This is a genomic window from Paenibacillus sp. NPDC055715, assembly GCF_053617595.1.
In genome coordinates, this window is sequence record NZ_JBSHGA010000002.1 from 260,754 (window position 1) to 318,424 (window position 57,671).

Consider the following 57,671-nt stretch of genomic DNA (forward strand, 5'->3'; position numbering starts at 1 on the left):
AACGTAACAGCAACTTGAAATGAAGTGCAGTAAACAAGTTTGAATGTACAAATATGAATGTAATGGTAGTTATGACTTGAAGGAGGTGAAACATTTTGAAGGAAGAACAAGTGTTCCAAGAAGAAAAACAACAAAATGTAAGCACAGAGGAAACCACTGAGACGAACCAGCAAGAAGAGCCGGTGAACGAAGCGGCAGCACTGGAAGCCCAAGAGGGTGATACAGAGCTGGCTAAGCTTCGCGTGGAGGCGGAAGAGTACCAACAGCGTTTTTTACGCGCACAGGCGGATTTCGATAATTTTCGCCGTCGTACGCTGAAAGAGAAAGAGGATCTTGCCAAATATGCATCTATGAAGCTGGTTACCGAATTGGTGCCTGTTCTGGATAACTTCGAGCGTGCGCTAACAACAGCACCGCAAGGAGCGGAGGCTGAGTCATTCACCAAAGGTGTGGAGATGATCTTCCGTCAGTATGAGAGCGTGCTTCAGGCTGAGGGAGTGACGGCCATGAATACGGTGGGCCAACCGTTTAATCCTGATTTCCATCAGGCGATTATGCAGGTGGAAAGCGAAGATTATGAGGAAGGCATCGTCGTTGAAGAGGTGCAAAAAGGATACATGCTGAAGGACAAGGTGCTTCGTCCGGCCATGGTAAAAGTTAGCATGTAGCTTTTTTAATATACTTTAATATACATTAGCAACACATCATTTGCTTTAACTATTTCGGCCTGAGGGTCTCGTATATACAGAAGGAGGAATTGTCTGATGAGTAAAGTAATCGGTATTGACTTAGGTACAACCAACTCTTGTGTGGCTGTTATGGAGGGCGGCGAAGCCGTTGTAATTCCAAATCCGGAAGGCGCGCGCACAACCCCTTCGGTTGTTGGCTTCAAAAAAGATGGAGAACGTACTGTAGGTGAAACAGCAAAACGCCAAGCGATCACGAACCCGGATCGTACAATTATGTCCATCAAGCGTCACATGGGGACAAACCATAAAGAAAGCATCGACGGCAAGGAATACTCTGCACAGGAAATTTCTGCTATGATTTTGCAAAAGCTGAAATCCGATGCTGAGGCTTACTTGGGCCAAACGGTAACTCAAGCGGTTATCACGGTTCCAGCTTACTTCAATGACAGCCAACGTCAAGCAACCAAGGATGCGGGTAAAATCGCGGGTCTGGAAGTGCTGCGTATCGTCAACGAGCCAACAGCAGCTGCACTGGCATACGGTATGGAAAAATCCGAAGACCAAACAATCCTTGTTTATGACCTGGGTGGCGGTACATTCGACGTATCCATTCTGGAACTGGGCGACGGTTTCTTCGAAGTTAAAGCGACAAGCGGCGACAACAAGCTGGGCGGCGATGACTTCGACCAAGTGATTATTGATTATCTCGTAACTGAGTTTAAAAAAGATCAAGGCATCGACCTGAGCAAAGATAAAGCAGCTGTACAACGTTTGAAAGATGCAGCGGAAAAAGCGAAAAAAGAGCTGTCCGGCGTACTGACAACGACGATTTCCCTGCCGTTCATTACAGTAGCTGACGGCGTTCCACAGCATTTGGAGTTGAACCTGACTCGTGCGAAATTTGAAGAATTGTCTGAAGGTCTGGTAGAACGTACTTTGGGACCTACTCGTCAAGCGATGAAAGATGCAGGCATGAGTGCCAGCGACATCGACAAAATCGTTCTGGTCGGCGGTTCCACACGTATTCCGGCTGTACAGGAAGCGATCAAGAAACTCACAGGCAAAGAACCTCATAAAGGCGTAAACCCTGATGAGGTGGTAGCTTTGGGTGCCGCAGTTCAAGCAGGTGTACTGACAGGTGATGTGAAAGACGTCGTTCTCCTCGACGTAACTCCACTATCCCTCGGTATTGAAACCGCCGGTGGCGTATTCACTAAAATGATCGAGCGTAACACGACGATCCCTACGAGCAAATCGCAGGTGTTCTCGACATATGCCGACAACCAGCCTAGCGTGGAAATCCACGTATTGCAAGGTGAACGTGAAATGGCAGCAGGCAACAAAACGCTGGGCCGTTTCCAACTGGGAGATATTCCTCCAGCACCACGCGGTGTACCGCAAATCGAAGTTACCTTTGATCTGGATGCCAACGGTATCGTGAACGTTTCGGCTACAGATAAAGGTACAGGAAAGAGCCAAAAAATTACGATCACATCCTCCAGCGGCTTGAGCGACGAGGAAGTAGAACGTATGATGAAAGACGCTGAGTTGCATGCAGAAGAAGATAAAAAACGCAAAGATCTGGTAGAAGCTAAAAACGCTGCGGATCAACTGATCTACTCCGTAGACAAAACGATCAAGGATCTGGGCGAAAAAGCGGATGCAGGCGAAGTCGAAAAAGCGAATGCAGCTAAAGAAAATCTGCAAAAAACGCTGGAAACTGACAACCTGGAAGACATCAAAAAGGCTACTGAAGAGCTGACTGAGATCGTTCAGCAGTTGTCCGTGAAGCTGTATGAGCAAGCTGCTCAAGAAGCACAAGCTCAAGACGGCGCAGCAGACAGCAAAGGCCGCGACAATGTGGTTGACGCAGACTATGAAGTCGTTGACGAAGACAAGAAGAAAGACTAAGCTACGAATCGGGTAGTGGTAGCATTACGGTACACCGGTGCGTTATAATATACTGAATAAAAAGAAGCAGCGTAGCTGCGTTGATAAATAACGATTAGCCTAAGGGTAACAGTTATTTTCAGAATAAATAAGCATATTACGGGTTGTACTGCCTTGAAATGATGGGAAGGTCAAAGCCGGGTCATCCCGTGCCTTTGGCTTTCCTTTTATATGTAGTGCAGACACGTTGTAGGCATGGGGGTGGAACATTGGCTGATAAGCGTGATTATTATGAGGTGCTGGGCGTCGGGAAGGACGCTTCGGATGAAGATGTCAAAAAGGCTTACCGTAAGCTGGCGCGTCAGTATCATCCGGACGTGAACAAGGCTGCGGACGCAGAAACCAAATTCAAAGAAGTGAAAGAGGCTTACGACGTTCTCAGCGATGGTCAGAAGCGGGCAGGATACGACCAATACGGTCATGTAGACCCGAACCAGGGCATGGGAGGCGGCTTCGGTGGTGGTGGCGGGTTTGGCGATATTTTTGATATGTTTTTTGGCGGTGGCGGCAACGGTCGACGTGATCCGAATGCACCGCAGCGTGGCAACGATCTTCAATATACGATGACGATCGAATTCAAGGAAGCCGTATTCGGCAAGGAAAAAGACATTAACATTGAGCGCACGGAAACGTGTGATAAGTGTCACGGTACGGGAGCCAAAGCGGGTACTAAACCACAAACTTGTTCCGTCTGCCACGGTAGCGGACAAGAAGAAGTGGTGCAGAATACCCCGTTTGGTCGGATGGTTAATCGTCGCGCATGCTCCAACTGCGGCGGCTCCGGTAAAATCATCAAAGAAAAATGCACAACTTGTAGCGGTTCTGGTCGTGTGCGCAAGCAACGTAAAATTCATATCCGCATTCCGGCGGGTGTGGATGATGGCGCGCAAATGCGTATCAACGGTGAGGGCGAAGGCGGTGTCAACGGAGGACCGGCAGGTGATCTGTACGTCGTTTTCCGTGTGAAGTCGCATGACTTCTTTGAGCGTGAGGGAGACGATATTTATTGTGAAATTCCGCTGACGTTCTCGCAGGCAGCGTTGGGAGATGAAGTCGAAATTCCGACGCTGACCGAGAAGGTGAAGCTGAAAGTCCCAGCTGGTACGCAAACAGGAACATACTTCCGTCTTAAAGGCAAGGGTGTGCCAAAACTGCGTGGCGTAGGTCAGGGTGACCAGCACATTAAGGTGGTTGTGGTAACGCCTAGCAAGCTGAGTGAGGAACAGAAGGAATTGCTGCGTCAGTTCTCTTCGCTTAGCGGTGAGCAGACACATGAGAATGAGCAATCCTTTTTTGACCGTGTGAAGCGCGCCTTCCGAGGCGACTAAGCAGGGTAGAATCGCGGAGCTTCAACCATGAATCGGAGGGAACTGTTCCGTAATTACGGAATAGTTCCCTTTTTTTATTGTAGGGAAAGAGTGAAATGAAGCTGTATGAGATAGCTATGCAAATTAACGTAAACACATACATAACCATTTTTATATAAGCATATTGGACTATTAGCTTTAACATGAAGCGTGAAGGGGTGAGTTCTATCGAAAAGTCACAGCCTAAGCTGCGTCGAGGCAAACCGCTATTCAAGCTCAGAGGGCTGATTACGCTGCTGGTTTGTCTGGTTATGGCACTGGTGCTCCTACCTGTAACTTTGTTATTCGCAGAGAGAACCGAGCATGAAACCGAAATGGGGCTGGAGGAAAAAGCGATGTCCATCGCGCGTACACTTGCCCATACGCCGCTTATTATTGAGCATTTGCAGCAGTCTGATTCGTCTGCCTCCATGCAGGAATATGTGGAGAGTGTTTCATCGGCTAATCACATTCAGTTTGTCGTCGTTATGGACATGAAGGGGATTCGTAAAACACACCCAGATGTAAGGAAGATCGGCAAAGCCTTTGTCGGGGGAGACGAAAACACTGCCCTTCATGGACATGAGAGCGTGTCTGTTGCGAAGGGAACGATGGGTTTGTCCATGCGAGCCTTTTCTCCCGTTTTTAGTTCTACAGGCAAGCAGGTAGGCGCAATTGTCGTTGGTATTTCAATGCAGGTCGTAGAACGGGCTCAGGTGGGGAACTATAGGCTAATTGCCATCGCCATTAGTATCGGGATACTGATCGGCACTGGAGGTGCTGTGGTGCTGGCCCGTAAAATCAAAAGCATGCTTGTCGGTCTGGAGCCGCCGGAAATCGCACGCTTGCTGGAGGAACGCAGTGCTATGCTGCAATCCATAAAGGAAGGAGTCATTGCGGTGGATGAGTCCAGCCGTATCATACTGATGAATGCGGAAGCGATTCGTCTGCTCAGGCAAGCGGGAATTGAGGATATCTCATCTTCAGGGCAGGAGATTAACGCTTATTTGTCCGCTTTTCGATTACAAGAGGTTTTGGCAGCAGGCACTCCACGAATGGATGAGGACATGGAGTTGGGAGGGATCACTTTGCTGACTACCAGTGTTCCGATACGGGTCAAAGGGGCAATCGTGGGAGCAATTGTAACCTTTCGGGATAAAACGGAGATGAAGCAGCTTGCCGAGCGTTTGACAGGGGTGTCCCTGTACACAGAGGCACTGCGTGCACAAGCCCATGAATTTATGAACAAGCTGCATGTTATTATGGGGATGGTACATCTGCGAATGTACAATAAACTGGAGCATTATATTATGGATGCCGTTGAGCATCATCAGGTGGAGATTGGCTCCATTACCTGGCAGATTAGGGACCCCGTTATGGCGGGTTTTGTGTTGGGCAAACTAAGCCGGGCCAGAGAGGCTGGAGTGAATTTCGAGCTGACTCCAGACAGTCACTTGCCCGAATCAGGTCAAATCCAAACGATTCATGAACTGATTACTATTCTTGGCAATCTGTTTGATAATGCGGTGGAGGCGATGGAGTCTCTGCAGCACAAGCGGATTACTCTTTCGCTTTATTATGAGGAGCATGAGAAGAACGGATGTCTGACCTGTATCATGCGTGATAATGGTCCAGGTATACCGGAAGGGCTCGTAAAGATGGTATTTGAAAAAGGCTTTTCGACCAAAGGAGAATCACGGGGAATAGGGCTTTATCTGGTGACGCAAAGCGTGAAAAGATTACAAGGGAGTATAAAGCTGATTCCAGTCGACCAAGGAGGCTGTTTTCAGATTAAGATTCCATATATTATAACGGGGAATGGTGAACATGATTAATGTCCTGATTGTAGAAGATGATCCGATGGTTGCCGAATTCAACCGCAAATATATGGAGCAGGTAGAGGGGTTTCAATGTGAAGGTTGGGCTTCTTCTGTGGAAGAGGCCAAGAAATTTTTGGCTGAACGAGCAATTGATCTGATTTTACTAGATGTATATATGCAGGAAAGTAATGGCCTTGATTTGCTGTCATTCATACGGGAGACAGGAGTGAATGCGGACGTCATCGTGATTTCAGCTGCAAGTGATATGAACAGTGTCAAAAAAGCGATGAATTTTGGCGCGGTGGATTATTTGATTAAGCCGTTCCACTTTAATCGTTTTCTGGAGGCACTTGCAGGTTACCAGAAGCATATCAGCATCGTGCGTGAACGCAGCTTGCTTTCACAGGAGGAGTTGGACCGTCTCCTGTATCATAAAAGCTCGACTAAGGATTTGACCCGACTGCCCAAAGGGATAACAAAGTCAACGCTGGCTATGATATGGAATTGTATCTTGCAGTATGAAGCGATACTATTTTCCACCGAGGATATTGCAGAGAGTGCAGGGATATCCAGGGTGTCTATGCGCAAATACCTGACTTTTTTGACGGAGATTGAAGTGCTTGCCATGGAAACCATTTATGGTACCATCGGACGACCTGTTTACCAATATCATATTTTACCGCAGGCAGAAGAAATCATGGCCGATTATGATTTAAGTTCCTTTTAATTACTTTAGTTATAAAAGTACATTATTAGTTTCAAAACCAAATAAAGCGCTTTCTAAGGTGTAGAATGAAAACATGATCATCGTTCTTTACTACAAGGAGGAAGCTTTATGGAAAATGCTACAAACCAAGCAGCCATTCAAAAGGAGCAGAAATCGAATAAAAATTCTGTTAATGGGATCAGGATGCTAGGCAAGATAAAAATAGGAGTGATTCCGCTTCCGCTATACGTCGTGATTGCGTTGATTATATACGCAGCTGCGGTTACACAAAGTCTACCGAACGATATGTTGGGCGGATTCGCCGTCATCATGATTTTGGGCATATTGCTCAGTGAACTAGGTTTCAAGCTTCCGATACTCAAGCATATTGGCGGCCCGGCCATTTTGTCACTCATGGTTCCATCGTTGATGGTATTCTGGAATATGTTCAGTCCGTCCGCGATGGGAGCTGTACACACGCTCATGAAAACCTCAAATTTTCTTTATTTCTACATCGCTTGTTTGGTAACCGGAAGTATTCTTGGTATGGATCGCAAAATGCTGATGAACGGAATCGTCAAAATTTTTGCCCCTATTATAATAGGCTCCATTGCAGCCGTTGCAGCAGGTATGGTCGTGGGGATGGCTTTTGGCTACAGTGCCTACCATACATTCTTTTATATCATCATTCCGATTATCTCCGGTGGGATCGGGGAAGGGATTTTACCTTTGTCCATCTCGTATGGATTGGTCTTGGGCAAAGATTCGGCGATGTTCGTATCCCAGTTGATCCCGGCTGCGATCATCGGGAACATCGTAGCAATCATAGGTGCGGGTGTTCTTAAGAGATTAGCGGAGAAAAATCCAAACACTTCCGGTAACGGGAGATTGTTAAAATCCGATGGAAAAGAAAAGCTGGCTCCTACGAGTCTCGAACAAAATATTTCTTTTCCATTGATGGGTGGTGGAATGCTGTTAGCCTGTACCTTCTTTATCGTAGGTAAGCTGCTGGAGCCATATCTTCATATTCCAGGACCTATTTTGATGATTTTGGCAGCTGCTATCATTAAATCCGTTCAAGTGATGCCAAATCAGTTGGAAACAGGAGCTTTTCATCTGTACAAATTCATTACGGCAAGCCTGACGTGGCCATTGATGGTAGGATTGGGAATTTTATATGTGCCTTTGGATAGTGTGGTTGGGATTCTGACGATACCTTATGCCATCACCTGTGCATCTGTTGTGGTTGCATTAATTGTCGCAGGGTATTTTACTGGAAAATGGATTAATATGTATCCGGTGGAAGCTGCACTGGTAACCAGTTGTCGCGGCGGATTAGGAGGCACGGGGGATGTGGCTATTTTGTCTGCATCGAACCGGATGGAGCTGATGCCTTTTGCGCAAATTGCAACCCGTATTGGCGGAGCAGCGACGGTCATTTTAGCAACCTTGTTACTCAAATTATGGAGCTGACGAGTTTTATATACAGGCATGAAATTCATAGCTCGAATACAGACATGAAAGGATGGAGAGAAATATGAGTAGTTTATTGGATGAAATCAAACAATTACACGAGGGCGGTAAAATGGAGACCCAACCCAAGCAGCTCATTTCAAGCATGGAAGAGCTATCCAAGATATACACACCCGGTGTAGCTGAAATCTGTATGGAAATTGCGAATGATCCAGCCAAAGCGTATCAATTAACGATCAAAAAAAATACAGTGGCGGTCGTATCGGACGGAACAGCGGTGCTTGGATTAGGGGATATTGGACCGGAGGCTGCTATGCCTGTGATGGAGGGGAAGGCCGTGCTGTTCAAACAATTTGCAGGCGTCGATGCATTTCCAATCTGTCTCAATACGAAGGACTCTGATGAAATAGTTCAAATTGTTAAAATGATCGCTCCGGCTTTTGGCGGTATTAATCTGGAGGACATTTCTTCACCACGTTGCTTTGAGATCGAGAGACGATTGAAAGAGGAGTTGGACATACCGGTATTTCATGATGATCAGCACGGCACGGCAGTCGTAGTGTTGGCGGGTCTGGTCAATGCACTGAAGGTATGCGGCAAGAAAATGGAGGATGTCAAAGTTGTATTTGCAGGTATCGGTGCGGCTGGTATGGCTTGCTCTCGTATGCTACTCAAGGCAGGTGTACGCAATCTGGTTGGCGTTGATCGGCAGGGAGCCATTCATCGTGGAGTGGAATACAGCAACCCGCATTGGACAGAGTACGCGAACATAACCAATCCCCATAATCTGAGTGGTAGTTTATCCGAGGTAATTGTGGGAGCTGATGTGTTTATTGGTGTGTCAGGCCCGGATTTACTGAGTGTGGAGGATATCCAGAGCATGGCAACTGATCCTATAGTCTTCGCTATGGCCAACCCGAAGCCAGAGATTGATCCAGCTTTAGCAGCGCCTTATGTACGTGTATTGGCTACGGGCCGCTCTGATTTCCCTAATCAGATTAACAATGTGCTGTGCTTCCCAGGAATTTTCCGGGGCGCATTGGATTGCCATGCCACGACGATTAATGAAGAAATGAAACTGGCTGCCGGACTTGCCATTGCTGATGCGATCAGTCCTGAAGAGCTGAGTGAAACTTATATCATACCTAATGTGTTTAATCCCAAGGTGGTGCAAAAGGTTCGGGATGCTGTCATTCAGGCTGCATGGGAGACGGGTGTAGCGAAGGCAGGAGAATCACCCGCCGCTGCCCTGCAACCAGAAAAGTTATAGTCTTCACAAACTATGTCCCAGCGTTCCGCCTACTAAATCCGGTACTGTCTGTTCCGTTCCGTCTCTGTGGGGAATATAAATTCGTGCCAATGAGCAGGATATAGCAAAGCGCAACGGTATAGTTCTTGAACCAAAGTTGCGCTCAATATCACATAGGGAGTTTTTGGGGATGGGTGAAAAAAATATTTTGGCGTATTTTAAAAGTCCTGAGGAAGCACAAGGAGCCGCTAGAAAACTGGAAGCTCTCCGGGTAGCGGATGTGTCGATAGACCGATTTAGCCGATATCCGCGACAGTCTACAGGCAACGCTGGATTACCTGTATTTTCGGGACAAATTAGTAGCTTGTCCTCACTAACGCAGGGGGTGGACTTTACAGATGCAACTCCGGCGATACTGGCTGCGGCTGATCCATCTGCCAGTGGAATGAGTGACGGTGGACAGGGTGGGCCGACAGGCCGCGATATATTGTTGACCGCTGTGGTGGATGAATCCATTCATCATCAGGCGATGTCTATTGTAGAGCAGGCGGGTGGAATGCTGTGAAAAGTTTGAAAGGAGCTGTGACAGATGCCCACAAACAAACGGTTCGATAAAGTGCTGACCAAAACCGAGAAAATCAAGCGTGCGCAATCTGCCAAAAATGAGGATGTTGAGTTCTCGGCAGAGCAGGCAGATGCTCAGGATTTGGAAGCGATCCGGCGCGGTGAAGTGGCTGATCGTCGTCAGGAGCGCATCATAAACGACAGCGAGTAGAATTCAATAAGACGGGTTATCCCCATCATTAAATATGATTTGTGGGATAGCCCGTCTTATTTGTGTTCCAAACTCTTTTCTATTTTTTTAATTATCCGCTAAATGCTGTTGCGTTAAAAACAAGGGGACTGGAGACGAAAGCAGTAGTCGCAGGCGTTTGATTTTCAATAATCAGTGGATAGTTTTGCACGCCAAGAGGTGCGACATCTACGGTTTCCACATTAATGATAATGTTGTCGTCAAACAGATTGGTCTTCAGTCCGTAATAGATTTTTTTTTGCACTCCGATGATACTAGCTTTTTTGAACTCCTATGCATGTATATAGTACAATATGGAGTATGAATTGAAATGAGGAGGAAATGAAAACCATGTTGTGGCATGAAATTACAATACATACAACCGAAGAAGCCGTCGAAATGATTTCGAATTTTCTGCACGAAGCAGGTGCGGGAGGGGTTTCCATTGAAGAATCTGGTTCGCTGAACAAACCACGCGATACGTCCTATGGACAGTGGTATGATCGGCCTTTGAATGACATTCCTGAAGGACAAGCGACCATCAAGGGGTATTTTGCCGAAGAAGTTGAGATGGACGGGATCCGTGCGCAAATTGAGCCACGCGTCGAAGAATTGAGAACCTTCGATATTGACCCCGGCGAGGTTCGGTATGAGCTGAAAACGGTCAACGAGGATGACTGGGCGAATGCCTGGAAGCAATACTTCAAGCCTTTGCGAGTGTCGAATCGTCTGACGATTAAGCCTACTTGGGAACCCTATGAGCCTGCCAATGAAGATGAAAAAATTATTGAGCTGGACCCCGGCATGGCCTTTGGCACCGGAACGCATCCCACAACGTCACTTTGTTTGAGAGCGTTGGAATCTGTGATTAAGGGTGGAGAAGAAGTCATTGATGTCGGCACAGGCTCTGGCATTTTGGCGATTGGTGCCGTGCAACTGGGAGCGAAGCATGTACTGGCTCTGGACCTCGATCCCGTAGCGGTATCCAGTGCGCGGGAAAATACCCATCTGAACGGACTGGAGGATCGCATTACTATTAAAGAGAGCGATCTGCTGTCTGTACTGAATGCGAGTGATCCGACACTGGGTATCCAGTTGCCAGTCAAGCTGGTGGTCGCTAATATTTTGGCCGAAATTATTCTGCTGTTTATTGATGATGTGTACAAGGCTCTGGAGCCAGGTGGTATTTATATCGCTTCAGGGATTTGGAAGAACAAAGAAGAGGTCGTCGAAAACGCATTGAAGGCGGCTGGCTTCGACATTGCCGAAACGTGCCGGGAAGAGGATTGGCTGGCGTTTGTGGCGAGAAAGAGGTAACCATGGATTTTTTACAAAATATTTTTCGTGTAAATTTAAATGTTCTTCCATTTTACTTGCTGGCTGTGATCATATCTTTTACGGTGCACGAGTTTGCACATGCGTATTATGCCAATAAATTTGGCGACCCCACAGCCAAGCTGCTTGGTCGCGTGACTTTAAATCCGGCCGTGCATATTGATGTGATGGGTACGCTGTTGCTGCTGATCGGGGGCTTTGGCTGGGCCAAGCCTGTTCCGGTTAACCGCGATAATTTTAGCCGTCCGCGCCTCATGGGCATTATTGTTTCGGCTGCCGGTCCGCTGAGTAATCTGCTGCTTGCATTTCTTACTACATTGATCTATGCTGTGCTCCTTCACTTTCAAGTGCTGCCGGGTATGGATAACCAGCGGGTGGCTCAGGCGATCTATTTGTTTATCAATGCACTGATCAATTTGAATCTGTTTTTGTTTATCTTTAATTTGATTCCACTGCCCCCGCTGGATGGATACCGAATTGTGGAAGATGTTGCTCCAACTCCTGTACGCCGTAAGCTTCAGCAATTTGAACAGTGGTCCATCTTTATTTTTCTGCTTATACTGATCATTCCGCAGGTTCGGGCTGTAACGATTGAACCTCTTTACACCTTAGCCCAAATGATATATATACAGTTTTTGCAGTTCTCTTTTTACATCACCGGTTTATTTGGAGCCTAAGGGCTCCTTTTCTTTGCGAGAACGGTAATATTAAGCCAATGGAAAAGGGAACAGGCTGGTCATACGGGCGCAAAAGATGATATGATGGTGCTTAGTGATTTATTCGGATTTTGTGCGGAACGTCAGTGAATAACAGTTATTTTTAGAATAGGTGTGAGAGAGAATGCAGCGTTATTTTATTTCGGCAGAGCAATTTCTGGAAGATCACGTGATTGTTGCGGGTGAGGACGCGCGGCATATTGCCAAGGTCATGCGGGGCCGTAGCGGTGACAAAATTATAGTCAGTGACGGGGTATCTAGGGAAGCGCTGGCTGCATTGGATACGATAGAGCAGGACCATGTTACGGCGACGATCATCGAGCCGCTGGAAATGACCTCGGAACCGCATGTGCAGGTCACCATTGCCCAAAGTCTTCCCAAGGGAGACAAGATGGAGACCGTTATGCAAAAATGTACAGAAATCGGAGCAACCGGGTTTGTACCGTTTTTGTCCGAGCGTACGGTTGTGCAGTATGACGCCAAAAAAGAAGGCAAGCGACTGGAGCGTTGGCGCAAGATTGTGAAGGAAGCGGCTGAGCAAAGCCACCGTAATCGGATTCCGGAAATTAGCGCGCCGATGGCGTGGAAGGAGCTGCTGGCTTCTTTTTCGCAGTATGACTTGATATGCTATTGTTATGAAAAAGAGCAAGGACGGCAGCTACGGGACGTGATTCAGCCTTTCGCAGAACAATGGGCGTCAGCGGACAAGCCGCGTGTTCTGCTAGTAGTGGGTCCGGAAGGCGGCTTCAGCGAAGCGGAGAGTCTGGAGGCCGAGCAGGCCGGGGCGCAGTCTACGGGGCTGGGAAGACGCATTTTGCGTGCGGAAACCGCAGGTATGGCTGCATTGGCTTGCATTTTATATGAGTCAGGAGAAATGGGAGGGGTTTAATATGCCGTCAGTGGCATTTTACACATTGGGTTGTAAGGTAAACTTTTATGATACAGAAGCGATTTGGCAGCTGTTCAAAAATGAAGGCTATGAGCAGGTAGATTTTGATGAGCAGACAGCTGACGTCTACCTTATTAATACGTGCACCGTTACGAATACTGGCGATAAAAAGAGTCGTCAGATCATTCGCCGTGCGATTCGTCGGAACCCGGATGCCATTGTGGCAGTGACGGGCTGTTACGCCCAAACTTCTCCTGCCGAAATTATGGATATTCCCGGTGTTGATCTCGTGATTGGTACACAGGACCGGGATAAAATTATTCCGTTTGTACAGGAGATTCAAGAGTCGCGTCAACCTGTGAATGCTGTGCGCAGCATTATGAAAACGCGCGTGTTCGAGGAAATGGATGTGCCTGATTTTGCTAATCACACACGTGCGTTTTTGAAAATTCAGGATGGCTGCAACAACTTCTGCACCTTCTGCATCATTCCGTGGTCGCGTGGTTTGTCCCGCAGCCGCGATGCCGCGAGCATTATGACTCAGGCGCGTCAACTGGTGCATGCGGGTTACAAGGAAATTGTGCTCACAGGCATTCATACAGGCGGTTATGGTGACGACATGGACAATTATGACCTGTCCGATCTGCTATGGGATCTGGAGAAGGTGGAAGGGCTGGAGCGTATCCGTATCAGCTCGATTGAAGCCAGCCAGATCGATGAAAAAATGCTCGATGTGTTGAATCGTTCCACCAAGCTGGTGCGTCATTTCCACATTCCGCTTCAGGCGGGAGATGACACCGTGCTGAAACGGATGCGCCGCAAATACACAACAGAAGAGTTTTACAATAAAATGCTCATGATTCGCAAGGCGATGCCGGATGTAGCGATTACGACAGACGTTATTGTTGGTTTCCCTGGGGAGACGGACGAAATGTATCGCAACGGCTATGAGCTGATGAAAAAAATCGGATTCTCGGAAATGCATGTGTTCCCTTATTCCAAGCGCAGTGGCACGCCTGCGGCGCGTATGGAGGATCAGGTGGACGAGGACGTGAAAAATGCACGTGTGCATGAACTGATTGAACTGTCGGAGCAAATGCAGTTGGCTTATGCAGAGAAGTTTGTCGGTGAGGTGCTGGAGGTCATTCCGGAAGTTGCGCCGAAAGGGACCGAAGATAGCGGCATGCTCCACGGTTACAGTGACAATTACATTCAACTGGTGTTTGAAGGTAGTAAGGATCTGGTTGGCAAGGTGTGCCGCGTGAAGCTGACGAAGGCGGGCGTTAATGAAAGTGAAGGTCAATTGGTCCGCGTACTGGAGAATGGGCTGCAAACAGCTTTGTAAAAACAAAAAAACTGAACAGGCATTAGAAATGGCAAACAAGGATTTCGCCTTTCCTTACAGGGAGGACGGAATCCTTGTTGCGCAAGGAAAGGGGATTGCAGGATGGCAGCAAAAAAGGAAATTTCCGCAGGCGGTGTGGTGTACCGCAATCAGAGGGAGCAGCTTGAAATTCAGCTGATAACCGATCGATACGGCAAGGTCTCCTTGGCTAAAGGTAAAATGGAGCAAGGAGAAACGATCGAACAGACAGCTTTACGTGAAATTCGTGAAGAAACAGGGCTGAACGGACGGATTATCCAGCATGTGGATATGATTGCTTATACGTATCAACATCCTGAATTCGGTGAAGTGGACAAGGAAGTCCATTATTATCTCGTAGAGGCACTGAATGGGGATTTACAGGCACAGATTGAAGAAATTAAAGGTGTTGCGTGGCATACGCCTGAGGAAGCATGGCGTCTCCAGCGCCAAGGCGGATATGACAACAATGATGTCATTTTGAGCAAGGCGCTGTCCATGCTTGGAATTAACGTTTAATTCTAGGGAGAGACATACGTTGCTCTAAGCGTGTCCATACAGGTAAATAGCAGACAGGCAGAACAAGCAGGGAGCTGATCATGTTAAACAGGGTTTGGGCGTGGGCTACCTTGGCTCCTGGCTCGGCGGATATCCAAGCAGCAGCCATTTCGAGCCCGGGAATCAACGGCATAAAAAGCAATGCCCCGCCTACGTTCAGCAGCACATGGGACCAGGCCACAAATTTGCCGGACAAGCTGCCGCCAACAGCGGCAATCAGAGCCGTCACGCAGGTGCCTACATTGGAGCCGATGACGATGGCGATACCCACATCGGCTGGCAGGGCGCCTGCCGCAGCAAGGCTGATTGCCATGCCAATGACGGCTGCGCTGCTGTGAACCAGTGCGGTCAGGCAGGCTCCAGCGGCGAAGGCCCACCACATATTGGCCGCAGCGTGATCAAGAAACCAGCGGAACAGCCCGGCCTGCTTAATCCAAGGGCCGACTGTTTGCATCACGCGGATACCCGCAAGGATCAGCGAAAATCCGGCAAAGGCGAGGCTGCTATATTGTACAGCCTGCGGACGGCTGAATTGATTGGGGCTGGATGGTGGCCCGGCAGACGCATACTGGCGGTTGGAGACAGCCTCGCCCCACAGGACGGCGGCGCTCCAGCAAAGCAGCGACCCGCAGAGCAGCGGAACAGCCAGCTTGCCTAGCTGGAGACCCATTAGCTCGGTGGTTAGGCAGGTACCAATATTGGTGCCAAGGATGATGCCGAGCGTGCGGCCGTAGGTCAACAGCCCGGCGTTGACCAGTCCGATGGTCAGCACCGTGACAGCGGTGCTGCTTTGCAACAGGGCGGTAATGCCTGAGCTGAACAACATGCCTCGCCAAGGGGAAACGGTGGCCCGGTTCAGCCAGCGGGTGAGGAAGGGGCCAGCCAAATGCCGGAGGGCCGCTTCCATCAGCTTCATCCCGCCCAAGAAAATAAGCAGCCCACCGCACAGCGGCAAAATAACATGAATAAACACGGCCATTAGCCCCTTTTCTAAGGTTATTAATTGAATTGCGCTTATGTAACAGCATATGATCTGTCGAGGACAGCCATGACAAGCATGACCGAGCTGTTTTTTTAGGAAAACGATAATTTTTGCAGTATCTTCATAAGCTTTAAAAGTGTGGTCGATATAAAGGCGGGCAGTAGCGGAGCGGTTCATTTGAATCTGAAGAAGCGTAGCGTTCGCCGCGGAGCCTCCCCCCTATCGAACCACATTTTTAAGGACTTTGAGTAATCCAAGAATGGGAGTGAAAGACTTTGCCTTCAGTAATATTGGAACGCAGCCGCAAAAAAAGGTTGGAGCACGCGCACCCCTGGGTGTTTAAAAATGAAATAGCCAAGGTGGAGGGTGAACCGGAGGCAGGTGATCTGGTCAATATCGTAAACCATCAGGGCCGTTATTTGGCAACGGGTTACTATAATCCGGCTTCACAAATTACGGTGCGTGTGATGTCCTACGAGCCGTTGGAAGCGATGGATCAAAGATTTTTTGCCAAACGCTTCCGTGATTGTCTGGAGCACCGCGAACGTTTTGTGACCGGGGGAGACGCGTATCGGCTGGTATACGGCGAGGCTGATTTTTTACCCGGGCTGATTGTAGACCGTTTTGGCGACGTGTTAGTCGTACAATTATTAACGCTCGGTATGGATCGCCGCAGGGAAGAAATCAGGGATGCACTCGTTGAAGTGATTGGTCCTGTTGGTATATATGAGCGAAGTGATGTATCCATCCGCGAACTGGAAGGACTGGAACAGACCAAAGGGCCTTTATATGGAGACTGCCCGCGTCATGTTGTGGTAACGGAAAATGGCTTGCGTATCAAGGTTGATATTGTAGAGGGCCAGAAGACAGGCTACTTCTTCGACCAGCGTGAGAACCGTGCGGCGATTGCGCCGCTGATGACGGGCTGGGGAGGGCGCAGCGGAATTACGCTACAGGAAGTAGCAGCAGAGCAGGGTGACGCTGGCACAGCGGTCATGAAGCCTGTGAACAAAAGCGGCAAGGTTGTGGAGTTTCCATTCTGGGATGGCGCAACCGTGCTGGAGTGCTTTTCACATACGGGAAGCTTTACGCTTAATGCCTGCAAATACGGTGCTAAAAAAGTAACTTGTCTTGATATATCTGAGCACGCGATTGAAAGCGCACGGGATAATGTCAAGCTGAACGGATTTGAGGAACGCGTGGAGTTTGTCGTGGACGATGCTTTTCAATATTTGCGCAATCAGGTTAAAGGTGTAGAGGAACGCACCGCACGGGCCGGAGGCAAAGGTGATACTTCCAAGCCGCTAACAGCAGGGGGCGGACGTACCTTTGATGTAGTTATTCTTGATCCTCCAGCCTTTGCGAAAACAAAGAATGCGGTCAAAGGAGCTACGCGGGGATATAAGGACATTAATCTGCACGGGATGAAGCTGGTCAATGAGGGCGGCTATTTAGTAACTGCGAGCTGCTCGTTCCATATGCGGCCGGAGCTGTTTCTGGACACGATTAAGGAAGCGGCGGCGGATGCCGGAAAAATCCTCCGTCTGGTGGATTGGAGAGCGGCTGGCAAGGATCATCCCCAAATTCTGGGTGTAGAGGAAGGCCATTATTTGAAATTCGCCATTTTTGAGGTGCGTAGCCGGACACAACTGTAGATTTCAGACACAGTCAACCGCCTTTTTGGGTAGTGGAATAAGTAGAATAGGCTCGTTTTATCCATAGATCAGTCCTGTAGAGAAGGCATGTACCAAGCCAACCTGCGGGACTGTTTGTTTTTTGAGGAAGGATAAAATGCTACAAGATGGCAAACGTACGTTCTTTTCTCCCTTGCCTCATATGCTATACTGTTGAATAGAATGTTGTTCGTTGGAAAGGAGGCCGCATCATGTCGGTCCGTTTGGTCATTGGCCGCTCAGGCAGCGGAAAAAGCACGTTAATCCATCATGAAATGACGGCTATGCTACGCGAGGAACCGCTAGGTAAGCCTATGCTGTTACTTGTGCCGGAGCAATCGTCATTTGCTTCCGAGCATGCGCTGCTTACAGAAGCCGGAAACGGTATTCAGGGGACGGTGCGCGCACAGGTCATGGGATTTCATCGTCTTGCCTATTTGGTCATGCAAGAAACTGGGGGTTCGGCGCTGGTACCTGTGACGGGGGAAGGCAAGAAGATGCTTTTATATAAAATTATTCGTCGTCGCAAGGATGAACTGAGTTTATTTAAGGATTCGGGAGACCAGCTGGGCTTTGTGGATCGGTTAAATACGCTGTTTACAGAGCTGAAGCAGTACGGGAATAATACTCGGTCTGTACCGGAGCAACTGGAGCGAATGAATGCGGCGGGGGAATCCACTCCGATTTTACGCGGCAAGCTCAAGGATATCAGTCTAATTTATGAGGATTTTGAAAGAGAGCTGGCACTTAAATATATTGATGGCGAGGATACGCTGCGTATGCTGGCGGAGCAGATTGCTGAGTCGTCCATTGTACGTGGAGCGGATATTTGGATGGATGGCTACCGCAGGTTTACGCCGCATGAATACAAGGTGGTGGAGCAGCTCATGCTGCACGCTTCTTCGTTGACGGTCGCACTGACCTGCAATCGTAGCTACGAGAGTGGACAGCTGCCGCATGAGCTGGATTTGTTTCATCCTTCGGCGGCTACCTATGTAAAGCTTAAAGGGATGGCGGACGAGCTGATGATCGATACGCAGACACAACTGCTGTGCCCTGATCCGCTTCCGAGATTTAAGGACCGTCCGACGTTGGCGTATCTGGAGGCGCAGTTTGAACGGCGTGCGGGATATCGGAACCAGGAACGACCCATGCCGCAGCAACAGATGCGGGAGCAATGGAATGATAAGCAGCCAGAAGAAATCAAGCTGTATGCCGCAGCAAACCGACGTGTCGAGCTGGAGGGAGCAGTGCGCGAAATGCGCCGCCTGGCCCGGGATGAGGGAGCACGCTATCGGGAAATGGCGCTGTTCGTACGCCAGATTGAGGATTATGAGCCGTGGGTGGAGCCGATATTCAAACAATATGAGGTTCCGGTGTTTCTGGATCAGCGCAGAAGCATATTGCATCATCCATTGGTGGAGATGATTCGGGCTTCGCTGGATATTGTCCAGCGGCGTTGGCGGTACGAGGATGTATTTCGTGCGGTCAAAACGGATCTTCTGTTGCCGCAGGATGGACGGGTCAGCCGCGAGGATATGGACCGTCTGGAAAACTACGCATTGGCCTGTGGGATACAGGGCAGCCGCTGGACAGACGGACGGCCTTGGCAGGCTGTACCCAGCCTTTCGCTGGAGCTGGAGGAACAGGAGCGGAACCGTCAGCGGGACGAAACACTGGATCTAATGGAGCTGTGCCGCGATGTAATCGTGACGCCCTTACGTGCGTTTGAGAAACGTCTGGGTAAGGCCAGGACTGCACTTGAGAACTGTGAAGCGGTGTACTTGTTGCTGGAGGATGCGGAAATTGGGCATAAGCTGGATGACTTGATCCATCGGGCCGAGGTAGCAGGAAATCCGGAGCAGGCGAAGGAGCATCGTCAGGTATGGGACGCGGTGCTTGAGCTGTTGGATCAGATCGTCGAAATGATGGGTGACGAGAAGCTGGATACTTCTTTGTTTGCGGGTGTGCTGGAAACAGGGCTGATAGAGTACCGTATGGGTCTTGTTCCGCCAGCTCTGGATCAGGTACTGGTCGGAAACACGGACCGTACACGTGTAGCTGGTATTCAACATGCTTTTGTGCTGGGTATGAACGAAGGTGTGATGCCGGCTGTATTTCATGAGGACGGTGTGCTGAACGAGCAGGAACGGACCACCTTGAATGAACGGGGCGTGGAGCTGGCGCCGGATATGACAAGACGTCTCCTGGATGAACGTTTTCTGGCGTATACGGCGCTTACGTCAGCCGGAAGCAGTCTGTGGATGAGCTACGCTGTGACCGACGAAGAGGGCAAGTCGTTGTTGCCGTCAGAGTTGGTACGGCATGTCCGTCAACTGTTCCCTGCTCTGGAAGAGCACCCGTTAGCTGCATATCCTTTGCCTGGGGACCCGTGGACGACGCAATGGGAGTATGCTTCTCATCCGTCCGAGGCATTGGCGCAGTTAATCGCGCAATTCCGGCAATGGCGGCATGGTGGAGAGATTTTATCTCCTTGGTGGGAGGTATACAACTGGTATGCGCGCCAGCAGGGCCGTGAAAAGGACAAGCTGCGTCAGTTACTGACCTCACTTTTTTACGAAAATCATGCCGAAATGCGGGAGGTAACGAGTCGCCGCCTGTACGGCAGTAAGCTACGTACCAGCGTATCCCGTATGGAACGTTTTGTCGCTTGTCCGTTTTCGCATTTTGCTTCTCACGGTCTTCGCTTGAAGGAGCGCCAAATGTATCGGCTGAAGGCACCGGATATCGGGCAGTTGTTCCATGCGGCGCTCGGAGAGATGGCGATTAATTTACGTAAACGCAACGTGAGCTGGGGCAGTCTCAGCACAGAGGAATGCCGACAAGAGGCGGAATCGACGGTGGAGCGTGTGGCTCCCCGCCTGCAAGGCGAGATTTTAATGAGCTCCAAGCGGTACGGCTATATTTTACGCAAGCTGAAAGACATTGTGAGTCGGGCTTCGCTGATTTTGGGTGAACATGCGCGTAGAGGCAGCTTTGAGCCACTGGAGCTGGAGCTGGGTTTTGGGCCGGGAGAAAAGCTTCCTCCTTTGACCTTTCGATTGGACAACGGTGTGGTGATGGAAATCGTCGGACGAATTGACCGCGTGGATGTGGCAGAGGGAGAAAAGGGCTTACTTTTACGCGTCATTGATTACAAGTCCAGCCAAAAGGATCTCAAGCTGCATGAAGTGTACTATGGCTTGTCCTTGCAAATGCTCACGTACCTGGACGTGCTGCTGAATGCGGCGGAGGAATGGCTTGGCGAGACGGCTTATCCGGCGGGTACGCTGTATTTTCACGTCCACAATCCGATGTTGCAGTCGCCGAATGGTCTTAGCGCGGAACAGGCCCGTCAGGAGCTTCTAAAACGCTTCAAGATGAAAGGGCTGTTGCTGGCGGATCGAGATGTGGTTGGACAAATGGACACGGCACTGGACAAGGGGTATTCCTCCATTTTGCCAGTTGCGGTGAAGGCGGATGGCAGCTTTTACAGCAGTGCGTCTGTCGCTTCGCCGGAACAGTGGAATAGCCTGCTGGCTTCGGTACGCGATAATATCCGAACGATTGGGACACGCATGACAGAGGGCGACGTGGCGATTGAGCCTTATCGTATCCAGCAAGAGACGGCATGCACCTTCTGTTCTTTCAAACCGGTTTGTCAATTTGACGACAGTCTGGAAGGCAGCGGCTACAACCAATGGGGAAAACCCGGCAAGGATCAGATCTGGAATCTGCTCGGTTATACACAGGAAGGGAAAGGAGGAATGGACCCATGATAAGTACATCAAGCACCAACGACATACCCAAGCCGGAAGGTAGTATGTGGAGTGATGACCAGTGGCGTGCGATTTCCGAATCCGGCAACAACATGCTGGTAGCGGCAGCGGCGGGGTCTGGTAAAACTGCGGTGCTCGTAGAGCGCATTATTCGTAAAATCGCCGATCCCCGGCTCGGTTTCAGCGTGGATCGGCTGCTGGTAGCGACCTTTACGAAGGCTGCTGCCGCCGAAATGCGCCAACGTATACGCGAAGCTTTGGAACGTGTGCTGGAACAGCAGCCGGATAGTGAGCATGTACGTCGGCAGCTATCGCTACTAAATCGAGCCTCGATAACGACGCTCCACTCTTTTTGTATGGAGGTCATTCGCAGGCATTATCAGGCCATTCCCCTTGATCCCGGTTTTCGGATTATGAATGAGCATGAGACGGAATTGCTGCGGCAGGAGCTGCTGGAAGAACTGTTTGAGGAAAAGTATGAGGCTAACGATGAAGGCAGCACGTTTCGCAGATTGGTGGACTGGTTTAGCGGTGAGCGTACAGATGATGCGATGTATGTGCTTGTTCAGCGCTTGTACGATTTTTCGCAAAGTCATCCCTGGCCGGAGCACTGGCTGAGGGAGACGGCAGCAGCATTCTGTGTACAGGATGTGACGGCTTTGGGAGAGACTCCTTGGGTCCGCAGCATTCTGGCCGATGCAGCACTTTCGCTGCGCGGAGCAGCAAGTCTGCTGGAGCAGGCCTATGAGACGGCTATGCAGCCCGGCGGCCCTGCTCCCTATGCAGTGACGCTGCAAGAGGATACTGCGATGGTGAAGGGGCTATTGCAGGAACTGGAGACACAGCCGTGGGCATCGCTGTATGATCACTTTCAGATCGCGGCCTTTGGCAAGCTCAAGCCGGTCAAAAAGGATCAGACCGAGCCTGCATTGCAGGAGCGGGTCAAGGCGCTCCGTGAGGCAGCCAAAAAAATGATCACGGATATGAAGGCTTCCCTGTTCGGCAGGAGGGCGGAAGCCTATTTGGAGGAACTGCATGCGGCGGCTCCTCTGATGGACGAACTGGTGGAGACCGTTATTTTATTCGGCGAACGATTTCAACAGCACAAGCAGTCCAAAGGGCTGGTGGATTTCGGGGATTTGGAGCACTATTGTCTAAAAATATTACGTCATCCCGACTCTAATCCGCACAGACTGCTGCCTTCGGACGCTGCGCTCGAATATAAGGAGCAATTCGACGAGGTGCTGCTGGATGAGTATCAGGATACGAATGCGGTTCAGGAGGATATCGTCAGGCTGGTATCCCGTGAAGAGCCGGGTAACCGTTTTATGGTAGGGGACGTAAAGCAGAGTATTTATCGGTTTCGGCTGGCGGAGCCGGGTCTGTTTTTGAACAAATACCAACGGTATGGCATGGAGGAACAGGAAGATGGCTTTTTAATTGATCTGGCGCGTAATTTCCGCAGTCGGGAGGAAGTCGTCGATGCAGTCAATCTGGTGTTCCGGCAAATCATGAGCGTGGATGTGGCGGAAATTGAATACGATGAACGGGCATGGTTGGCGCATGGTGCTTCCTATCCTGAGCAGACGGAAAAGGATGTCACATCCCCATATGCACCTGAACTGTTGTTAGTTGATAAAGGCGGGCGCGGTCTTTCGGAGGTTTCGGAACTGTCCGAAGCGGGTGATGAGTCCGCTTTGCAGGAAGGCGAATTGGCCGAGCTTGCGGAGCTGGAAACGGCACAATTGGAAGCTCGCGCAATCGCGCAACGCATTAAGGAGCTGACGGGAGATACAGGACAACCGCTGTTGATTTATGACAGAGGGTTAAAAGCGATGCGTCCGGCAGTCTTCGGTGATATTGTCATTTTGCTCCGTTCAGCAAGTGTATGGGCACCGCTGATTGTGGAAGAGCTGCGTCTTGAGGGCATTCCGGCATCCGGGGAGCAGACGACAGGCTTTTTCAAAGCAACGGAAGTGGAGGTCATGCTGTCTCTGCTGCACATTATTGATAATCCGCAGCAGGACATCCCACTGGCATCTGTGCTTCGTTCACCGATTGTAGGCTTGACCGAGGATGAGCTGGCACAAATCCGGCTGCAGAAGCCGGACGGATTATTTTATGGCGCTCTGCTTGCGGCGGCTAAGGCTGACCATACACAGGATAGCGAAAATGGAACGTCCAGCGACATGCTGGAATTGGAGCTTTTCGCAGGAGATTCGACAGATGCATCTGATATGGATGACAGGAATAGCGGAAATACGTTGCCTGCTCGACTGCGCTCCTTTTTGCGCGATTTGGAAGCGTGGCGGCAGGAAGCAAGACAAGGCAGCTTGAGTGCATTGATTTGGCGTTTGCTGGAGGGAACGGGATATCTGGATTGGGTAGGAGGATTGCCCGGTGGCTCTCAACGTCAAAGCAATTTGCGGGCGTTATATGACCGAGCGAGACAGTATGAGACCTCTACTTCTAACCGAGGGTTGTTCCGATTTTTGACCTTTATTTCCCGTTTGCGAGAGCGAGGCGGTGATTTGGGGTCATCTAGTGGCGGTACTGAACCTGATCAGGCTGTTCGTATTATGACGATTCACAAGAGTAAAGGACTTGAATTTCCTGTCGTGTTCATCGCCGGAACGGCTAAAATGTTCAATCAGCAGGATTTGAATGCGCCGTTTCTGATGCATAAGGAGCTAGGGTTTGGTCCCAAATATGTGGAGGAACAACATCGAGTCAGCTACCCGACGCTGCCTAATTTGGCGATCCGTCGACGTTCCCAGTTGGAGCTATTGGCTGAGGAAATGCGGGTGCTATACGTGGCGCTTACACGTCCGCGTGAAAAGCTTATTATGACCGGAACGGTAAAGGATCTTGCTGCACGCGCAGCAGGTTGGGCACGTGCCAAAGAGCATACAGAGACAGTTTTACCCGATTATTTGCTGGCGGCAGGCCGCAGTTATCTGGACTGGGTAGGTCCCGCGTTGATCCGACATCCTTCTGCTACTGTACTGAGGGAAGCAGCATGGGATCATGAGGGGGACTACCACAGGCTGGAAACTATGCCGGGCGGGAATTGGCTATTCAGAATCATAGCTTCGGAGACTCTTTCCGGCTCTCGTTTGAATTTGGACCCTGGGGAAGAGACCGTTAATGAAGAGCGTCAGCAGAAGACGGAAGCGTTGAAAAATGCCGAGCCGATCGACAAAAAGTGGCTCTCATCCGACTCCGCATCGGCTATTCCAACGGATAGTACAACAAAGGCTGATGCAGATATTGGCGCTACGCTTCTCTGGTCCTATCCGTATGAACGGGCAAGCAAGACGGCGGCGAATACATCGGTTACCGAAATGAAAAGATGGCTAACGATGCAGGAAGCTGGATCGGAAGATTGGCTGAATCTGTCTTCTTTTCAAGTAGCCGAGTTACCAGAGGAAATGGAAGATTCTCAGACTGGGGGAAATCAACTACACTTGCGCAGACCCAGATTTATGGGCAACCGGAGATTGACGCCGACGGAACGTGGAACGGTGTACCATACGCTGTTTCTACATTTGCCGCTGAGCGGTGTGATGAACGCCGAGGTGATTGAGGAAACGAAGGCTCGTCTGCTGAACCAGCGTTTGTTGCTGGACGTTCAGGCGGAGGCATTAGATACGGATAAAATATTGCGCTTTTTCACCAGCGAGTTGGGTCGTAGATTGTTGGAGGCATCCCACGTTCAGCGTGAGCTTCCGTTCACCTATACAATAGGAGCCGCAGATTTTTGGAGCCGCAGTTTACCGTCGATGCTGTCAGCACAGGAAACAGAGCCGGAAGCCGCCGGGCAACAGCGGGAAAGCATGACGTCAGAGCCTGGTCACGATGATAGAGTGCTGATGAACGGGATTATTGACTGCTTGTTTGAAGGGCCAGAAGGGCTGGTTTTGCTTGATTACAAAACAGATCGTGTATCCGATTATCGAACGGTGTCTCATTTAACGGAGCAATATCGTTTTCAACTGGAACTGTACGCCCATGTGATCGAAGATATTACAGGTACAAGGGTTGCTGAGAAGTGGTTGTATTTTTTGGAGGCTGGAGAAAGTGTGCAATTGTAGTTATTTAAGCAGAATTTTTTGAAAAATGACATGAGTGTCACTGCGCATTTTTTAAGTTCAGCTTATATAGATAAGTTGACGAAATGACATGAAGAGAGGAGGAACAGCATGCGGATTTTGCATACGGGAGATTGGCATTTGGGGAGAACGCTGGAAGGGCGCAGCCGTTTGAAGGAGCAGGAGGCGTTCCTGGAAGAATTAGCAAAAATGGCTGAAGATCAGCAGGCGGACCTGATTATGATGGCTGGAGACGTGTACGACTCGGTCAATCCTCCAGCCGCCGCCGAGCAGTTATTTTATGAAACGTCTGCCCGTTTAACGGCTGGAGGAAGACCGTTGGTTGTTATTGCGGGTAATCATGATCAGCCGGAACGGGTATCCTCGGTTACGCCGCTGGTGAGTCAGCGCGGAATTACGTTACTGGGGCTGCCCAGCGGTGAACCTGTACGGATTCATACACCGCGTACAGGAGAAATGGCATGTATCGCAGCTTTGCCTTATCCTTCGGAGTCCCGTCTGAACGAATTGTTGTCCGAGGACGGAGACGAAACGGTGCTGCGAGAGGCTTACAGTCGTCGTGTGGGGATGCTGATGGCACAGCTCGGTACGGCGTTTCGGCCTGATACCGTTAATCTGTCCATGAGCCACATTTATGTACTTGGCGGGCTGGAGTCCGATTCGGAGCGTCCGATTCAGGTCGGAGGAGCCTATACAGTAGACCCGTCTGCGCTAAGCATCGGGGCGCAATATACGGCTTTGGGGCATTTGCACCGTCCCCAATATGTGAAGGGTGACGGGCTGATGCGCTATAGCGGATCTCCGCTGGCTTATAGCTTTTCCGAAGCAGGGCAGGCCAAATCGGTCACGCTCATTGACGTGGTTGCAGGCAAGCCCGCACAGGTCGAGGAGCTGTATATTACGAGCGGACGGCCTTTAGTGAAATGGCGCGCACGGGGAGGTCTGGAGGAGGTGTATCGCTGGCTGGACGAAGGACTGGATACGGACGCCTTTATTGACCTGGAAATTACGCTGGATGAAGCGATGTCTCTGGGAGATATTCAGCGGCTGCGTAAAAGCCGTGAAGGCATCATTCATATCCGCCCGATGTATCCTGAAATGGCGGCGGCACAGCTCGAACATCAGCGCTCAGAGCTGCCGGTTCACGAACTGTTTCGGGCTTTTTATCAACGGCAATCGGGCGGCGCACAGCCGGATGACGAACTGGTCCAGCTATTTTTGGAGTTAGTGGAACAGGATGATGCAAGGGACCAAGCCGAGGAGGATGATGTATGAAACCGATTCTTCTGAAATTGGCGGGGTTGCAAAGCTACCGGGAGTCGCAGGAAATCCATTTTGACGAGTTGACTGAAACCGGACTATTCGGGATCTTTGGCCCGACAGGCAGTGGTAAATCGACATTGCTGGATGCGATTACGTTGGCTATGTACGGCAAGGTGGAGAGGGCGGTGAATGGAACACAGGGCATTATGAATCATGCCGAGGATACGCTGTCCGTTGCGTTTACATTCGAATTGATGTCAGCCCAAGGGCCTCGTCGCTATCGTGTGGAGCGCCGATTCAAACGGGCTGGAGGCGTATCGGTGAATAATACGCTTAGTCGTTTTATTGCGTTCACAGAGGACCGCGAGGAAGTGCTTGCTGACAAGGTGCAGGATGTGACCCGTTGTGTGGAGGAGTATATCGGCCTGAAAATGGACGACTTCACACGTGCTGTCGTATTGCCACAGGGGAAGTTTGCCGAATTTTTATCATTAAAGGGCAGTGAACGCAGACAGATGCTACAGCGTTTATTTCATTTGGAAAAATATGGAGATCAACTTGCGCAAAAGCTGAGCCGCCGTGTGAAGGACAATGACGCTGCATTGAAAGCGCTGGAAGCGGAGCAGCAAGGTCTGGGCGATGCAGGCGCCGAAGCGCTTGAACAGGCAGAGCAGCGTCTCAAAGAAGCAGTTGCCCATGCAGAGGCTTCGCGCCGTGAGCTGGAACGGGTGTCGCGCGAGACGGAGGCGCTGAACAAAATTCGTGAGCTGGTCATGGAGCGCAGCCGCCGGGCGAATGAGCTGGAACAACTGGCGGCATTGGAGCCAAACATTGCTTCGCTGGAGCGCAAGCTCCATCTGGCCTCCGCAGCCGAGGCTTTGCTGCCTGCGCTGACCGATTGGAAGGAAGCCGCTGCCGAAGCGGATAAGCGCCGGAAGGCAGCAGAAGAAGCAACGGTGCAGGCAACATCGGCGCAGGAGGATGCGGTTGTGTCTGTGCAAGCCGATGAACAGGCCCGGCAAGCTCTGAGTGCGGAGGAACCGAAGCTGTTGCTTCGAATCGACCAGTTGGAGCAGGCGCTGCAACTGGAACGTGACACGGAAGCGTTGCGGACAGAACGGGACTATCTGGCAGCAGAGCTTGCGCAGAGTGAGCAAACCCTTGCTACATATGCCGAAGGACTCGCCAAGGAACAGGAGCTACAGGCACGTGGATCGAAGCGGCAGCAGGAGCTTCAACAGGATTTGAAGCAAAATGAAGTGCGTGCAGATGAACGACGAATGCTTCAAGAGGCTGTGCAACGACTGCAACAGCTGGAGACGGCGGATGAGCAGCTACGCGAAGCAGAGCAGGAGTGTGTCACGCAGGAGCAACGGCTTGCCCAGGCTGACGAACGTCTGAAGCTGACGGAGCAGGAGACACTTGAGGCAGAGGGACGGCGTTCCGCCCTTGCCGCGCAGGCGGCTGAGGGCATCGAGGCGCTGCTCACGCTGGAGGCAGAGATTACCGCCGATGTGTCCGCGCTGGCTGCCGAGGAAGAGCGGCTTCGCCATGAGCTGCGCGCCGAAGAGCTGGGCCGCCTTGCGCAGCACCTCGCCGCCGAGCTGCGCGAGGGCGAGCCGTGCGCGGTGTGCGGCTCGCTGCACCACCCTGCGCCCGCCGCCGCCACGACCCACGCCGCGGATGCCGCCGCGCCGGACGAGCTGCACCGCCTGCGACTAGGCTTGCAGGAGCTGCGCCTTACGTTGCGCCAGCAGCTGCACGAGCAGCGCAGCCTGCTGGCGCAGCAGCCCGCCGCAGACGCCAGCGGCGCGGCCGCCACGGGCGAGCTGGCCGCGCCTAGCGCCGCGCCGCCGCGCGGTGTCGCCGCTTGGGCGGAGCACTGCGCGGCGCTGGAGCGGACGGCCGCCGAGCTGGCCGCCTATGCGCGTGCGCTGCCTGCGGAGGCGCACGCGTTGCGCGAGGCGGACACCGCCGGACAGCAGCGGCGTATTCGCGCAGCCGCCGAGCAAGAGGCGGCTGTCGCAGCGCTAACGCAGGCGCGGAGCAAGCGCGAGGCATGCACCACGCGCAGCGGGGCATTGCGCGTCGAATGGGCGGCGCAGCTGCCGGACGTCGCACCGGGCGAAGCCGCGGAGCGCTACCGCGCCATGCAGGAGCGCGACGCGCGCGCGGAAGAGCTGCGGTCCCGGCTAGAGACGAGCGTGACTTTCCTCGAAGAGAAGGCGGCACGTGTTCAGCAGATCCAGCAGAGCATCATCGAGGAAGACAAAATCATTATTGCCCGTCGTACCGGCCTCCAAAACAAAGATGAAACGTTGCGTGAAAAAATAGTGCAGCTCCGCAAGTGGGTTGGAGAAGACCATGCGGCTTCCTTGCTGGAGGGAGCGAACTCACGCCTTCGGGGACTGAGAAACGGAGCCGAAGCCGCCGCACGCCGCCGCGCTGAAGCGGAGGAACGCAAGCAGCAAGCCGTTCATGCTTCGCTGATTGCCCGACAGGCATCCGATTCGGCAGAAGAAAGACGGCAGGTATCGGAGTCCCGCTGGAGTAGTCGTCTGGAAGCCTCCCCTTTTGCTACGGAAGCAGAGGTCGTGGAATGCTGTCTCGGGCCCGATGAATTCGCACGTTATGAACGTGAAGTGAGCCTGCATCGGGAACGTGAAAAAGAGCTGTCCTCCCGTTTAAAACATGTGGAAGAACAGCTGGATGGAGCAACAGTGACAGAGGAACAGTGGGAATCGGCCGCCGCGCAGCTGCGTGATTGCCGTGCACGCGACGAAGAGGCACTCCAGAATCGTGCCAAGGCTGAACGTGATTTGGAGGATTTGCAGCATCGGCATGTCCGCTGGATGGAGCTGGAGTCCAATCGCGCTCATTTGCGCAGCGAGGCAGAAAAGATGTCCAAGCTCCAGTCCGTTTTCCGGGGCAACGCCTTCGTCGAATACATTGCCGAGGAACAGTTAATGCAAGTCAGTCAGTCGGCTTCACGCCGTTTACGTTTTCTGACCAAGCAGCGTTATGCGCTAGAGGTAGACTCCAGCGGTGGCTTTGTCATTAGTGACGATGCCAACGGCGGAGTCAAGCGTCCGGTATTGACCTTGTCCGGCGGCGAGACGTTCCTGACCTCCTTGTCGCTTGCGCTCGCGCTGTCGGCCCAGATTCAATTGCGCGGCCAATACCCGCTGCAATTTTTCTTTCTGGATGAAGGCTTTGGAACGTTGGACCCTGAACTGCTGGACACAGTCATCACCTCGCTGGAAAAACTGCATCACGATCAACTGTCAGTCGGCGTGATCAGCCATGTGCCCGAGCTGCGGGCTCGTCTGCCACGCAAGCTGGTCGTTCTTCCCGCAGAGCAGGCCGGAGGCGGCTCCCGCGTGGTTATGGAAACATTTTGAGGCAATGTGATACAAATCACATATACAGTTTCAAAGTATTGTTATAATACAGATAAGCCGACAAGTTAAACATACAGCACCCCGGCGGACGTATGCTGCGGAAGGAAACTTCTCGTCATACGTCCGTTCAGAGGGGCTCTACCAAGAGCCTCCGGGGTGCTTCTTTTTTTGTTTACAAGCCGAAATTCGCCCAATTTGATGTAGCACATAGCCCATTTTTGAATAACATACGGTATACATGCAAGAGCCTAGGAGGAAACAACCATGGAAAAAAGCATGACGAACGAAAAAGGGATAGCGCCGGAAAAAACGGATGCCAAAACGTTATGTCAACAGCATATGCACCGCTACGTATGCGTATGGGTGAAGGATGGAACGATGTATGACGGAATTGTGGAGCATGTGGATGATGAAAAAATATATTTGGCAGTTCCCATGGGCGAAGCGGAGAACGTAAATCTCCCCTATCCACCTAACAATTGCGGCTGTGGTTCCCGTGCCTATGGCGGTTTTGCATCCTACCCGTCATATGGATATGGTTTCCCGTATAGACGTCGGCGCTTTAACCGTCTGATTCTGCCGCTTGCTGCACTGACCGCGATCAGCCTGCTGCCTTATTATTAAACCCTTATCTCTTTAAACGCTATAATATGCCTCCCCTCAGTCCTCATATAACCGCTTCTAGCCCCCTTTCTAGATGTACAGCTACAGCACAATCGGCTTACTGAAGCATTCATACATCATGATATACTTAAGGCTGCTTCTTCCGGTGAGAAGAAGCAGCCTCTTATTTACCTGTGTGATGCCAAATCTAATCTCAACATGCGACCTACCTCATAATATGCTCTTGCTATCTCGACAATCATTCTTTTCCAACTCACTTCTCTATGAAGCGACTACGTCTTAAGCGTGTCTGCACGAAGCGGTACAGTCTTTTTGCGGACCCAATAATTGGTTCCGATCACCCCGGCTATAATCAGTAGGGAGCCAGTCAGATGATACACTGTGATCTTTTCTCCAATAAACAAAGCCCCGGCTGCGATAGACACGATGGTCGACAGATTGGTAAATACGCTCATTTTTGACGCTTCTATTTTCGACAAAGCATAATTTGCAGTCAGTGAAGTGATAAGCGAGGCCACCACGCCAAGATATATAATGGACAGTACGAAGGTGCCGTTGCTGGACAAGGCTACAAACAGGCCCAGTGTCCCATCTTGAATATGGTTAGTGAGCGATATGGCCAGAAATGTAACAAATCCGATACCCATCATAAAATAACTGATTTCCGCCGGACTAAAATATTTTGAAAGAGAGCGTGCCAAAACGCTGTATCCGGCAAAAGCAACACAAGTCAGGAAGAGCATGGAGAGCCCGCCCAAATTGGACAAGTTAAAGCTGCTTCCCTTCATGATAAAGATGAACACAACGCCGAAAACAGATAAAAAGATCGACAGCTTCTGTAAAAGGGTCGTTGTTTCTTTTAAAAATAGGGAAGCAATGATCATCGTTACAACGGGTGTGAAGGCATACATAATACCTCCCTCGGCGGAAGTTGCGTGCTGTAATCCAAATGCTTGTAGGGTGAAAAATCCCAACGGGTACATTAGAGCCAGCAGCAGTACTTTAAATATCGGTTTGCCCCGATAAGACAGCTTGATCCACTCCAAGGCCACCGGAATCGACAGGACTATAAAAGAAGCTGCAAACCGATAGGTCAGCGTATCGATGGGATGAGCATACACTAACGCCATTTTAGTAAATAAAAACGAAAATCCAATAATTGCAGCATTCAGCACCGCAAAGAAATAAGCCAGTTTTAATCCTCTTGTTTGGGTGTCCATAAGATGTCAACCTCTCTTTCATGCTTCGGGACCGTGTTTGCGAACGTCCTCTCCGATGAACTAAAGGTACAACAATGGAAGAGCCTGCGGAATATCAAATTATCGTAACTGTACCGGTACAATTTACAAAATGGGGCATCCTGCTACACTTAAAGCATGTTAACATCAACCGTATAAAGAAGTAGAGAAGTGAAATAAGCAGGCAGGAGGATCATTGTGAAAAAATATATTTCGATTCTATCCGATATAGAGCTTAAAATTCGTGAGGGGCGATACAGTTCCGGTCAGAAGCTGCCTTCTATCCGAGATGCTTCAGAGTTGTACGAGTGCAGCAAAAGCACGATTTTGCGGGCATATGCCGAACTTGAAAAGAAGCACGCCATCTATTCCATTCCGCAAAGCGGATATTATGTGGTAGAGAACTCCGGCGGTTTACGTCATAGCCATAGCCAAGGTCATATTCAGGCCTCGATTGATTTTGCTTCGGCCTCCCCGGATCTAAACGTATTTCCGTATCTGGACTTTCAGCACTGTCTGAATCAGGCCATTGATACGTACAAATATCATCTGTTCACCTACGGAGATTCGCAAGGGCTGGAGACATTGCGTCATACGCTCGTTTCTCACTTGGCGGATAATCAGGTGTTTGCAAAAATGGAGCGGATTATCGTCACTTCTGGTGTTCAGCAGGCACTGGAAATTCTCGCTAAAATGCCGTTTCCGAACGGCAAAAAGACGGTTTTGGTGGAGCAGCCGAGCTACGATATTTATTTGCGTTTTTTGGAGGGAGAGAGCATACCCGTCAGCACCATCGCCCGAACAGCGGCAGGTATGGATTTGCAGGAATTGGAGCATCAATTTAAGAACGGGAGCATCAAGTTTTTTTACACCATGTCAAGATATCATAATCCCCTGGGGACCTCATACAACACAGAGGAACGCAAGGCTATAGCTGCATTAGCTGCCAAATACGATGTGTACATCGTGGAGGATGATTACATGGCTGATTTGGGGATTGATCACCTGTTTGATCCCATATATGCGTACGATCAGACAGAACATGTTATTTATTTGAAAAGTTTCTCGAAAATCATTTTCCCAGGCTTGCGCTTAGGCGTGGCGGTTTTGCCGGAAATCCTGTTAAAGACGCCCAGCGCATATAAAAGATACGTCGACACCTCTATTTTATCACAGGCCGCACTCGATATTTATATTAAAAATGGAATGTATGAACGCCACAAGCACACGATATGCAGCCTGTATGCGGAACGCATTCACATTTTAAACCAGGCAGTGGAGCGATACAATCAGGACGGGGTGATTGAAGTGTCGGCTGTAAGCTCGGGGGTGTATATGCAGTTGAAGCTGCCCCGGACGGTGAACATGGAGCGTTTGGTGCAGCGTCTTGCCGCAAGGAAGGTGCAGGTGGTATCCGGTAAAGGATTTTACTTATCCGATTATAAGGAACACGAAAAGTTTTTACGCATCAGTATTTCGCGTGCTCAGCCGGATCAAATGGATGAAGGGGTAAAAGCCATTATAGAAGAAGTGGGAAGAGGGAACTGGTATTAAGCCCCTTTTTCCGTTATGATAATATAGAAACATAGGTATAACAAACCATAACTGTATTTGTTCAATTCGGTTGTGGGAAATACATAACTTTGAATGCCGAGAGCATAGGTTCTGCACTTTCGAACTTGTTGATCGGCTCACTGCCAAAGGAGGGTTTTGAATGGACGATCTGTTTTTGAAAATTGTGGATGGAACCATCCCTAGTAAAAAAGTGCTGGAAACGGACAATGTGCTCGCATTTCATGACATCCAGCCTGCGGCGCCAGTACACGTGCTCATTATTCCGAAGAAATACATTCCTTCAATGAATGCTGTGACGGAGGAGGATCTGCCCTTGATTGCGGAGATTCATCGTGTTGCGGTTGAGGTGGCAAAAAAACTGGGTATCGCTGAATCCGGTTACCGGTTGATTAACAACTGCGGTCGGGATAGCGGACAAGAGGTTGGACATCTGCATTATCATCTGTTAGGCGGTGCCCCATTGGGTGCCTTGACGGGTATTTGGGACTCACATTCTTAAAAATGACAGCGCCTGTCTTTCAGTAATGCGGCGTGAATGGATAAAAATGGTACCTTTATTTATTCATTTTTTCTTATTAGGTTGACACCCGGTTTCCGTTTCACCTATAATAAAATTTGATGAACCGTGTTATTGCTCTTGGACGGTCTGGTCGGAGGGAGGGAAAACTGGTGTCTGAAACTAAAGTTCGCAAAAACGAGACAATTGATGCTGCACTTCGTCGCTTTAAACGTTCCATTGCTAAGGATGGCGTATTGGCTGAGGTGAAGAAACGCAAGCATTATGAAAAGCCAAGCGTAAAGCGCAAGAAAAAGTCCGAGGCTGCTCGTAAGAGAAAGTTCTAGGAGGATCTAAGCAATCATGAATTTGAGCGAACGATTGAACGAAGATATGAAGCAAGCAATGAAGAGTAAGGACAAGTTCAAACTCTCCACCATTCGAATGGTTCGTTCTACGATTAAAAATCTTGAAATAGATTTGAAACGGGATTTGGACGACAACGAAGTGCTTGATATTCTGAGTCGTGAGATCAAACAGCGAAAAGATGCCCTCCATGAGTTTGAAAAAGCCAGTCGTGATGACCTTGCGACAAGCACTAAAGCAGAAATAGAGATCATCGCTCAGTACCTTCCCGAACAACTTTCTGAAGAAGAAATTAAAGTTATTGTACAGCAGACCATCCAGGAAACCGGTGCTTCTTCGAAAGCCGAGATGGGGAAAGTAATGACGGCCTTGATGCCTAAGGTAAAAGGCCGCGCTGACGGCAAGCTCGTGAACCAAGCGGTTCAGCAATTTCTGCAATAAACCTGCGACAAACAGGAAAGCGCAACACCCTCTGTTTACAGAGGGTGTTATTTCTGTATCTGCCGCGTTTGTCATATCTATAATCATTTGAAACGTGATGTCCATCGGGTGCGTAAAGTACATGATAGTCATCAGGATTAGCAATATACTCAAGAATTTCACAATAAATCCTGAAAACTGTATGGTTTGCCTGACAAAATTTGATATGCTATAACATAGTAAGATCGAAAGGGGGGAGAGTAATGCATAGAGAACACCACCACTCCAGCCGCAAAATGATCTTTTGGACCCTGTGGATCATGATATCTGTTTTGTTGTTGCCATTATTCCATTCGGGATCAGCGGCGGCCGCTGTGAAAGGCGGCGCTGTGTTTGTTATACCGGTGGATCAGGAAATTGAACAGGGACTGAGCAGCTTTATGGAACGCGGCTTTGCAGAAGCAGCGGAGTCCAAAGCAGGCCTCATTGTGCTGGATATTAATACGCCAGGCGGACGAGTAGACACAGCGGAAAAGCTGGGCAAGCTGGTTAAAGACAGCACGATTCCGACCGTAGCCTATGTGAGAGGCGAAGCGGCTTCTGCGGGGAGCTATATTGCGTTAAGCGCAAACAAAATTGTTATGAAACCGGGTAGCATTATTGGAGCAGCAGCGCTGGTGGACGGTAGCGGGCAAGCTATCACCGACCCGAAAACGGTGGCTTGGTGGAAGAGCAGCATGGCATCTGCCGCAGAATCCAGCGGACGTAACCCGGATATTGCGAGAGGTATGGTAGACTCCCAAATTTCTGTAGCTATACCGGAGCTGAACTTTAATAAAGAAAAAGGTCAGATCATTTCTTTAACCAGCGAGGAAGCGCTTAAGCTGGGTTATGCGGATCACATCGCCTCTTCGGAACAAGAAGTTATCCAGTGGAGGGGCTATAGCACGGATGATGTATTTCACGTGGAACGGACATGGGCTGAAAAAGCAGCGGAGATATTGACCAACCCGATTGTGCAGACCTTGCTTTTGTTTATCGGTATCGCGGGGGTTGTCATTGAACTACTCGTACCGGGCTTTGGAGTGCCGGGAATTTTAGGTGCGCTCGGATTTGGTTTGTACTTTTTCGGCAATTATATTGCTGGCTTTGCAGGTTCCGAGACATGGCTGTTGTTTATCATCGGTCTGGCTTTGCTTATACTTGAAATGTTCATTCCAAGCTTTGGTATTCTGGGTATTTTAGGTTCCATCAGTCTTGTCGCTGGAGTTGTTCGCGCGGCCTACAACATGCAGCATGCTTTTATATCATTGGGTATAGCCTTTGCTGCTGCCGTTGCTGTGGTGGCGATCATTGCGATTGCTTTCAAGGATCGGGGAATATGGAACCGTTTTATACTTAAAGAAAGTTTGACGGCTGACCAAGGTTTTTCTTCGGCTGTGAACCGGGAAGTGCTATTGGGACAGCGAGGTGTGAGTCTGACACCGCTTCGTCCAGCAGGAACTGTGCTTATCGCAGACGAACGTGTGGACGTCGTGACGAACGGCGAGTTTATCGCTACGGATATGCCCATTATAGTATCCAAAGTAGAAGGCGGACGCATTGTGGTCAAAATAGACATCAGCGTCTGAAACACGCAAACAAACGAAAAATTAGATTAATGGGGGATGATACGAGTGTTCGAATCGGGTATTGTCGGCGTTTTGCTGATTGCCGTTGTAGCGATTATTGTGTTAAGCGTATTTTTCAGTTTTTTTCCGGTGATGCTGTGGATTTCAGCATTGGCTTCGGGGGTGCGGATTGGCATCATAACGTTGGTGGCTATGCGGTTACGGCGTGTAACGCCAAGCCGGATTGTGAATCCGCTGATTAAGGCAACCAAGGCTGGTCTGGGCTTGAACATCAACCAGCTGGAAAGTCATTTTCTGGCGGGTGGTAATGTAGACCGAGTGATCAATGCGCTGATTGCTGCGCAGCGGGCCAACATTCCGCTCGAATTTGAACGCGCAGCTGCGATTGACCTTGCGGGTCGGGATGTTCTGCAAGCGGTCCAAATGAGCGTTAATCCGCGTGTCATCGAGACACCTACTGTCGCTGCGGTAGCCAAGGATGGTATCGAAGTAAAGGTTAAGGCTCGTGTTACAGTGCGTGCCAACATTGATCGACTCGTCGGGGGTGCCGGAGAAGAAACGATTATTGCGCGGGTCGGCGAAGGTATCGTTACGACTGTCGGCTCCAGTAATTCGCATAAGGACGTACTGGAGAACCCGGATTCCATTTCGAGAACGGTGCTGTCCAAAGGTCTGGATGCCGGAACGGCGTTTGAAATCTTGTCCATTGATATTGCGGACGTTGATGTAGGTAAAAATATTGGTGCCTTCCTGCAAACCGAGCAGGCGGAAGCCGATAAACGGATTGCGCAGGCGAAAGCGGAAGAACGGCGTGCAATGGCCGTGGCCCAGGAGCAGGAAATGAAGGCACGTGTCGTAGAGATGAGAGCGCGCGTAGTGGAATCCGAATCCGAAGTGCCGCTGGCAATGGCTGAGGCACTGCGTGGTGGAAAACTTGGCGTTATGGACTATATGAATTTGAAAAATATTGAGGCAGATACGCAAATGCGCGGTTCCTTGGGTAAGCCGAATGAAAACTCGGGAAATGACAACAAAAACCGGGATTAACATCGGGATATAGTCGTTGAATTAAGGCAGCAAGGCGGTGAGTTATGAACTTTATCAGCTGGATTTTTGAGCATTTGTATATCCTGATTGTGATCGGCTTTGCGTTGGTGTCTTTTTTGGGCAAAAGCATGAAAAGCACAGAGAGAAAAGCGCCGCCGGGAAAGGGTATGCCTACGTTTGGTGGCGACCACGGTTCTCGCGGCCCTGCGTCACCATCCGGACCTTCCTCCATGGAACACAGACAGGAACGGCGCCAGCCGCAAAGGCAGGATACTGCTGGAGAATTGCAGCGTCAGTTTCCTGATGAACGGCGTGTAATTATGGAAGCTCGCCGCATGGAAGAACAAATGAATGATTGGACGGAAACAGAGCAGCAGACAAATCAGGATTCCTTGGATAACGGTTCGACTCTGGAGGACCGAATCCGGGCCATGGAAGAAGAGCGTAGATCGGTTTTAGCCCGTCTTGATCGCATATCCAATGCAAGGGAGTCGGGAGAGATTACAGATGCCCCTGAGGGAGCTTCGCAGGAGCGTAGTACAGTAACTGCGGCTGACCTGCGCAGAGGTGTGATTTGGGCAGAAATATTGGGCCCTCCGCGTTCCAAGCGTTATATGGGTGGAGGAAGACGTTAAAAAGACATGAGTTGGTATCGTTTTATTTGAGCAGTTTGTATGAATGGTTTAGTCCGCCCCGGTTTTAGTTGGTGCGGACTATTTTTTTTGCTAATACATAGGCTAGTTCAGAATAGAAATCAGTTTAGCGGCAGATCCTCTTATAACCTGACATAAGATGTGATAAATCCTGAAGTAGCAAGGTTTTTTACGTCTTTTGTAAGCTGAAATTCCGTCATTCTGTCTATTTTAAGAATGAATTTTTGAAAATATATAGAGGTAAAATGATCAAATGTAAAAATATAAATGAAGCTCTCCGAAAGGGTTTTCATTTTTTTGTTTTTATATATAATATTCTCAAAGATAGATGCTTGTTAAAGTTTACTCCAAATTTAGAGAGAATAAACGAAATTCAGAGATGAGGTGACCCAGGTATAAAAATATATATTACATTTTTTAGGGGGACGGGATGAATGAATAATAGCTTGTTTAGAAAAAAGAGTATTGATCAGCTGCTTGCTGCAACACGGGGTGAAAAAGCACTTAAAAAAGAGCTGGGTGCCTTTGATTTAACCATGCTTGGCATTGGAGCTATTATCGGAACGGGAATTTTTGTATTGACAGGAACGGGAGCGGTCACGGCTGGTCCGGGTCTGACTATTTCTTTTGTGATTGCGGGGCTTGCCTGTTTATTTGCAGCACTGGCTTATGCAGAATTTGCATCCACCGTTCCAGTGTCCGGTTCTGTCTACACTTTTACATATGCCACGATGGGGGAGCTACTGGCCTTTATGATTGGATGGGATTTAATTTTGGAATACATGATGACTGCCAGTGCGGTTTCCGCAGGCTGGTCGGGGTACTTTGTGTCATTCCTGAATGGAATTGGTGTTCATATCCCGTTCGAATTAACTGCTGCACCAGGCGCTTTAAAGGACCAGCCCACCTATTTTAATCTTCCGGCTTTTCTGATTTTGATGGGTATTACGTTATTGCTTTATTTTGGAATCCGAAAATCCAAACGAATTAATAATATTATGGTTATTGTAAAAATTATTGTGATTTTATTATTTATCATCGTTGCTTTTAAATATGTGAAGCCAGATCATTGGACACCGTTTTTGCCATTTGGGTTCAGTGGAGTGCTTGGAGCCGCAGCACTGGTGTTCTTTGCTTTTATCGGCTTTGATGCCGTTTCATCTGCCGCAGAAGAAACCAAAAATCCGGCTCGGGATTTACCGCGTGGCATTATTTTTTCACTCATTATATGTACGCTTTTGTATGTCATTGTTAGCGGGATTATGACAGGTATTGTGCCGTTTATGGATTTTGAAGGCATTTCTCACCCGGTGTCACTTGTCTTGAAGGTTGCGGGTCAGAACTGGGTTGCGGGGATTGTGGATATAGGGGCCATTTTAGGGATGACAACGGTTATGCTGGTTATGCTCTATGGTCTAACCCGCATCATGTTTGCCATGTCACGTGATGGCTTGGTACCCAAAGTATTATCAAAGGTTCATCCTAAATATAAAACGCCTTATATTAACACGTTGTTTTTTGGTACTTTATCTGCATTAACGGGCGGGCTGATCCCGCTGGATGAGTTGGCAAGTTTGGTGAACATCGGAACTCTGTCAGCATTTATTCTGATTTCGGTCGCCGTCATAGTTATGAGAAAAACACAACCCAATCTGCCAAGGGCCTTCCGATGTCCTGGGGTTCCGTATATTCCGATCCTGGCCATCATTTCGTGTGGTGTACTCATTCTTAGTTTGAATGGTCAGACATTTATTCGCTTTATTATTTGGCTGGTCATTGGTTTGGCTGTTTACTTTTTATACTCCAGAAAAAACTCTCTTTTGAATCATGATTCCGAAAAATAACAGAATGACTTTATAAAATCAGGAAAAGGCAATCTCGTTTCGATCGGAGTTGTCTTTTTTTGTGCATTTTGCAAGTATCAAGGCTCTTGCTATGCAAAATAAGGGCTGCTATGAATTGTGAGTTTCGTTTCATAAATATGAAGGCTGGATCATAAAGTGTACAGTACAGATATCTGTGGTGCTGCTGTAACGACGCCCATATCTAAGCGGCATCGGCAATTTATAAAAAAGCAGCGTAGCTGCCATAAAAACAATTATTAGTCGTTGGATGGCATCGACACAAGAGGGAAAACCAGCAGCGTAGCTACCATGAAAACAACCATTAACCGTTGGATACCAATTGTTTTCATGACAGGAAAGGAGATTCCGTCGTATGAGCCGGATGAGCCGCAAACTGCGAAAGTGGGCCAGTGAGACGCTGGAACTTCCGCAGGACATTCTATTTGACCTGCCGAGGTTAACTCTTATTGGCAGCCGCCAGCTTTATGTGGAGAATCACCGGGGCGTCGTGGACTTCACGCCGGATCGGCTTGTACTTGCGCTTGCGCAAGGCAGGTTGCGGGTGACGGGGCATGGGCTTGTCATTACGTCTATTGTGCCTGAGCAGGTAAGTGTGGAAGGATACATTACGGATATCCAATTGGAAGGAACGGAGGAAGGCTCATGAAACATCCCGCTTTAACAAAGCTGCGTGGCACGGTTACCCTTAGCGTCAAGGGCGAGAGCGTGGAAGCTTTCATTAATCTGCTCACTAAGCATCAAATACCTGTTTGGAACGTGCGGCCGATGAGCATAAGACATGCAGAAATGGACCTTCTGCTGTCGCACGTCTTCCTGCTGCGTCCGCTTCTGAGAAGAACAGGCTGCAAAATACATATTTTGAAGCGACAGGGAATTCCCTTTACCGTTGCGCGGCTTGCCAAACGCAAATTTTTTTTGGTTGGACTGGCTGTATTCTGGGTAGGCCTGTTCCTGATGTCCTCGCTCATCTGGGACGTTGAAGTAAAGGGGAATGACAAGCTCTCAACGGAAGCTGTAATCAAAGCTGCCCGTCAGGAGGGGCTGTATCCGTTTCAATGGAGCTTCCGTGTTTCCAGTCAGGACAAGCTTTCACGTGCGCTCATGCAGAAGCTCCCTGAGGCATCCTGGATCGGTGTGGAGAAGCAGGGCACCTCAGTGACGATTCAGGTCGTTGAAGCCTCACAGCCTACCCCTCCGCCGCTCTACAGTCCACGTCACCTCATCAGCAACGCAGATGCGGTAGTCACTGAAATTTTTGCCGAGCAGGGTCGTCCTGTCGTGCATAAAAATACACATGTCAAAAAAGGAGCCATTCTTATCTCGGGAACGCTCGGGGATGAGGAGAATCAGCAGCAGGTTGTAGCCAAGGGGGAGATTAAGGGCCTCGTGTGGCATGAGTACGAAATCAGCAGTCCGACGGTGCGACGCAGCAGCACATATACTGGAAACAGTCACGACCGCCTGTATCTGGTGCTGGGCAACCATGCGGTGCAGTTATGGGGGTATGGAAAAATCCCTTATTCCGCGCATAAAACCACAGTTGATCATGACCCGCTGACGTGGCGCTCCTTCCGTCTTCCAGTCGGTTGGATGACTGAAAGCGTGAGAGAGACAAAGATACATGAGGATAAGCTTACGGAAGCAGAAGCTCAAAATAGGGGAATAGAAGGGGCGCGAGCTGATATTTTAGCCAAATACGGCAAAGGAACGAAAATAATGAGCCAAAAAATTTTGCATGAGAAGAGAGAGAATGGTAAAGTTTATATGAAAGTGCTTTTTGAAGTGGAACAGAATATTGCGGAAGAACTTCCGCTAGTTCATAACCAAGGAGAATGAGGCTATTTGGCAGAACAACAACGCAGCATACAAATTGCATTGAACAATGCGGGAGAAGGACAGGCGCTGTTCGGCCCGCAGGATTCCTTTTTAAAATTGATTGAAGCGGCTGTTCCCGCAAAAATGGATTCCCGTGAGGCGGAAATCCATATTTTTGGCAACGCTCATGAGGTGGAAGTGCTCGAACAATTATTCGAAGTACTACTCCAGTTAATTCGTAATGGATATATCCTGACCGAAAGAGACGTCCATTATGCGATTGAGTTGGCAAAGGATTTACGCGCCGATCAATTGCTTGATCTGTTCAAGGGAGAAATCACGACTACCTTCCGGGGCAAGCCGATCCGTGTCAAAACGATTGGACAAAAGCACTATGTAACCACGATAAAAAAACGCGATATCGTATTTGGAATTGGCCCGGCGGGTACGGGTAAAACGTATTTGGCCGTGGTGCTGGCCGTAGCTGCCCTGAAGGAAGGTTCGGTCAAGCGTATTGTATTAACCCGTCCTGCGGTGGAAGCAGGCGAGAATCTGGGCTTTTTGCCAGGGGATTTGCAGGAAAAGGTTGATCCGTATCTGCGCCCGTTGTATGATGCGTTGTACGATGTTATGGGACCGGAGCAGACAGCAAAGGCACTGGAGCGCGGGTTGATTGAAATCGCGCCGCTGGCCTATATGCGGGGACGGACGCTGGATGATTCGTTCATTATTTTGGATGAAGCGCAAAACACCACGCCGGAGCAAATGAAAATGTTTTTGACCCGACTGGGTTTTGGCTCCAAAATGGTCATCACCGGCGATGTTACGCAAATAGATTTGCCTCGTGGCAAAAAATCCGGTCTGATTGAAGCGAATGCGATTTTACAGGGAATTGAGGAAATAGGCTTCGTACATTTTGCACAAGAGGACGTTGTCCGTCATTCCCTGGTTCAGAAAATCATCGTGGCTTACGACCAGGTTGCCGAAAATCAGGGATAAGCCTTCATATCACGGAAGTGGAGCTATCAGAAGTATGAAAATAGCAGCGTAGCTGTCTTGAAAAAGATGATGGAGAGGGATTGTTTCAGATGACCTCGAAGGAATTGTCTAATGGAGAAACGTTCCAGCATAGAATGAGTGGATGGAAGTATAGCGTGGCGACACGCTATCTTCTGTTTTTATTTTTAGTGCTTCTTTTTTACGTAGGTCTTGCGTCCAAGCTGCTTCCCGAGCGCTATGACATTCGGGTAAATCAGCCGAGTGAAAAGGAAATTGTTGCTCCGATGCAGCTTCCCAACAGCAAAGCGACGTTAAAGGCCCAGGAAGAGTCTGCCGAACGGGTACAGCCCATGTATACGATTGTACCGATTCGCAACGATAACTTGATTACGGGTATTCTGGACCGAATTGAACGGCTCAATCAGGACGATCAGGTTTCCAGATCCGATAAAATTTCCATTTACAAAGACGAGATTCCTCAACGTGCGCGGGAATTTGTGCAAAATTTTGTGAGCAATAGCCGTAACGCGGATGCCTACCCGGAAAAGCTGTTGGACGAAGTGCTGCAAAAAACAAAAGAGCAAACATATCGGATTCCGGAGGAAACCTTCATCAAAATTCCGCGTCTCACGTCCGAGGATATTGCCGAGATGCGACCAGTAGCCCGTGAAATCGTAACCGGATTGATGAACGATCAGATTACAGATGCACAAACTGCCCGGGCCAAGGTGGCCGAGCGGGTCAGTACGAGTACGCTTACCAAGCGCACCTCTCGTGAAGTCGTTCAGGAGCTTGCAAGGCTTGTGATTACGGCCAACAAGTTTTATGATGATACAGCTACGAAAGACGCCAGGGTACAGGCTCGTGAAGATACACCGACAGTCTACATCAAACAGGGTGAAGTACTCGTCAGGAAAGGCGAGATTATTACCCAGGAAATCTACACTTTACTGGATGAGAACGAGCTGCTAAAGGACAAGATCAACTATTGGCCGCAATTTGGCCTGTTGATGTTGTCTGCGATGCTGGCCTTGGGCCTGTTTATGTATATTCGCCAGTTCCAATCACGAACACGCCGTTTTAAGTACAATAATGCACAGCTGCTTATGCTGGTGTTGATTTTTGTGATCACGGTGGGCGCGATGATGTTAACCGCCATATTGCAGCACAGTGAACGGTCTTATCTTGGCTATCTGGCGCCTATCGCGCTTGGAGCCATGCTCGTAACGCTGTTACTCGATATGTCGCTGGCCTTCGTTTGTGCCGTTATATTCAGTATATTGGCAAGTGTCATTTTGAATGTCCGACAAGGACAAATTTTTGATTTTAACTTCGGATTTTTTGCCCTTGTGGTTTGTCTTGCGGCGATTTTCTCGACGCATCGAGCCAGTCAGCGTTCAACGCTGTTCAAGGGAGCGATTATGGTATGCTTGTTCGGCGCCGTGTCGGTCTTTACTCTGGCGCTGATCGACCAAGGCAACTGGACTCAAACAACGACGCTCTATGCGGTAGCTTTTGCTTTTGCAGGCGGTTTGATTACAGCGATACTTGTTATTGGGCTAATGCCATTTTTTGAGTCTGCCTTTGGCATTTTGTCAGCGCTGAAGCTGGTTGAGCTGTCTAACCCGAATCATCCGCTACTGCGAAAGCTGCTTACAGAGACACCGGGTACGTACCACCACAGCGTAATGGTAGGTAATCTGTCAGAGGCAGCAGCGGAGGCTATAGGTGCTAACGGCTTGTTGTGCCGAGTCGGTTCGTATTATCATGACATCGGTAAAACAAAGCGGCCTTCGTACTTCATTGAAAATCAGAATGGTATGGACAATCCGCATGATACGATAGAGCCGAAGCTGAGTAAGTCCATCATTATTGCTCATGCCCGTGACGGTGTGGAAATGCAATTGGATTACAAGCTGCCCAAGCCGATTCGTGATATTGCCGAGCAGCATCACGGAACGACATTTCTGCACTATTTTTATCATAAGGCCCTGCGTCAGGCGGAAGAACAGGGCGTAGAGCCGAACTTTACCGAGGATGATTTTCGCTATCCTGGGCCAAAAGCCCAGTCCAAGGAGGCTGCTGTAGTCGGGATTGCTGATAGTGTGGAAGCAGCCGTCCGTTCCCTTCGGAAACCAACGGTGGATCAGGTAGAGTCGATGATTGAAAAAATTATTAAAAATCGTCTGGATGATCACCAGTTTAACGATTGTGAGCTGACGATGCGGGAGCTTGATATTGTGGCTCAAACTCTTAAAGAAACCGTAATGGGGACTTTCCATTCCCGTATTGAGTACCCAGAAGAAAGAGCAAAGCCCGAGAATGGGAAAGCTTAACGTAGTAGGCTTGTGCATGAAGTGCGGTGAAGCATTAGAATTAAAAGGAGCGGTTGGCATGAGCCTTCAATTAGCTTGGAATAATGAACAAAACGATATGGTAATCCATGAATCCTTGATTGGTTTGCTGAACACTCTATTGGAGGAAGCAGGCAAGGTGGAAGGGGTGACGGACGGTGAGGTGGCTCTCACCTTCGTTAATGATGAGCAAATTCATGAATTAAACAGGGATTATCGCGGAATCGATCGTCCAACTGATGTACTGTCATTTGCCATGAAGGAAACACTGGATGAAGAGCTTGAAATCATCTATGAGCCGGATGACGAAGGACCGCTGGACGATGTGCCGGATGTGCTGGGAGATATAATTATTTCCGTGCAGACAGCTCAGGCTCAAAGTGAGGAGTACGGTCATTCCATTGAGCGTGAAATCGGCTTTTTGTTTGTTCACGGCTTCCTGCATTTGCTGGGTTATGATCATCAGGATGATGCCAGTGAAGCTGAAATGATGGGCAAGCAAGAAGCGGTGCTGACTCAAGTAGGGTTGACACGATAATGAGACGTCAGGCTTGGAGAATGACCTTTCGTTATGCCGCAGAAGGTATGCTTTATGCTCTGCGCACGCAAATAAATATGCGGATACATGTGGTTATGGCGTTTCTCGTCATCGCAGCAGGCTTAAGCCTGCGCATCTCCCGGCTCGATTGGTTATTCATCTTCATGGCGATTGCCATGGTGATTGTAGCCGAGCTGATCAATACCGCTGTTGAAGCGGCGATAGATTTAATCTCGCCTGATATCCATCCGCTGGCCAAAGCGGCTAAAGACACCGCCGCCGGAGCCGTGCTCCTGGCAGCGGTTTTTGCTGTAATTATTGGTATATTTGTGTTTTACAGGCCGTTGTTGACCTTGATTAGTCAGCTTTTTTAATGGAAAAAACACATTTTTGTAATCATATACTAAAGTAAAACCTAATCCAAAAATCAAAAAATAGGCACTTAATAGTGTTGGAGGAAACGAAATGGCTAAGAAACACTTTAAATCAGGCTTTGTTGCGATTGTTGGCAGACCCAATGTAGGGAAATCAACTCTGATGAACCATGTCATCGGCCAGAAAATCGCCATTATGTCGGACAAGCCCCAAACCACACGTAACAAAATACACGGAGTATTCACTACAGAGGACACGCAAATTGTATTTCTGGATACACCGGGCATTCATAAGCGCCAGTCTAAACTGGGCGACTACATGAATCAGACGGCCTTTAATACGTTGGGCGAAGTTGAAGCTGTACTTTTTCTTATTGATGCCGCTGAAGGATTAGGCGGAGGCGACCGTTTTATTGCCGAACAGCTGAAACAGGTGAAAACGCCAGTTATCCTTGTTTTAAATAAAATTGACCGCATTGAGCCGGAAGCACTGCTGCCCCTGATTGAGCAGTACCGCAAGCTGTGCGACTTTGCAGAAATCGTGCCGATCTCGGCTAAAATGGGCAACAATGTGAACCGTCTGCTGGAGCAGGTACAGAAATACTTGCCTGAGGGTCCACAATATTACCCGGATGACCAAATTACCGATCATCCGGAGCAGTTTGTCATTGCCGAGCTGGTTCGGGAAAAGATCTTGCATATGACACGCGAAGAAATTCCTCACTCCATTGCGGTTATGATCGAGGATATGAAAGTTCAAGATAATGGTGTGGTTCACATTTCTGCTGTCATCTTTGTAGAGCGGGATTCTCAGAAGGGAATTATTATCGGTAAGCAGGGAGCTATGCTCAAGGAAGTGGGCAAACAGGCACGTATAGATATCCAAAACCTGCTAGGCTCTAAAATTTTTCTGGAACTGTGGGTAAAGGTCAAAAAAGACTGGCGTAATCAGGATCGTGTACTGCGTGACCTCGGCTTTCACCGCGACGCTTAAAAAGCATGTTATATTCACACTTTAGTTCCCTAAGGGACCTTAAAATTGAGCGTTAAATTAGTTAGAACTATATGCTTAGTCATTAAGCAACATAAAAGCCGTTCCGACTACCCATTCACTACCACAGGCAGGAAGTAAAGTTTCTTTGTCTTGGGTAATTCTAAGTGTCCCGTCTTTTCGGCGCTTAACTCTTGCTCTTCCCATATCCTCATTTTCGCACCATGAAATAAAGAGTGCTTTTAAAAAGGCTGTATAACTGTATGCACGCTGTAGCGAAGCGTCTCAGCACCGCATACAGCAACACACTTTTTTTAACGCAATCCATTTATTTCATCGCATACTTCCCCCCTCTTCGCATCATCCTAAGTTTGAGATGCAAACGTCATTTCCGAAGAAAGGATGAATACGATTGCGAGACTTTTCGTGGAAGTATTTTGCGATGACTGGGGATGTCGGTGCGTATCTGTTATACAGGGAGAGCGCCGTGACAAGGGAGCAAGACCCGGATGAGGGAGGGTCGGACGAGCATGAAGAAGTCTGTGAATAGCGCGAGTCACTGGCTTCTTCGCGAATGTTTGGGGGAAGAGGCATGCTTTACAGGTTGGAAGGAATCGTCATCCGCAGCATGGATTACGGTGAGGGGAACAAAATTATTACGCTTTGCACCGAAAGCGGCGGTAAGACAGGCGTGCTGGTCAGAGGAGCCAAGAAGCCCAAAAGCCGTCATGCCGCTTTAACGCAGCCGTTTACGTATGGTGAATTTGTTTTTTTTCGAAATACCGGCTTAGGCACGTTGAATGCCGGTGAAATTATCCAATCCCACCATACACTGCGCGAGGATATTACCAAGGCCGCTTACGCCTCATATGCCTGTGAATTGCTCGACCGGGTACTACATGATGAAGAAACGGGCACTTTCTGGTTTAAGCAGCTTAAAGCATGTCTGGAAGCGCTGGAGAGCGGCAAAGATCCACTGATCGTCATGAGCATTTATGAATTTAAAATATTGCAGGCGGCCGGATATGCTCCCCAGCTTGATGCCTGTATTTCCAGCGGACAACAGTGTGCTGATGAAGATATGTTTATCAGTCCGAGGCTGGGCGGAATTTTGTGTCGAGGCTATAAGCATTTTGATCCGTCTGCATTAAGTGTCACACCGCGTACGTTGAAGCTGTTACGTTTGTTCGCGAGAATGGATTTAAACCGGCTCGGCAACATTGATGTGAAGGACTCAACCAAGCTGGAAATCAAACATGTCATGCGCCAGTTCATGGACATGCATCTGGAAGTCAAGCTGAAATCCCGTAATTTTCTGGACCAGCTCGACAAGTATGATATGTGAAACCTCTTGCTCCCTTGACTGTGCTGCTGAAAACGTGTAACATTCTATTATATATCTCCTTTGGGAGCAGAGGCATTGAACGAGAAAGTAGCGAAGTTTATTCTCTAGAGTAAGCGAGTCGGGGATGGTGTAAGCCCGGTGGGAAGTCTTCGTGAACAAGGCACTCGGGAGCATCTGATTGGACACGGAAAAGAGGATTACAGTCTGGCTGGTGATGAAGGACTGCAATCAAGTAGGGTGGAACCGCGGGAGTCAGCTCTCGTCCCTACGTCTGTACAGGCGTAGAGGCGGGGGTTTTTTGCTGTCTCTGGCGAGACTTGTTGGAAGTTGGCGGCCCTGTACATAGAGGATTTACGAAGAATGATCACCACCATTTAAGGTAATTTGGAAGGGAAGTATGTACCATGAATTTTCAGCAGATGATTTTGACACTGCAACAATTTTGGGCTGAGCACAACTGTATTATTGTACAGCCGTATGACACGGAAAAAGGGGCAGGCACAATGAACCCGATGACGTATTTACGTTCGATTGGACCTGAGCCGTGGAACGTAGCTTATGTCGAGCCGTCCCGCCGCCCCGCAGATGGACGGTATGGAGAGAACCCAAATCGTCTGTATCAGCATCACCAGTTTCAGGTTGTTTTGAAGCCATCCCCTGATAACATTCAGGAGTTGTATTTGGAGAGCTTGAGCCGCCTTGGTATTAATCCTCTGGAGCATGATATTCGCTTCGTTGAAGACAATTGGGAAGCACCAACGCTGGGAGCATGGGGATTAGGTTGGGAAGTATGGCTGGATGGTATGGAAATTACCCAATTCACGTATTTTCAGCAAGTGGGCGGTATCGATGCCAGTCCGGTTGCGGTTGAAATTACGTATGGTATGGAGCGTCTTGCCTCCTACATCCAGGAAAAGGAGAACGTGTTCGATCTCGAGTGGGTTAATGGCATCACGTACGGTGATGTTTTCCACCAACCTGAATTTGAGCATTCTAAATATACGTTTGAAGTTTCTGATGTCAAAATGCTTTTCACCCTTTTTAATATGTATGAAGAAGAAGCGAATAAAGCCATGGCGCAGCACCTTGTATTTCCAGCCTACGATTATGTGCTGAAATGCTCTCATGCGTTCAACTTGCTGGATGCCCGCGGCGCAATCAGTGTAACGGAACGGACCGGATTTATTATGCGTGTGCGGAATTTGGCCCGTCAGGTGGCTGCAACTTATCTGGAGGAACGCGAGAAGCTCGGCTTTCCGCTGTTGAAGAAAGGAGGTGCGGCACATGTCTAAGGATTTGCTGTTTGAAATCGGTTTGGAAGAAGTGCCCGCCCGTTTTATCCCTGCTGCGATTCAGCAGTTGAAGGAGCGTATGACTGCGTGGCTGCACATCTCACGTATTGCTCATGGTGATGTAGAAGCTTATGCTACCCCTCGTCGTCTGGCGGTGCTGGTTAAGGAAGTAGCCGAAAAGCAGGAAGATATCAACGAAGAAGTCAAAGGTCCTTCCCGCAAAATCGCACTTGACGAAGCTGGCAATTGGAGCAAGGCTGCTCTCGGCTTTGCCCGTAGTCAAGGTGTTGATCCGGAACAGTTTACATTCAAGGAGCTTGGAGGCGTGGAGTATATTTACGCAACCAAGAGCAGTATAGGTGTACCGACAGCGGAAGTGCTGTCCGAAGGCTTATTGCACATTTTGCATGCCATGACCTTCCCTAAATTTATGCGTTGGGCCAACTATGACTTTAAGTTTGTTCGTCCAATCCGCTGGTTGATCGCCTTGTTTGGCAACGATATTGTTAACCTGGAAATTGCCGGGGTTCAATCCGGAAATGTGACAAGAGGACATCGTTTTCTCGGGCAGGATACTATTGTAGAAAGTCCGGCAGACTATGTTGAGACGCTTCGTAAACAGCATGTCATTGTGGATATTGCGGAGCGCCAGTCCATTATCGTGAAGCAGATTGAAGCATTGGCAGCCGAAAAAGACTGGACGATCTCGATTAAGGATGATCTGCTGGAAGAAGTGCTGTATCTGGTCGAAACGCCGACGGTACTGTTCGGAGGTTTTGATCCTTCGTTCCTCAACATTCCGAAGGATGTGCTGATTACTTCCATGCGTGAGCATCAACGCTATTTCCCAGTGCTGGATCGCGCGGGAGAGCTGCAGCCATACTTTGTTACAGTACGTAACGGTGGAAGTCAATCGCTGGATGTCATCGCCAAAGGGAACGAAAAAGTATTGCGCGCACGGCTATCTGATGCCAAATTCTTTTATGAGGAAGATCAGAGACTGGAAATCAAGGATGCGCTCTCTAAGCTGGAAAGTATCGTTTTCCACGAGGAATTGGGTACGGTTGGAGACAAGGTACGGCGGATTCGCCGCATTGCCGATGCTTTGGCTGAGAAGCTGCGGGTTTCCCCGGATACACAGGAGTCGGTTAGCCGGGCGGCGGATATTTGTAAATTCGACTTGGTAACGCAAATGGTATATGAGTTTCCGGAACTGCAAGGTGTTATGGGTGAGGACTATGCTCGTAAGGCTGGAGAGAAGGAAGAAGTGGCGAGAGCGGTATTTGAGCATTATCAGCCGCGTTTTGCCGGAGAAACGGTTCCTTCTACGAACGCAGGGGCTATTGTCAGCATCGCTGATAAAATTGACACCATCACCGGCTGCTTCTCCATCGGTATTATTCCGACAGGCTCTCAGGACCCTTATGCGCTTCGTCGCCAGGCCGCGGGTATTGTGCAGATTTTGTTGGATCGTAATTTTTCGGCAACTTTGTCTGATGTGTTCAATATTGCGCTTGACGTGCACGACAACCTTGGAAATATGAAACGTTCTGCCGATGAAATTCGTAAAGAATTACATGAATTTTTCGGTTTGCGTGTGAAAAAACTGTTGTCCGAGACGCTTCGTTATGACGTCGTAGACGCTGTGCTTGCTGCTGGATTTGATGATGTTGCTTCTGTCGTTAATCGCGGAGCTGCTCTGATGAATGCGGTACAAACGGGAGATCCCTTTAAGGCAACGGTAGAGTCGTTTAACCGTGTAGGCAATTTGGCTGCAAAAGCTGTTCATGCATCAGTGAATACGGGTGAATTTACGGAACAGGGTGAAAAAGCGCTCTATGAAGCATGGTACGGCGTTTATGAATCTTATCATACAGCATTGCAGGAAGGCGATGCCACGCGAGCTTTAGCACTTGCCTCGTCCATTACTCCTGCGGTGACAGCGTTCTTTGATTCCGTAATGGTTATGGCTGAGGACCATGCGATCCGTAATAACCGTTTGGCATTGCTGGCCGCCATTGATACAGAGCTGAAGCGTTTTGCCGATTTTTCCAAGCTCGTGGGCTAATCGTAGCTGTAATAGTATGAACAACTTGAAAAAATGGGTATAAATATACGGAACGGTTAAGAGCGATCTTGCAGCCGTTCCGTATTTTACTCGAAACCGGATGGAGATGGGGGATGCTTGTGGGAATATCCGGGGGTTTATCGGATGTGCGGATCGTTGTCGATGGAGACGCTTGTCCTGTCAAAAGCGAAATTGCAGATACAGCTTCCCGTTTTCATGTTCAGGTTATTATGGTATCTTCATATGATCATCTTATCCAGGGCAGCGGAGGCGTGACCGTCGTAAAAGTAGACCGGAGCGACCAAAGCGCTGATCTCTATATTGCTAATCATATCCGTGGGGGAGACATTGTAACCACCAACGATTACGGTCTTGCCGCACTCGCTTTGGCTAAAGGCTGTGAGGTTATGTCTTTTCGCGGAACGATGTATCGAAACGATTCGATTGATTTTATGCTCGACCGCCGTCATACTTCTGCCAAGGAAAGGAAAAAAGGACGTTATGGAAAAGGTCCTAAACCGTTTACATCAGAGGATCGTGAAGTTTTTCAACATAAACTGACAAAACTTTTACTCTGCTTGCAGGAGAATGAATAACGGTATCGAATTATATTTACGTGCTAAAGAGATGAAGGTGGTTAACATGAGTGCTGGACAAGGCAACATACCGGACGATATCATTGAGTCGGTTTTACAGCATCATGATATCGTAGATACGGTAAGCAAGTACGTGCATTTGACCAAGCAGGGGAAGTATATGAAAGGCCTCTGTCCTTTTCATTCCGAAAAAACCCCTTCATTCACCGTGACACCGGATCGCCAGATTTTTTACTGCTACGGCTGTGGCGCGGGAGGCAATGCCATCAAATTTATGATGGAAATCGAAGGACTATCCTTTCCCGAAGCTGTCAGAACAATGGCGGAAGAAAGTCATATCCCTCTCGGCGAATGGCAGGGACGTGAGTCAACGCATCAGCATCCTGAGTTGGACAGGTTGTTGCAAGCGTACGAGCTTACATCCAAGATGTACCATTTCCTCCTTAAAAATACGGAGCATGGAAAACCGGCTATGGAGTATTTGCGGTCACGGGGATTTACTGACAAGATCATTGACCAATTTCAAATTGGCTATGCCCCTAACCGATGGGATACGATCGTCCAGTTTCTGGAGAAGCGTTCTTTCGATCCTGTGGAGATGGAGAATGGCGGGCTTATCTCTCCCCGACATGAGGGTGATGGGCATGTGGATCGGTTCAGGGATCGCATTATGTTTCCCATTTGGAATCGAAATGGCAAAGTAATTGCCTTTGCGGGCCGTATTCTTGGCGAGGGACAGCCCAAGTATTTGAATTCACCGGAAACCAAACTGTTCAACAAGAGCCGGACCTTGTACAATCTCCACCATGCCAAGACTTCGATTCGCAAGCTTCGCCAGAGTGTCCTTTTTGAAGGATACGGCGATGTCATCTCAGCTTGGGAAGCAGGTGTGCAGAACGGGGTGGCCGCTATGGGCACAGCTTTGACGGAGCATCATGCTACGATGTTAAAGGGACTGTGTGACGAGGTCATTATTTGCTATGATGGTGACCGGGCAGGACAAGCTGCTGCGCTTAAAAATTTTCCGTTGCTGGAAAATGCAGGACTTCACGTTAAGGTAGCGCTGGTCAGCGACGGTATGGACCCAGATGATTTTATCCGGCAATACGGCGGTGAAAGGTTTCAGCGCCAAATTATCGAAAGTGCCGTTTCAACGGTGAAATTCAAGCTTATATATCTGAAAAAAAACCATATACTGCAAGAGGAAGAAGGAAGAATCGCGTATTCCCGCGAAGCATTAAATGTCATTGCACCTCTGTCATCCCCGACCGAGCGGGAAGTGTATTTGCGCGAAGTATCAGCCGAAGTCAAGGTGGATTTTGAAACCTTAAAGCAAGAATGTAATTTACTCCGCCAGTCCCTGCAAAAAAAACAGGACTTTGGGGATAATAACGAAAATCGGTGGAATAATGGTAGGCATAAAAACGGGCAGATTGCAAAACCAAATGTCATGCCAGCTTATCATGTGGCGGAACGTAGATTACTCCACTGGATGATGCAGGATGCAGAAACTGCACAATATGTGGAGAAGCATCTGGGGGATGCCTTTAATATTGAGGATCATGCAGCAATTGCTGCTTATCTATACGCCTATTATGCACAAGGTAAATTACCGGATACGAGCCGATTTATTTCTTCTCTTCAAGACGACCGTCTGGAAAAAACCGTAAGTTCGATTATGATGATGGATGCTCCAGATGTATCGCCGCACGTATTGGACGATTGTATTCAGCAGGTGCGCAAATTTCCATTGCAGAAGCAACTGGATTTGAAGAGAGAAGAAATGAGAGCCGCGGAGCGTTCTGGTGATGCTTTGCGCGCAGCACAAATTGTAATTGAGATTATAGCCCTAGAGAGACAATGAACACACAGAGGTCGGATGTTTCTAGGGAGGAGGGAGTCGAAAGATGGCGAATGATCAGCATACTGAACTGGAGACGGAACTGACACTGGATCAGGTTAAAGATCAATTAATTGAGTTGGGTAAAAAAAGTTCCTCTCTGAACTACAAAGATATCATGGAAAAACTATCGTCGTTTGATCAGGACCCCGAGCAAATGGATGAGTTTTATGAGCAGCTGGGTGACTTGGGGATTGAGGTTGTAAATGATAACGACGAAGAAGTTACCAGATTGCGTCAAAACGACGACCCGGTAAACAACGACGGGGATGACTTTAACTACGATGACGATCTGAGCCTGCCTCCCGGTATTAAAATCAATGATCCAGTCCGGATGTACTTGAAGGAAATCGGCCGTGTACCGCTTCTTTCCGCTGATGACGAGGTGGAGCTGGCGAAACGGATCAACAACGGTGATGAAGAAGCCAAACGTCGACTCGCAGAAGCGAATTTACGTCTGGTTGTAAGTATTGCCAAGCGTTATGTTGGCCGTGGCATGCTTTTCCTGGATCTGATTCAGGAAGGTAACATGGGTCTGATTAAAGCAGTAGAAAAATTTGATTACGAAAAAGGATTTAAATTCAGTACGTATGCGACTTGGTGGATTCGTCAGGCCATTACGCGCGCTATAGCCGATCAGGCCAGAACAATCCGTATTCCTGTGCACATGGTGGAAACGATCAACAAGTTGATTCGGGTATCTCGTCAACTGTTGCAAGAGCTGGGGCGTGAACCTACGCCGGAAGAAGTGGCTGCGGAGATGGAGCTGAGCGTCGAGAAAGTACGGGAAATTATGAAAATTGCCCAAGAACCGGTTTCATTGGAAACGCCAATTGGTGAAGAAGATGATTCACATTTGGGGGATTTCATTGAGGATCAGGAAGCGCTGGCGCCTGCGGATGCGGCTGCCTATGAACTTCTGAAGGAACAGCTTGAGGATGTACTGGATACGTTGACCGAACGGGAAGAGAACGTTTTGCGTCTCCGTTTTGGTTTGGACGACGGTAGAACCAGAACCCTTGAGGAAGTGGGTAAAGTGTTCGGTGTTACACGCGAACGTATTCGTCAGATTGAGGCTAAAGCGCTGCGTAAGCTGCGCCATCCAAGCCGCAGTAAGCGACTGAAGGATTTCCTCGAATAGAAGCGTAGCATTGCGGACCTTCTGCGGCTTGGAGCGCGCAGAGGGTCTTTTTTATCCCAAGGCAGTCTTGGTGGAGGGGAAAAGCTTGGACCAAGAGAAAAAACGGGCAATACTGATACATGAAATTCAGTATTGGCGGCGAAGTCGGCTGCTCCCTGAGTAATATTGTGTTTTTTTATCTAGCCTTTATCGAGAGGAAGAAAATCCGTCACAGAGCCGAAGCCACAGTGACACCGGGCTGTTTACATATCTTCGAAACGGGCATGGAATCACCTGGATTCTTGGTTTTGTAATTATTTCCTGCATTTGTTTGATCGGTTTTTATTTTACCGCTTTTCCGTTGGCAATGCAAATATTCTCGGCATGTGCAGTAACCGGGATCTGCTATGGAGTACGGCAGCTTGGCGTTCTTCAGAAAGAGCATGAGCACCATGATGAGTACCTTGGGCAGTGTGATTATGCTGGGTTCAGGTGTATGGATTATTTAGGTTCACCAGGGTGAACCCAAGTTTTGGTTTCTTGTTCTTGTCGGTCTATTTTGCTGTCGGAATGACGCTGGTTTTCATGCCTGAAACAGACATGAAAACCAGCGTCATCAAGCGCCGGGAGATGTTGTATTGTACGGTTTATTGAAGTTGGCTGTTGTTGTAGGGATTTTATTTTGGACTCGAAAAAAATGGATTACGTGGGTGACGTCATGAAACTTTCTCAACGATTACAATATATTATGGAACAAATTCCTGTCGGGAGCAGATTAGCGGATATTGGCTCTGACCACGGACTGCTCCCTGTAGCTGCGATGCGCAGTGGCCGGGTAACCCAAGCTGTGGCAGGCGAAGTCAATGATGGACCTTTGCGTGCGGCTCAAAGGCAGGTCGCTGAAGCGGGTCTCACTGACCGCATAACGGTTAGAAAAGGCGATGGCTTGGCCGTGATTACAGCCGATGAGGTTGATGTTATTACGATAGCGGGCATGGGCGGTTCCTTAATTGCTTCCATTTTGGAGCAGGGAAAAGACAAGTTGGATTCTGTAAAGCGGCTTGTTTTACAGCCAAACGTAGGCGAGGATATTTTGCGCAGATGGCTAATCGAGCATCAATGGATATTGACGGGCGAGCATATTATGGAAGAAGACGGAAAGATATATGAAGTTTTGACGGCTGTACCCGTGTCGGATAGCCCTGTGAAGCAGGACGAGTTATACCGACCGTTAGCTCTTTCTGGTAGCTCGGTAGTATTGATGCAGGACTGGCTGGAACGGCTTGGACCGTTGCTGATCAGAGAGCCCGATGAAGTCTTTTTCCGTAAATGGAAGCTGGAAATTCATAAGCTCCAGAACGTGCTTGCACAGTTAGCGCGGTCAGAGCAGGAATCGGCGCAGCAAAAGCAGGAGCAATTGCGCAAGCAAATTGAACAACTAGAGGAGGTACTTGCATGTTTGCCAAAGGACAAACGGTAATTAGCTATATGGAACAGCTGGCTCCAAAATATTTGGCAGTTCCGGACGATAGAATCGGGCTTCAGCTTGGCAGCCTGCAAAAAGAGATCAAAAATATACTGGTAGCTCTGGATGTCAATGATGAGGTTATTGAAGAGGCGATCCGTGTACAGGCCGATCTGATTATTGCCCATCATGCTATCATATTCCGTCCACTCAAAACCTTGAATACGGATCAGCTAGCAGGAAGATTGTATGAAAAGCTGATCAAGAACGATATTGCCGTCTACATTAGTCACACGAATCTGGATACGGCAGAGGACGGTATGAATGACTGGATGGCGGAAGCCTTGGGTATTCAAAGTGAAGGTACGCTGGAGGATGTCCACACTGAGCAATTGTTCAAGCTTGTCGTTTTCGTACCGAAAACACATCATCAACAGGTGTTAGATGCTGTACTTGGTGCGGGAGCCGGACATATCGGTAATTATAGCCATTGCAGTTTTAACATTGACGGCTATGGAACTTTCGTACCGGGTGAAGGCACACAGCCGTTTTTGGGTGAGCCGGGTAAAATGGAACGCAGCGAGGAGGTACGCATAGAGACGGTTGTACCACAGGGTGTACGCAACAAAGTTGTTCAGGCGATGCTTAAAGCCCATCCTTATGAAGAGGTGGCCTATGACCTGTACCATATGGATTTGCAGGGCCGCACATTCGGCTTGGGACGGGTGGGTAAGCTCAAGGAAGCCCGCACGTTACGCGAGTTTGTCAATGATGTGAAAGAAGGCTTCAACGTCGAGCATGT

48 protein-coding genes (1 of these 48 only partly in view) are annotated in these 57,671 nt (G+C 49.1%); 45 read left to right on the top strand and 3 right to left on the bottom strand.

Going from position 1 to position 57,671, the window contains the following annotated elements; translation table 11 throughout:
* The first annotated feature begins 95 nt into the window (after nucleotides 1-95).
* The 9 genes from grpE to ACWGOO_RS05630 all read left to right on the top strand — a co-directional run bounded on the left by grpE (nucleotide 96) and on the right by ACWGOO_RS05630 (nucleotide 10,008).
* Nucleotides 96-668 carry a nucleotide exchange factor GrpE gene (grpE, locus tag ACWGOO_RS05590; RefSeq protein WP_452481804.1) on the top strand — a complete coding sequence of 191 codons (573 nt, stop codon included), beginning with the start codon at nucleotides 96-98 and terminating at the stop codon, nucleotides 666-668.
* Between the two features lie 96 nt (nucleotides 669-764).
* Nucleotides 765-2,600: a molecular chaperone DnaK gene (gene dnaK, locus ACWGOO_RS05595; protein ID WP_452481805.1), complete on the top strand. Its 1,836-nt coding sequence runs from the start codon at nucleotides 765-767 to the stop codon at nucleotides 2,598-2,600.
* Between the two features lie 248 nt (nucleotides 2,601-2,848).
* Nucleotides 2,849-3,967, top strand: a complete 1,119-nt coding sequence (gene dnaJ / locus ACWGOO_RS05600) for a molecular chaperone DnaJ (protein ID WP_452481806.1) — start codon at nucleotides 2,849-2,851, stop codon at nucleotides 3,965-3,967.
* A gap of 182 nt (nucleotides 3,968-4,149) precedes the next feature.
* The gene (gene dcuS / locus ACWGOO_RS05605) at nucleotides 4,150-5,820 is read left to right on the top strand and encodes a DcuS/MalK family sensor histidine kinase (protein ID WP_452481807.1); all 1,671 of its coding nucleotides are present in this window, start codon (nucleotides 4,150-4,152) and stop codon (nucleotides 5,818-5,820) included.
* Entirely contained in the window at nucleotides 5,813-6,532 is a 720-nt protein-coding gene (dcuR, locus tag ACWGOO_RS05610; protein ID WP_452481808.1) for a two-component system response regulator DcuR, read from the top strand. Before dcuS ends, dcuR begins: the two co-directional genes overlap by 8 nt.
* A 108-nt stretch (nucleotides 6,533-6,640) precedes the next feature.
* The gene (locus ACWGOO_RS05615; RefSeq protein WP_452481809.1) at nucleotides 6,641-7,984 is read left to right on the top strand and encodes a 2-hydroxycarboxylate transporter family protein; all 1,344 of its coding nucleotides are present in this window, start codon (nucleotides 6,641-6,643) and stop codon (nucleotides 7,982-7,984) included.
* A gap of 64 nt (nucleotides 7,985-8,048) precedes the next feature.
* The gene (locus ACWGOO_RS05620; RefSeq protein ID WP_452481810.1) at nucleotides 8,049-9,254 is read left to right on the top strand and encodes an NAD(P)-dependent malic enzyme; all 1,206 of its coding nucleotides are present in this window, start codon (nucleotides 8,049-8,051) and stop codon (nucleotides 9,252-9,254) included.
* A gap of 169 nt (nucleotides 9,255-9,423) precedes the next feature.
* Nucleotides 9,424-9,798 carry a hypothetical protein gene (locus ACWGOO_RS05625; protein WP_013311164.1) on the top strand — a complete coding sequence of 125 codons (375 nt, stop codon included), beginning with the start codon at nucleotides 9,424-9,426 and terminating at the stop codon, nucleotides 9,796-9,798.
* Between the two features lie 24 nt (nucleotides 9,799-9,822).
* Nucleotides 9,823-10,008 carry a YfhD family protein gene (locus ACWGOO_RS05630; protein WP_044645104.1) on the top strand — a complete coding sequence of 62 codons (186 nt, stop codon included), beginning with the start codon at nucleotides 9,823-9,825 and terminating at the stop codon, nucleotides 10,006-10,008.
* 91 nt (nucleotides 10,009-10,099) lie between these two features.
* Here the strand turns inward: ACWGOO_RS05630 and ACWGOO_RS05635 are convergent, their stop codons facing one another.
* Nucleotides 10,100-10,291 (bottom strand): hypothetical protein, encoded by a 192-nt coding sequence (locus ACWGOO_RS05635; protein WP_452481811.1) that lies wholly within the window; start codon nucleotides 10,289-10,291, stop codon nucleotides 10,100-10,102.
* A gap of 86 nt (nucleotides 10,292-10,377) precedes the next feature.
* On the opposite strand from ACWGOO_RS05635, the gene prmA reads away from it, so the two are divergent.
* The 5 genes from prmA (at nucleotide 10,378) to ACWGOO_RS05660 (ending at nucleotide 14,848) form a co-directional block, all read left to right on the top strand.
* Complete coding sequence (gene prmA / locus ACWGOO_RS05640; protein WP_452481812.1) at nucleotides 10,378-11,343, top strand: 50S ribosomal protein L11 methyltransferase; 966 nt, start codon at nucleotides 10,378-10,380, stop codon at nucleotides 11,341-11,343.
* 2 nt (nucleotides 11,344-11,345) lie between these two features.
* The gene (locus ACWGOO_RS05645; protein WP_452481813.1) at nucleotides 11,346-12,038 is read left to right on the top strand and encodes a site-2 protease family protein; all 693 of its coding nucleotides are present in this window, start codon (nucleotides 11,346-11,348) and stop codon (nucleotides 12,036-12,038) included.
* Between the two features lie 163 nt (nucleotides 12,039-12,201).
* Entirely contained in the window at nucleotides 12,202-12,966 is a 765-nt protein-coding gene (locus ACWGOO_RS05650) for a 16S rRNA (uracil(1498)-N(3))-methyltransferase (RefSeq protein WP_452481814.1), read from the top strand.
* A gap of 1 nt (nucleotide 12,967) precedes the next feature.
* A complete protein-coding gene (mtaB, locus tag ACWGOO_RS05655) occupies nucleotides 12,968-14,311 on the top strand; it encodes a tRNA (N(6)-L-threonylcarbamoyladenosine(37)-C(2))-methylthiotransferase MtaB (protein WP_452481815.1) in 1,344 nt (447 codons plus the stop codon).
* Nucleotides 14,312-14,413: 102 nt separating this feature from the next.
* Nucleotides 14,414-14,848 carry an NUDIX hydrolase gene (locus ACWGOO_RS05660; RefSeq protein WP_452481816.1) on the top strand — a complete coding sequence of 145 codons (435 nt, stop codon included), beginning with the start codon at nucleotides 14,414-14,416 and terminating at the stop codon, nucleotides 14,846-14,848.
* Here ACWGOO_RS05660 and ACWGOO_RS05665 read toward each other — a convergent pair.
* Complete coding sequence (locus tag ACWGOO_RS05665) at nucleotides 14,838-15,860, bottom strand: Na/Pi cotransporter family protein (protein ID WP_452482041.1); 1,023 nt, start codon at nucleotides 15,858-15,860, stop codon at nucleotides 14,838-14,840. The genes ACWGOO_RS05660 and ACWGOO_RS05665 overlap by 11 nt on opposite strands.
* 284 nt (nucleotides 15,861-16,144) lie before the next feature.
* On the opposite strand from ACWGOO_RS05665, the gene ACWGOO_RS05670 reads away from it, so the two are divergent.
* The 6 genes from ACWGOO_RS05670 (at nucleotide 16,145) to ACWGOO_RS05695 (ending at nucleotide 30,721) form a co-directional block, all read left to right on the top strand.
* Nucleotides 16,145-17,524: a class I SAM-dependent rRNA methyltransferase gene (locus tag ACWGOO_RS05670; protein WP_452481817.1), complete on the top strand. Its 1,380-nt coding sequence runs from the start codon at nucleotides 16,145-16,147 to the stop codon at nucleotides 17,522-17,524.
* A gap of 230 nt (nucleotides 17,525-17,754) precedes the next feature.
* Nucleotides 17,755-21,321, top strand: a complete 3,567-nt coding sequence (addB, locus tag ACWGOO_RS05675; RefSeq protein WP_452481818.1) for a helicase-exonuclease AddAB subunit AddB — start codon at nucleotides 17,755-17,757, stop codon at nucleotides 21,319-21,321.
* Nucleotides 21,318-25,415 (top strand): helicase-exonuclease AddAB subunit AddA, encoded by a 4,098-nt coding sequence (addA, locus tag ACWGOO_RS05680; RefSeq protein ID WP_452481819.1) that lies wholly within the window; start codon nucleotides 21,318-21,320, stop codon nucleotides 25,413-25,415. The genes addB and addA overlap by 4 nt, the downstream gene beginning before the upstream one ends.
* 108 nt (nucleotides 25,416-25,523) lie before the next feature.
* Nucleotides 25,524-26,708 (top strand): exonuclease SbcCD subunit D, encoded by a 1,185-nt coding sequence (locus tag ACWGOO_RS05685; RefSeq protein ID WP_452481820.1) that lies wholly within the window; start codon nucleotides 25,524-25,526, stop codon nucleotides 26,706-26,708.
* Nucleotides 26,705-30,097 (top strand): AAA family ATPase, encoded by a 3,393-nt coding sequence (locus tag ACWGOO_RS05690; protein ID WP_452481821.1) that lies wholly within the window; start codon nucleotides 26,705-26,707, stop codon nucleotides 30,095-30,097. The genes ACWGOO_RS05685 and ACWGOO_RS05690 overlap by 4 nt, the downstream gene beginning before the upstream one ends.
* A gap of 264 nt (nucleotides 30,098-30,361) precedes the next feature.
* Nucleotides 30,362-30,721 (top strand): hypothetical protein, encoded by a 360-nt coding sequence (locus ACWGOO_RS05695; RefSeq protein WP_452481822.1) that lies wholly within the window; start codon nucleotides 30,362-30,364, stop codon nucleotides 30,719-30,721.
* A gap of 272 nt (nucleotides 30,722-30,993) precedes the next feature.
* Here ACWGOO_RS05695 and ACWGOO_RS05700 read toward each other — a convergent pair whose 3' ends face one another.
* Entirely contained in the window at nucleotides 30,994-31,941 is a 948-nt protein-coding gene (locus ACWGOO_RS05700) for a DMT family transporter (RefSeq protein WP_452481823.1), read from the bottom strand.
* Nucleotides 31,942-32,157: 216 nt separating this feature from the next.
* On the opposite strand from ACWGOO_RS05700, the gene ACWGOO_RS05705 reads away from it, so the two are divergent.
* From ACWGOO_RS05705 to ACWGOO_RS05825, 25 genes are all read left to right on the top strand, one after another.
* The gene (locus ACWGOO_RS05705; protein WP_452481824.1) at nucleotides 32,158-33,513 is read left to right on the top strand and encodes an aminotransferase-like domain-containing protein; all 1,356 of its coding nucleotides are present in this window, start codon (nucleotides 32,158-32,160) and stop codon (nucleotides 33,511-33,513) included.
* A gap of 160 nt (nucleotides 33,514-33,673) precedes the next feature.
* Nucleotides 33,674-34,033 carry a histidine triad nucleotide-binding protein gene (locus ACWGOO_RS05710; RefSeq protein WP_452481825.1) on the top strand — a complete coding sequence of 120 codons (360 nt, stop codon included), beginning with the start codon at nucleotides 33,674-33,676 and terminating at the stop codon, nucleotides 34,031-34,033.
* Between the two features lie 170 nt (nucleotides 34,034-34,203).
* The gene (rpsU, locus tag ACWGOO_RS05715; protein ID WP_005547957.1) at nucleotides 34,204-34,377 is read left to right on the top strand and encodes a 30S ribosomal protein S21; all 174 of its coding nucleotides are present in this window, start codon (nucleotides 34,204-34,206) and stop codon (nucleotides 34,375-34,377) included.
* A 16-nt stretch (nucleotides 34,378-34,393) separates the two neighbouring features.
* Nucleotides 34,394-34,837, top strand: a complete 444-nt coding sequence (locus tag ACWGOO_RS05720) for a GatB/YqeY domain-containing protein (protein WP_452481826.1) — start codon at nucleotides 34,394-34,396, stop codon at nucleotides 34,835-34,837.
* A gap of 242 nt (nucleotides 34,838-35,079) precedes the next feature.
* Nucleotides 35,080-36,447 carry an NfeD family protein gene (locus ACWGOO_RS05725; protein WP_452481827.1) on the top strand — a complete coding sequence of 456 codons (1,368 nt, stop codon included), beginning with the start codon at nucleotides 35,080-35,082 and terminating at the stop codon, nucleotides 36,445-36,447.
* Nucleotides 36,448-36,492: 45 nt separating this feature from the next.
* Nucleotides 36,493-37,494 (top strand): flotillin-like protein FloA, encoded by a 1,002-nt coding sequence (floA, locus tag ACWGOO_RS05730; RefSeq protein ID WP_452482042.1) that lies wholly within the window; start codon nucleotides 36,493-36,495, stop codon nucleotides 37,492-37,494.
* Nucleotides 37,495-37,538: 44 nt separating this feature from the next.
* Nucleotides 37,539-38,129: a hypothetical protein gene (locus ACWGOO_RS05735; protein WP_452481828.1), complete on the top strand. Its 591-nt coding sequence runs from the start codon at nucleotides 37,539-37,541 to the stop codon at nucleotides 38,127-38,129.
* 452 nt (nucleotides 38,130-38,581) lie between these two features.
* On the top strand, nucleotides 38,582-39,991 hold the full coding sequence (locus ACWGOO_RS05740; protein ID WP_452481829.1) for an amino acid permease: 1,410 nt from the start codon (nucleotides 38,582-38,584) through the stop codon (nucleotides 39,989-39,991).
* Between the two features lie 373 nt (nucleotides 39,992-40,364).
* Nucleotides 40,365-40,658 (top strand): sporulation protein YqfC, encoded by a 294-nt coding sequence (gene yqfC, locus ACWGOO_RS05745; protein ID WP_452481830.1) that lies wholly within the window; start codon nucleotides 40,365-40,367, stop codon nucleotides 40,656-40,658.
* Entirely contained in the window at nucleotides 40,655-41,848 is a 1,194-nt protein-coding gene (gene yqfD / locus ACWGOO_RS05750) for a sporulation protein YqfD (protein ID WP_452481831.1), read from the top strand. Before yqfC ends, yqfD begins: the two co-directional genes overlap by 4 nt.
* A gap of 6 nt (nucleotides 41,849-41,854) precedes the next feature.
* A complete protein-coding gene (locus ACWGOO_RS05755) occupies nucleotides 41,855-42,826 on the top strand; it encodes a PhoH family protein (RefSeq protein ID WP_452481832.1) in 972 nt (323 codons plus the stop codon).
* An 89-nt stretch (nucleotides 42,827-42,915) separates the two neighbouring features.
* Nucleotides 42,916-45,162: an HD family phosphohydrolase gene (locus ACWGOO_RS05760; RefSeq protein WP_452481833.1), complete on the top strand. Its 2,247-nt coding sequence runs from the start codon at nucleotides 42,916-42,918 to the stop codon at nucleotides 45,160-45,162.
* Nucleotides 45,163-45,220: 58 nt separating this feature from the next.
* Entirely contained in the window at nucleotides 45,221-45,718 is a 498-nt protein-coding gene (gene ybeY / locus ACWGOO_RS05765; RefSeq protein ID WP_452481834.1) for an rRNA maturation RNase YbeY, read from the top strand.
* Nucleotides 45,718-46,092 (top strand): diacylglycerol kinase family protein, encoded by a 375-nt coding sequence (locus ACWGOO_RS05770; RefSeq protein WP_452481835.1) that lies wholly within the window; start codon nucleotides 45,718-45,720, stop codon nucleotides 46,090-46,092. Before ybeY ends, ACWGOO_RS05770 begins: the two co-directional genes overlap by 1 nt.
* A gap of 91 nt (nucleotides 46,093-46,183) precedes the next feature.
* On the top strand, nucleotides 46,184-47,086 hold the full coding sequence (gene era / locus ACWGOO_RS05775; protein ID WP_452481836.1) for a GTPase Era: 903 nt from the start codon (nucleotides 46,184-46,186) through the stop codon (nucleotides 47,084-47,086).
* A 409-nt stretch (nucleotides 47,087-47,495) separates the two neighbouring features.
* Nucleotides 47,496-47,633 carry a YqzL family protein gene (locus tag ACWGOO_RS05780; protein ID WP_452481837.1) on the top strand — a complete coding sequence of 46 codons (138 nt, stop codon included), beginning with the start codon at nucleotides 47,496-47,498 and terminating at the stop codon, nucleotides 47,631-47,633.
* A 42-nt stretch (nucleotides 47,634-47,675) separates the two neighbouring features.
* The gene (gene recO / locus ACWGOO_RS05785) at nucleotides 47,676-48,428 is read left to right on the top strand and encodes a DNA repair protein RecO (RefSeq protein WP_452481838.1); all 753 of its coding nucleotides are present in this window, start codon (nucleotides 47,676-47,678) and stop codon (nucleotides 48,426-48,428) included.
* A 138-nt stretch (nucleotides 48,429-48,566) separates the two neighbouring features.
* On the top strand, nucleotides 48,567-48,713 hold the full coding sequence (locus ACWGOO_RS05790) for a hypothetical protein (RefSeq protein ID WP_452481839.1): 147 nt from the start codon (nucleotides 48,567-48,569) through the stop codon (nucleotides 48,711-48,713).
* A 119-nt stretch (nucleotides 48,714-48,832) separates the two neighbouring features.
* Entirely contained in the window at nucleotides 48,833-49,720 is an 888-nt protein-coding gene (gene glyQ, locus ACWGOO_RS05795; protein ID WP_452481840.1) for a glycine--tRNA ligase subunit alpha, read from the top strand.
* On the top strand, nucleotides 49,713-51,788 hold the full coding sequence (gene glyS, locus ACWGOO_RS05800; RefSeq protein WP_452481841.1) for a glycine--tRNA ligase subunit beta: 2,076 nt from the start codon (nucleotides 49,713-49,715) through the stop codon (nucleotides 51,786-51,788). The genes glyQ and glyS overlap by 8 nt, the downstream gene beginning before the upstream one ends.
* Nucleotides 51,789-51,901: 113 nt before the next feature.
* Nucleotides 51,902-52,384, top strand: a complete 483-nt coding sequence (locus ACWGOO_RS05805) for a YaiI/YqxD family protein (protein ID WP_452482043.1) — start codon at nucleotides 51,902-51,904, stop codon at nucleotides 52,382-52,384.
* Nucleotides 52,377-54,248 (top strand): DNA primase, encoded by a 1,872-nt coding sequence (gene dnaG, locus ACWGOO_RS05810; protein ID WP_452481842.1) that lies wholly within the window; start codon nucleotides 52,377-52,379, stop codon nucleotides 54,246-54,248. Before ACWGOO_RS05805 ends, dnaG begins: the two co-directional genes overlap by 8 nt.
* Nucleotides 54,249-54,291: 43 nt before the next feature.
* Nucleotides 54,292-55,425, top strand: coding sequence for an RNA polymerase sigma factor RpoD (gene rpoD, locus ACWGOO_RS05815; RefSeq protein ID WP_452481843.1), 1,134 nt, complete (start codon nucleotides 54,292-54,294; stop codon nucleotides 55,423-55,425).
* A 697-nt stretch (nucleotides 55,426-56,122) separates the two neighbouring features.
* Nucleotides 56,123-56,884, top strand: a complete 762-nt coding sequence (locus tag ACWGOO_RS05820; RefSeq protein ID WP_452482044.1) for a tRNA (adenine(22)-N(1))-methyltransferase — start codon at nucleotides 56,123-56,125, stop codon at nucleotides 56,882-56,884.
* A protein-coding gene (locus ACWGOO_RS05825; RefSeq protein WP_452481844.1) for a Nif3-like dinuclear metal center hexameric protein crosses the window boundary here: on the top strand, nucleotides 56,860-57,671 show its 5' portion. Its footprint extends 304 nt past the window's final position; 812 of the gene's 1,116 nt are visible here — the first part of the coding sequence; its start codon is at nucleotides 56,860-56,862; its stop codon lies off the right edge, out of view. Before ACWGOO_RS05820 ends, ACWGOO_RS05825 begins: the two co-directional genes overlap by 25 nt.

Excerpts from the sequence above, each read along its gene's own strand:
- dnaK (WP_452481805.1), top strand. The coding sequence starts at position 765 with ATGAGTAAAGTAATCGGTATTGACTTAGGTACAACCAACTCTTGTGTG.
- dcuS (WP_452481807.1), top strand. The coding sequence starts at position 4,150 with ATGAAGCGTGAAGGGGTGAGTTCTATCGAAAAGTCACAGCCTAAGCTG.
- dcuR (WP_452481808.1), top strand. The coding sequence starts at position 5,813 with ATGATTAATGTCCTGATTGTAGAAGATGATCCGATGGTTGCCGAATTC.
- ACWGOO_RS05615 (WP_452481809.1), top strand. The coding sequence starts at position 6,641 with ATGGAAAATGCTACAAACCAAGCAGCCATTCAAAAGGAGCAGAAATCG.
- ACWGOO_RS05620 (WP_452481810.1), top strand. The coding sequence starts at position 8,049 with ATGAGTAGTTTATTGGATGAAATCAAACAATTACACGAGGGCGGTAAA.
- ACWGOO_RS05625 (WP_013311164.1), top strand. The coding sequence starts at position 9,424 with ATGGGTGAAAAAAATATTTTGGCGTATTTTAAAAGTCCTGAGGAAGCA.
- ACWGOO_RS05630 (WP_044645104.1), top strand. The coding sequence starts at position 9,823 with ATGCCCACAAACAAACGGTTCGATAAAGTGCTGACCAAAACCGAGAAA.
- prmA (WP_452481812.1), top strand. The coding sequence starts at position 10,378 with ATGTTGTGGCATGAAATTACAATACATACAACCGAAGAAGCCGTCGAA.
- ACWGOO_RS05645 (WP_452481813.1), top strand. The coding sequence starts at position 11,346 with ATGGATTTTTTACAAAATATTTTTCGTGTAAATTTAAATGTTCTTCCA.
- ACWGOO_RS05650 (WP_452481814.1), top strand. The coding sequence starts at position 12,202 with ATGCAGCGTTATTTTATTTCGGCAGAGCAATTTCTGGAAGATCACGTG.
- mtaB (WP_452481815.1), top strand. The coding sequence starts at position 12,968 with ATGCCGTCAGTGGCATTTTACACATTGGGTTGTAAGGTAAACTTTTAT.
- ACWGOO_RS05660 (WP_452481816.1), top strand. The coding sequence starts at position 14,414 with ATGGCAGCAAAAAAGGAAATTTCCGCAGGCGGTGTGGTGTACCGCAAT.
- addB (WP_452481818.1), top strand. The coding sequence starts at position 17,755 with ATGTCGGTCCGTTTGGTCATTGGCCGCTCAGGCAGCGGAAAAAGCACG.
- addA (WP_452481819.1), top strand. The coding sequence starts at position 21,318 with ATGATAAGTACATCAAGCACCAACGACATACCCAAGCCGGAAGGTAGT.
- ACWGOO_RS05685 (WP_452481820.1), top strand. The coding sequence starts at position 25,524 with ATGCGGATTTTGCATACGGGAGATTGGCATTTGGGGAGAACGCTGGAA.
- ACWGOO_RS05690 (WP_452481821.1), top strand. The coding sequence starts at position 26,705 with ATGAAACCGATTCTTCTGAAATTGGCGGGGTTGCAAAGCTACCGGGAG.
- ACWGOO_RS05695 (WP_452481822.1), top strand. The coding sequence starts at position 30,362 with ATGGAAAAAAGCATGACGAACGAAAAAGGGATAGCGCCGGAAAAAACG.
- ACWGOO_RS05700 (WP_452481823.1), bottom strand. The coding sequence starts at position 31,941 with ATGGACACCCAAACAAGAGGATTAAAACTGGCTTATTTCTTTGCGGTG.
- ACWGOO_RS05710 (WP_452481825.1), top strand. The coding sequence starts at position 33,674 with ATGGACGATCTGTTTTTGAAAATTGTGGATGGAACCATCCCTAGTAAA.
- ACWGOO_RS05720 (WP_452481826.1), top strand. The coding sequence starts at position 34,394 with ATGAATTTGAGCGAACGATTGAACGAAGATATGAAGCAAGCAATGAAG.
- ACWGOO_RS05725 (WP_452481827.1), top strand. The coding sequence starts at position 35,080 with ATGCATAGAGAACACCACCACTCCAGCCGCAAAATGATCTTTTGGACC.
- ACWGOO_RS05735 (WP_452481828.1), top strand. The coding sequence starts at position 37,539 with ATGAACTTTATCAGCTGGATTTTTGAGCATTTGTATATCCTGATTGTG.
- ACWGOO_RS05740 (WP_452481829.1), top strand. The coding sequence starts at position 38,582 with ATGAATAATAGCTTGTTTAGAAAAAAGAGTATTGATCAGCTGCTTGCT.
- yqfC (WP_452481830.1), top strand. The coding sequence starts at position 40,365 with ATGAGCCGGATGAGCCGCAAACTGCGAAAGTGGGCCAGTGAGACGCTG.
- yqfD (WP_452481831.1), top strand. The coding sequence starts at position 40,655 with ATGAAACATCCCGCTTTAACAAAGCTGCGTGGCACGGTTACCCTTAGC.
- ACWGOO_RS05760 (WP_452481833.1), top strand. The coding sequence starts at position 42,916 with ATGACCTCGAAGGAATTGTCTAATGGAGAAACGTTCCAGCATAGAATG.
- ybeY (WP_452481834.1), top strand. The coding sequence starts at position 45,221 with ATGAGCCTTCAATTAGCTTGGAATAATGAACAAAACGATATGGTAATC.
- ACWGOO_RS05770 (WP_452481835.1), top strand. The coding sequence starts at position 45,718 with ATGAGACGTCAGGCTTGGAGAATGACCTTTCGTTATGCCGCAGAAGGT.
- era (WP_452481836.1), top strand. The coding sequence starts at position 46,184 with ATGGCTAAGAAACACTTTAAATCAGGCTTTGTTGCGATTGTTGGCAGA.
- recO (WP_452481838.1), top strand. The coding sequence starts at position 47,676 with ATGCTTTACAGGTTGGAAGGAATCGTCATCCGCAGCATGGATTACGGT.
- glyQ (WP_452481840.1), top strand. The coding sequence starts at position 48,833 with ATGAATTTTCAGCAGATGATTTTGACACTGCAACAATTTTGGGCTGAG.
- glyS (WP_452481841.1), top strand. The coding sequence starts at position 49,713 with ATGTCTAAGGATTTGCTGTTTGAAATCGGTTTGGAAGAAGTGCCCGCC.
- ACWGOO_RS05805 (WP_452482043.1), top strand. The coding sequence starts at position 51,902 with ATGCTTGTGGGAATATCCGGGGGTTTATCGGATGTGCGGATCGTTGTC.
- dnaG (WP_452481842.1), top strand. The coding sequence starts at position 52,377 with ATGAATAACGGTATCGAATTATATTTACGTGCTAAAGAGATGAAGGTG.
- rpoD (WP_452481843.1), top strand. The coding sequence starts at position 54,292 with ATGGCGAATGATCAGCATACTGAACTGGAGACGGAACTGACACTGGAT.
- ACWGOO_RS05820 (WP_452482044.1), top strand. The coding sequence starts at position 56,123 with ATGAAACTTTCTCAACGATTACAATATATTATGGAACAAATTCCTGTC.